Source organism: Gordonia sp. LMA167 (genome assembly GCF_058130025.1).
Genome location: NZ_CM176708.1, coordinates 5,223,936 through 5,281,606 on the forward strand (window position 1 = coordinate 5,223,936; position 57,671 = coordinate 5,281,606).

The 57,671-nt window shown below is 63.8% G+C and carries 50 protein-coding genes and 2 tRNA genes (2 of these 52 cut by a window edge); 28 read left to right on the forward strand and 24 right to left on the reverse strand.

Features of this window, described 5'->3' with window-relative positions:
* Positions 1 to 22, forward strand: partial view of an alpha/beta hydrolase gene (locus ACVT6V_RS23795; protein ID WP_489896553.1) — the end only. Its footprint begins 776 nt before the window's first position; the window shows 22 of its 798 coding nt (coding positions 777–798); the start codon falls outside the window, past its left edge; it ends in the stop codon at positions 20 to 22.
* Between the two features lie 111 nt (positions 23 to 133).
* Here ACVT6V_RS23795 and ACVT6V_RS23800 read toward each other — a convergent pair.
* Positions 134 to 210, reverse strand: a tRNA-Met gene (locus ACVT6V_RS23800).
* A gap of 190 nt (positions 211 to 400) precedes the next feature.
* On the opposite strand from ACVT6V_RS23800, the gene ACVT6V_RS23805 reads away from it, so the two are divergent.
* Positions 401 to 652, forward strand: a complete 252-nt coding sequence (locus ACVT6V_RS23805; RefSeq protein WP_489896554.1) for a helix-turn-helix domain-containing protein — start codon at positions 401 to 403, stop codon at positions 650 to 652.
* A 4-nt stretch (positions 653 to 656) separates the two neighbouring features.
* On the opposite strand, the gene ACVT6V_RS23810 is transcribed toward ACVT6V_RS23805, so the two are convergent.
* From ACVT6V_RS23810 to ACVT6V_RS23835, 6 genes are read right to left on the reverse strand one after another with little or no spacing between them, the layout of a single operon-like run.
* On the reverse strand, positions 657 to 3,281 hold the full coding sequence (locus ACVT6V_RS23810) for a TrlF family AAA-like ATPase (protein WP_489896555.1): 2,625 nt from the start codon (positions 3,279 to 3,281) through the stop codon (positions 657 to 659).
* Positions 3,282 to 4,004: a M48 family metallopeptidase gene (locus tag ACVT6V_RS23815; protein WP_489896556.1), complete on the reverse strand. Its 723-nt coding sequence runs from the start codon at positions 4,002 to 4,004 to the stop codon at positions 3,282 to 3,284.
* Positions 3,991 to 7,086, reverse strand: a complete 3,096-nt coding sequence (locus tag ACVT6V_RS23820) for a type I restriction endonuclease subunit R (protein ID WP_489896557.1) — start codon at positions 7,084 to 7,086, stop codon at positions 3,991 to 3,993. Before ACVT6V_RS23820 ends, ACVT6V_RS23815 begins: the two co-directional genes overlap by 14 nt.
* Entirely contained in the window at positions 7,083 to 7,817 is a 735-nt protein-coding gene (locus ACVT6V_RS23825) for a TIGR02391 family protein (RefSeq protein ID WP_489896559.1), read from the reverse strand. Before ACVT6V_RS23825 ends, ACVT6V_RS23820 begins: the two co-directional genes overlap by 4 nt.
* Complete coding sequence (locus tag ACVT6V_RS23830) at positions 7,814 to 8,962, reverse strand: restriction endonuclease subunit S (protein ID WP_489896560.1); 1,149 nt, start codon at positions 8,960 to 8,962, stop codon at positions 7,814 to 7,816. Before ACVT6V_RS23830 ends, ACVT6V_RS23825 begins: the two co-directional genes overlap by 4 nt.
* The gene (locus ACVT6V_RS23835) at positions 8,959 to 11,391 is read right to left on the reverse strand and encodes a type I restriction-modification system subunit M (protein ID WP_489896561.1); all 2,433 of its coding nucleotides are present in this window, start codon (positions 11,389 to 11,391) and stop codon (positions 8,959 to 8,961) included. Before ACVT6V_RS23835 ends, ACVT6V_RS23830 begins: the two co-directional genes overlap by 4 nt.
* Positions 11,392 to 11,776: 385 nt before the next feature.
* Between ACVT6V_RS23835 and ACVT6V_RS23840 the strand changes: the two genes are divergently transcribed.
* The 3 genes from ACVT6V_RS23840 to ACVT6V_RS23850 all read left to right on the forward strand — a co-directional run bounded on the left by ACVT6V_RS23840 (position 11,777) and on the right by ACVT6V_RS23850 (position 15,564).
* Positions 11,777 to 12,295, forward strand: a complete 519-nt coding sequence (locus tag ACVT6V_RS23840; protein ID WP_489896562.1) for a CYTH domain-containing protein — start codon at positions 11,777 to 11,779, stop codon at positions 12,293 to 12,295.
* Between the two features lie 275 nt (positions 12,296 to 12,570).
* On the forward strand, positions 12,571 to 13,443 hold the full coding sequence (locus ACVT6V_RS23845) for an SIR2 family protein (protein ID WP_489896563.1): 873 nt from the start codon (positions 12,571 to 12,573) through the stop codon (positions 13,441 to 13,443).
* Positions 13,444 to 14,076: 633 nt separating this feature from the next.
* Positions 14,077 to 15,564: a deoxyguanosinetriphosphate triphosphohydrolase family protein gene (locus ACVT6V_RS23850; RefSeq protein WP_489896564.1), complete on the forward strand. Its 1,488-nt coding sequence runs from the start codon at positions 14,077 to 14,079 to the stop codon at positions 15,562 to 15,564.
* A gap of 124 nt (positions 15,565 to 15,688) precedes the next feature.
* Here ACVT6V_RS23850 and ACVT6V_RS23855 read toward each other — a convergent pair whose 3' ends face one another.
* A complete protein-coding gene (locus ACVT6V_RS23855; protein ID WP_489896565.1) occupies positions 15,689 to 16,282 on the reverse strand; it encodes a CYTH domain-containing protein in 594 nt (197 codons plus the stop codon).
* Entirely contained in the window at positions 16,279 to 16,554 is a 276-nt protein-coding gene (locus tag ACVT6V_RS23860; RefSeq protein WP_489896566.1) for a hypothetical protein, read from the reverse strand. The genes ACVT6V_RS23855 and ACVT6V_RS23860 overlap by 4 nt, the downstream gene beginning before the upstream one ends.
* A gap of 211 nt (positions 16,555 to 16,765) precedes the next feature.
* On the opposite strand from ACVT6V_RS23860, the gene ACVT6V_RS23865 reads away from it, so the two are divergent.
* From ACVT6V_RS23865 to ACVT6V_RS23930, 14 genes are all read left to right on the forward strand, one after another.
* A complete protein-coding gene (locus ACVT6V_RS23865) occupies positions 16,766 to 16,963 on the forward strand; it encodes a hypothetical protein (protein ID WP_489896567.1) in 198 nt (65 codons plus the stop codon).
* Between the two features lie 35 nt (positions 16,964 to 16,998).
* Positions 16,999 to 17,343, forward strand: coding sequence for a hypothetical protein (locus ACVT6V_RS23870; protein WP_489896568.1), 345 nt, complete (start codon positions 16,999 to 17,001; stop codon positions 17,341 to 17,343).
* Positions 17,343 to 17,600 carry a hypothetical protein gene (locus ACVT6V_RS23875; RefSeq protein WP_489896569.1) on the forward strand — a complete coding sequence of 86 codons (258 nt, stop codon included), beginning with the start codon at positions 17,343 to 17,345 and terminating at the stop codon, positions 17,598 to 17,600. Before ACVT6V_RS23870 ends, ACVT6V_RS23875 begins: the two co-directional genes overlap by 1 nt.
* The gene (locus tag ACVT6V_RS23880) at positions 17,597 to 18,169 is read left to right on the forward strand and encodes a hypothetical protein (protein ID WP_489896570.1); all 573 of its coding nucleotides are present in this window, start codon (positions 17,597 to 17,599) and stop codon (positions 18,167 to 18,169) included. Before ACVT6V_RS23875 ends, ACVT6V_RS23880 begins: the two co-directional genes overlap by 4 nt.
* Entirely contained in the window at positions 18,166 to 18,360 is a 195-nt protein-coding gene (locus ACVT6V_RS23885; RefSeq protein WP_489896571.1) for a hypothetical protein, read from the forward strand. The genes ACVT6V_RS23880 and ACVT6V_RS23885 overlap by 4 nt, the downstream gene beginning before the upstream one ends.
* A 161-nt stretch (positions 18,361 to 18,521) precedes the next feature.
* Entirely contained in the window at positions 18,522 to 18,725 is a 204-nt protein-coding gene (locus ACVT6V_RS23890; protein ID WP_489896572.1) for a hypothetical protein, read from the forward strand.
* Positions 18,718 to 20,841 (forward strand): type IV secretory system conjugative DNA transfer family protein, encoded by a 2,124-nt coding sequence (locus ACVT6V_RS23895; protein WP_489896573.1) that lies wholly within the window; start codon positions 18,718 to 18,720, stop codon positions 20,839 to 20,841. Before ACVT6V_RS23890 ends, ACVT6V_RS23895 begins: the two co-directional genes overlap by 8 nt.
* Before the next feature lie 209 nt (positions 20,842 to 21,050).
* Entirely contained in the window at positions 21,051 to 21,800 is a 750-nt protein-coding gene (locus tag ACVT6V_RS23900) for a replication-relaxation family protein (protein ID WP_489896574.1), read from the forward strand.
* Positions 21,797 to 22,822, forward strand: a complete 1,026-nt coding sequence (locus ACVT6V_RS23905) for a DNA-methyltransferase (protein WP_489896575.1) — start codon at positions 21,797 to 21,799, stop codon at positions 22,820 to 22,822. Before ACVT6V_RS23900 ends, ACVT6V_RS23905 begins: the two co-directional genes overlap by 4 nt.
* Entirely contained in the window at positions 22,819 to 23,400 is a 582-nt protein-coding gene (locus tag ACVT6V_RS23910) for an antirestriction protein ArdA (protein WP_489896576.1), read from the forward strand. The genes ACVT6V_RS23905 and ACVT6V_RS23910 overlap by 4 nt, the downstream gene beginning before the upstream one ends.
* Before the next feature lie 134 nt (positions 23,401 to 23,534).
* The gene (locus ACVT6V_RS23915) at positions 23,535 to 23,804 is read left to right on the forward strand and encodes a DNA-binding protein (protein WP_489896577.1); all 270 of its coding nucleotides are present in this window, start codon (positions 23,535 to 23,537) and stop codon (positions 23,802 to 23,804) included.
* Between the two features lie 192 nt (positions 23,805 to 23,996).
* Entirely contained in the window at positions 23,997 to 24,386 is a 390-nt protein-coding gene (locus ACVT6V_RS23920) for a helix-turn-helix domain-containing protein (protein WP_489896578.1), read from the forward strand.
* A gap of 30 nt (positions 24,387 to 24,416) precedes the next feature.
* A complete protein-coding gene (locus ACVT6V_RS23925; RefSeq protein WP_489896579.1) occupies positions 24,417 to 25,067 on the forward strand; it encodes an ImmA/IrrE family metallo-endopeptidase in 651 nt (216 codons plus the stop codon).
* On the forward strand, positions 25,064 to 26,902 hold the full coding sequence (locus ACVT6V_RS23930) for a recombinase family protein (RefSeq protein ID WP_489900985.1): 1,839 nt from the start codon (positions 25,064 to 25,066) through the stop codon (positions 26,900 to 26,902). Before ACVT6V_RS23925 ends, ACVT6V_RS23930 begins: the two co-directional genes overlap by 4 nt.
* On the opposite strand, the gene ACVT6V_RS23935 is transcribed toward ACVT6V_RS23930, so the two are convergent.
* Positions 26,859 to 26,935: transfer RNA gene (locus ACVT6V_RS23935), tRNA-Met, on the reverse strand. The two genes, ACVT6V_RS23930 and ACVT6V_RS23935, sit on opposite strands and share 44 nt — an antisense overlap.
* A gap of 366 nt (positions 26,936 to 27,301) precedes the next feature.
* Between ACVT6V_RS23935 and ACVT6V_RS23940 the strand changes: the two genes are divergently transcribed.
* Entirely contained in the window at positions 27,302 to 27,589 is a 288-nt protein-coding gene (locus tag ACVT6V_RS23940) for a hypothetical protein (protein ID WP_489896580.1), read from the forward strand.
* An 82-nt stretch (positions 27,590 to 27,671) separates the two neighbouring features.
* Here ACVT6V_RS23940 and ACVT6V_RS23945 read toward each other — a convergent pair whose 3' ends face one another.
* Positions 27,672 to 30,692, reverse strand: a complete 3,021-nt coding sequence (locus ACVT6V_RS23945) for a UPF0182 family protein (protein WP_489896581.1) — start codon at positions 30,690 to 30,692, stop codon at positions 27,672 to 27,674.
* 231 nt (positions 30,693 to 30,923) lie between these two features.
* On the opposite strand from ACVT6V_RS23945, the gene ACVT6V_RS23950 reads away from it, so the two are divergent.
* Entirely contained in the window at positions 30,924 to 31,505 is a 582-nt protein-coding gene (locus tag ACVT6V_RS23950) for a PPA1309 family protein (RefSeq protein WP_489896582.1), read from the forward strand.
* 125 nt (positions 31,506 to 31,630) lie between these two features.
* Here the strand turns inward: ACVT6V_RS23950 and ACVT6V_RS23955 are convergent, their stop codons facing one another.
* Positions 31,631 to 32,671, reverse strand: a complete 1,041-nt coding sequence (locus ACVT6V_RS23955; RefSeq protein WP_489896583.1) for a YlbL family protein — start codon at positions 32,669 to 32,671, stop codon at positions 31,631 to 31,633.
* A gap of 167 nt (positions 32,672 to 32,838) precedes the next feature.
* Between ACVT6V_RS23955 and ACVT6V_RS23960 the strand changes: the two genes are divergently transcribed.
* The 4 genes from ACVT6V_RS23960 to ACVT6V_RS23975 all read left to right on the forward strand — a co-directional run bounded on the left by ACVT6V_RS23960 (position 32,839) and on the right by ACVT6V_RS23975 (position 38,640).
* A complete protein-coding gene (locus ACVT6V_RS23960) occupies positions 32,839 to 34,314 on the forward strand; it encodes a zinc-dependent metalloprotease (protein ID WP_489896584.1) in 1,476 nt (491 codons plus the stop codon).
* 81 nt (positions 34,315 to 34,395) lie between these two features.
* Positions 34,396 to 35,346 (forward strand): hypothetical protein, encoded by a 951-nt coding sequence (locus ACVT6V_RS23965; protein WP_489896585.1) that lies wholly within the window; start codon positions 34,396 to 34,398, stop codon positions 35,344 to 35,346.
* A 121-nt stretch (positions 35,347 to 35,467) separates the two neighbouring features.
* Positions 35,468 to 36,784, forward strand: coding sequence for an ABC1 kinase family protein (locus tag ACVT6V_RS23970; protein ID WP_489896586.1), 1,317 nt, complete (start codon positions 35,468 to 35,470; stop codon positions 36,782 to 36,784).
* 584 nt (positions 36,785 to 37,368) lie between these two features.
* Complete coding sequence (locus tag ACVT6V_RS23975; protein ID WP_489896097.1) at positions 37,369 to 38,640, forward strand: IS110 family RNA-guided transposase; 1,272 nt, start codon at positions 37,369 to 37,371, stop codon at positions 38,638 to 38,640.
* A gap of 228 nt (positions 38,641 to 38,868) precedes the next feature.
* On the opposite strand, the gene ACVT6V_RS23980 is transcribed toward ACVT6V_RS23975, so the two are convergent.
* The 8 genes from ACVT6V_RS23980 to ACVT6V_RS24015 form a co-directional block, all read right to left on the reverse strand.
* Positions 38,869 to 39,156 carry a WhiB family transcriptional regulator gene (locus tag ACVT6V_RS23980; protein ID WP_489896587.1) on the reverse strand — a complete coding sequence of 96 codons (288 nt, stop codon included), beginning with the start codon at positions 39,154 to 39,156 and terminating at the stop codon, positions 38,869 to 38,871.
* A 165-nt stretch (positions 39,157 to 39,321) separates the two neighbouring features.
* The gene (locus ACVT6V_RS23985) at positions 39,322 to 39,555 is read right to left on the reverse strand and encodes a hypothetical protein (RefSeq protein ID WP_489896588.1); all 234 of its coding nucleotides are present in this window, start codon (positions 39,553 to 39,555) and stop codon (positions 39,322 to 39,324) included.
* 171 nt (positions 39,556 to 39,726) lie between these two features.
* Complete coding sequence (locus tag ACVT6V_RS23990) at positions 39,727 to 41,769, reverse strand: UvrD-helicase domain-containing protein (protein ID WP_489896589.1); 2,043 nt, start codon at positions 41,767 to 41,769, stop codon at positions 39,727 to 39,729.
* A gap of 130 nt (positions 41,770 to 41,899) precedes the next feature.
* The gene (locus ACVT6V_RS23995) at positions 41,900 to 42,184 is read right to left on the reverse strand and encodes a mycoredoxin (protein WP_489896590.1); all 285 of its coding nucleotides are present in this window, start codon (positions 42,182 to 42,184) and stop codon (positions 41,900 to 41,902) included.
* A gap of 83 nt (positions 42,185 to 42,267) precedes the next feature.
* On the reverse strand, positions 42,268 to 43,200 hold the full coding sequence (gene nudC / locus ACVT6V_RS24000; RefSeq protein ID WP_489896591.1) for an NAD(+) diphosphatase: 933 nt from the start codon (positions 43,198 to 43,200) through the stop codon (positions 42,268 to 42,270).
* Positions 43,200 to 44,270, reverse strand: a complete 1,071-nt coding sequence (locus ACVT6V_RS24005; protein ID WP_489896592.1) for a potassium channel family protein — start codon at positions 44,268 to 44,270, stop codon at positions 43,200 to 43,202. Before ACVT6V_RS24005 ends, nudC begins: the two co-directional genes overlap by 1 nt.
* A 42-nt stretch (positions 44,271 to 44,312) precedes the next feature.
* Positions 44,313 to 47,732: an ATP-dependent helicase gene (locus tag ACVT6V_RS24010; protein WP_489896593.1), complete on the reverse strand. Its 3,420-nt coding sequence runs from the start codon at positions 47,730 to 47,732 to the stop codon at positions 44,313 to 44,315.
* The gene (locus ACVT6V_RS24015) at positions 47,725 to 51,213 is read right to left on the reverse strand and encodes an ATP-dependent helicase (protein WP_489896594.1); all 3,489 of its coding nucleotides are present in this window, start codon (positions 51,211 to 51,213) and stop codon (positions 47,725 to 47,727) included. Before ACVT6V_RS24015 ends, ACVT6V_RS24010 begins: the two co-directional genes overlap by 8 nt.
* Before the next feature lie 208 nt (positions 51,214 to 51,421).
* On the opposite strand from ACVT6V_RS24015, the gene ACVT6V_RS24020 reads away from it, so the two are divergent.
* From ACVT6V_RS24020 to ACVT6V_RS24030, 3 genes are read left to right on the forward strand one after another with little or no spacing between them, the layout of a single operon-like run.
* A complete protein-coding gene (locus tag ACVT6V_RS24020) occupies positions 51,422 to 52,729 on the forward strand; it encodes an MFS transporter (RefSeq protein ID WP_489896595.1) in 1,308 nt (435 codons plus the stop codon).
* A gap of 57 nt (positions 52,730 to 52,786) precedes the next feature.
* Positions 52,787 to 53,587 (forward strand): alpha/beta hydrolase, encoded by an 801-nt coding sequence (locus ACVT6V_RS24025; RefSeq protein ID WP_489896596.1) that lies wholly within the window; start codon positions 52,787 to 52,789, stop codon positions 53,585 to 53,587.
* A gap of 2 nt (positions 53,588 to 53,589) precedes the next feature.
* Positions 53,590 to 53,892 (forward strand): MGMT family protein, encoded by a 303-nt coding sequence (locus ACVT6V_RS24030; RefSeq protein WP_489896597.1) that lies wholly within the window; start codon positions 53,590 to 53,592, stop codon positions 53,890 to 53,892.
* Positions 53,893 to 54,059: 167 nt separating this feature from the next.
* Here ACVT6V_RS24030 and ACVT6V_RS24035 read toward each other — a convergent pair whose 3' ends face one another.
* The 4 genes in view from ACVT6V_RS24035 to nirB are tightly spaced (each overlapping or abutting the next) and all read right to left on the reverse strand, a layout consistent with a single transcriptional unit that may run on beyond the window.
* Positions 54,060 to 54,803 (reverse strand): sirohydrochlorin chelatase, encoded by a 744-nt coding sequence (locus ACVT6V_RS24035; RefSeq protein ID WP_489896598.1) that lies wholly within the window; start codon positions 54,801 to 54,803, stop codon positions 54,060 to 54,062.
* On the reverse strand, positions 54,800 to 55,975 hold the full coding sequence (locus ACVT6V_RS24040) for a uroporphyrinogen-III synthase (RefSeq protein WP_489896599.1): 1,176 nt from the start codon (positions 55,973 to 55,975) through the stop codon (positions 54,800 to 54,802). The genes ACVT6V_RS24035 and ACVT6V_RS24040 overlap by 4 nt, the downstream gene beginning before the upstream one ends.
* Positions 55,972 to 56,403, reverse strand: a complete 432-nt coding sequence (locus tag ACVT6V_RS24045) for a nitrite reductase small subunit NirD (protein ID WP_489896600.1) — start codon at positions 56,401 to 56,403, stop codon at positions 55,972 to 55,974. Before ACVT6V_RS24045 ends, ACVT6V_RS24040 begins: the two co-directional genes overlap by 4 nt.
* Positions 56,400 to 57,671, reverse strand: partial view of a nitrite reductase large subunit NirB gene (gene nirB / locus ACVT6V_RS24050; protein ID WP_489900987.1) — the 3' portion only. Its footprint extends 1,251 nt past the window's final position; only the last 1,272 of its 2,523 coding nucleotides appear in the window; the start codon falls outside the window, past its right edge — the gene reads right to left on this strand; the stop codon is at positions 56,400 to 56,402. Before nirB ends, ACVT6V_RS24045 begins: the two co-directional genes overlap by 4 nt.

The window sequence follows — 57,671 nt, forward strand, 5'->3', positions numbered from 1 at the left end:
GCATCCCGTCGGCCAGAGCTGAGGACGAGGTTTTGTCAGTCATCGAGGACGGCGTCTCTTCGGTCGCGACCACCCGTCGCTGACGCTGATAGCGAGAACCCCCGCCCGGGCATCCCGGACGGGGTTCTCGTCGTGGTAGCGGGGACAGGATTTGAACCTGCGACCTCTGGGTTATGAGCCCAGCGAGCTACCGAGCTGCTCCACCCCGCGTTGCAGAAACCAACAATACACACCTCCGCCAGCGCCGCGAGCACACCCCCCGACGCGGCGAACGGATCGGCGATATCGAGTCTCTGGCCACCGCCGGCAGAGCCCAGAAGGACAGGCACGGTCGGGCTCGCGAACACCCAGACGAAAAGCGAGAACCCCCGCCCGGGCATCCCGGGCGGGGGTTCTCGTCGTGGTAGTCCTAGCTGGCGCCAAGGCCAACACCCCAAGGATCGCCGATCATCGCCCTGACCAGGTACAGCCGGAACATCGGCATCCCCGATCGCGGATCACTGAGCAGACTCGGCGCGACGTAGTCCGGCTCTACGAAGAAGGCATGACGAGCCGAGGCGTCGCTGAGGAGATCGGAATCGGACGGACGACTGTCCTGAACATCCTCAGGCACTCCGGTGCCAAGGTACGGCCTCACGGGGCACGGTACTAAGTCCCTAGAACCCGTAGAGGTGCTGTCGTGCGTTGAATGCGTCCGGGCCGCCCTCCAGTAGGTTTTCCGCATAGGACCGAATCTTCTTGTCGTCAAGGGATCCGATCCCGCCTTCGGCTGGCCAACCGTGATGGCCGTCACCTTCCAGGGTCACAATCAATTCAGCGTCACCGAGAACCGGAACGTTCGCATTGTGCGTACTCGCGATGATCTGGCGTTTGCCCTTTAGACTACGAAGATTCGTGACGATCCCGTCGTACACGAACCGATTGTCTAGGTCGTCCTCTGGTTGGTCGATAATGAGCGGCGCATCTGAGCCCGTGAGCAACAGAAGTAGCAGAGCTGTCGCCTTCTGACCTTTCGAGAGTCGACTCATGCTCTTGTAATCACGCGTCCCGCTGCCGAAGCCTACGTCCAGCTTCACGTCAACAGCGAGGCCAACGTTCAGCTCCTCCAGCGCCCGGAATAGTGCTTCTCCTCCATCGATTACGCTGTGCGCCTGGGCCCCTTTGACTCCAAAGCCGGCCAGATCGTCGGCACCCTTGCGTGCTGCTGCAACGAACGACCTGGGCGAGAAATCTTCGGAATCGATGGCCGCCATGATGTTGTTGCGCTGACCAGTGACGGATTTGTTCACAACAGCTTTGATGTGATCCCGGTGTTGCGTCGGGACCGGCTGCACAATTACGACTCCTGCGGTGGCTTTGTTCGCGGAGCGAACGGCCTCACGGAGTCGCTCCCTCTGTCGATGCTCATGATCGTGAAGCTCACCCAGCAATACGACTCGCTCGGCCTTCAGATCATGGATAGTCGCATCGATCTGTTCCCGTCGTGGAACTTTTGCCTTAAGTGCCTGAAGGTTCTGCTTTGTCGTGACGAACTTGTCTGGTTTCAGACCTTGCTCATGAAGGACTCGAAGCACCTCCTGGTACTCCTCGCGCTTCCCGGCAGTTGCCTTGATCCAGTCTTCCTTCGCCTTGGATACAGCTGCTTCAGCGTCATTTAGCGCAATTTGAGCCTGCGCCGCGAGTGCGGCAAGTTTCGACGCCAGCTCCGATGTTGCCGCCGTTGCGCGATCCAAAATCGCCTTCTGGGATGAGTCGTCAATTCCCTCATACGGAGCATTTAGACCGTTTTCCAGCTGCGGGTCAGCAATGGCATCCACGACAGCTCGGACATCGTCAAACCGCGATGACGCCTCCGTGAATACCGCCTCGTCATGGGCAAGCCTCTGTTGATCAGCAAGCTTAGTAGGCACATCAGTCGAGTCGTACTGGCGAACTTGTTCCTCGAGGCGCGTCATCGCTGACAACTCCTCCTCAAGCAGCATCTTCGAATTCTCGGCTTTGTTCAGCTTCTCGCGATTTTCCGTAAGATCGGCCAGTGTCTTCTGATGCGCTTCGTCAGGCCCATCTGATCCCGTAAAGCGCTGCAGCATTGTGGCGACACGTTCAGAATCTGTCGCAAGTTCCGCAAGCTCATGTTGGCCATAGATTTCGACTTTTGGAAGTATGTCCTCGGGCCTCTGATTAGTGGCGGTTCCACTCGCATCCTTGACAACAGACGGCTCGTTCACGACTCGCTCGATAGTGTACCTCTGCGGTGTCGGCACCGATGTTTCGACAACAACCCGTACAATGGTGCCCGATTTCAAAACTTCTCGTACGATGAGTCTGAAGTCGTCAGAAACCTGCTTTCCAATCGGATCGATTCCGAGCGCAAATCGAAGACTCTCGATCGCCGTCGACTTGCCCGTACCACGTCCACCAATGAACGTAGTCAAGTCCTCCGAAAGCGGAAGTGTAACCCCGTCGAGAAATCCGCCCGTCCACGAGATCTCGCGCAGTAGGGTGCGAGGAACTGCCGTGGGGTCGTTGAGTTTCACTCGAGTCTCGGGTGTCCGGATTGCGTGCTTCAAGCTCTCAAGCGAATCCGTGCTCATCTTGTACCAGCTCGTCGAGCCGAGCTTCTTGAGATCAGAAGGACCCATTACATCGTCAGCATGAAGAATTGCCAATCGATGTTTGCGCTCGAAAGGCTTTTGGTTTGAAGCGATCTTGTTTTGATTTACCGCGTCAGTAAGGTCAGGACTTATTCCGATAGCATTCAGGTCCGGGTGCAGAATCATCTGCTCTAAAGATTGACCACTCATCCTGCACAAGAGTCCACTCGGGTCTGCGTTGGCATGTGCGGGCACAACCAGCGCTCCCAGCTCCGACATCTTCTCCACGATATGTTTGTAACCGCACGATCCAGGGCCCGACCCGGTTCCGGGCTTCGATCCGCAGATTCCGATGGCTGCATTGATCTCTGCCCAACTTGTCCCGGCATCGAATATGACAAGAATGTGAATTCCCTCTGACGAGTTCGCTTCGAATCCAGGGAGAGCAATAATTCCACGCTCGGCCGCAGCCCCAATTAGTCCCGCTGCGCTCTCAGCGCACCAGTGATCAGTGACTGCGATCAATCCGATTCCGAGCGTTTCACATTCGTCGAGCAGCGCGTTGTTGTAATCAGCCTCCGAACTAAAAGACGTCGATGGTTGATTCTTGCCTTTGTACTCGTAAGGATTTACCTGAAGTGCCGCCCGCACCCAACGAGCACCCGGCAATGGATCAGTCACTGGCACCTATTCCCACTCCTCTGCACCAAGCGGTGCAGCATTCAATTGGTCTCGACGACTCCGCCAATCCGGCAGGTGCTGGTCCATCAACGTCGTAAACCGCTCCCCGTGGTTGCGTTCGAAGTAGTGCGTCATCTCGTGGACGACGATGTATTCGAGGCAGTCGGGGTGTTTCTTGGCGAGTTCGACGTTGAACCAGATGTGCCTGGTTTCGCGGTTGCATGACCCCCACTTGGTCTTCATGCGTCGAATCGACCACTTGGGGACGGTCACGCCGAGCTTGTCCTCCCAGGTGGTGATCAAATCGGGTAGGGCATGTCGAAGCTGTTCGCGGTACCACTGGTCGAGGTAGCTGCGGCGCTTCTCGGAATCGGTCCCGGGCGGCACATAGAGGACGAGTCGATCACCTTCCGGCTCGAGGTGCGCCCGGCCGGGACGCTCAACGACCTTGAGACGCTTACGAACGCCCCATACGTAGTGGCTCTCCCCCGTTGTCATCTCACGCTCACTCTGGCGCGGAGCGGCTGTGAGCTGCTCACGCTGGCGCTTGATCCACGGAAGTCGCTGGATGACCGCGAGACGCACCTGCTCATCGTCGAGCCGATTCGGCGCTGCGACGCGGACGCGACCGAGTGGCGGGTAGACGCCGATGTGGAGGTTCTTGATGTCTTTGTAGATCACATCGACATCGATGCCTCGAATGCTGAGATAGGCGCTAGCGGTACTCATCGCGAGTCTTCACCAGATTGAATACCTCATCGAGCTTGTCGTCGCCGTAGTCGTCGGGCAGGGTCCGGCGCAGCGCCCTCTTGACGACCTTTTCCTTGAGCGGGTTGCCGACCCACGCGTCGGGCTTCGTCGTCCGCACTGCTTCGTCGAGGCTGCGTGCAATCGCAACGTCAGGCCAGGCGAAATCGACAAGTGCTTTGCGAGCACCGTCGTTTACCCAGTCCGGGTAGTCGTGACCGGTTCCTACGCCAGTGCCGAGCTTCTTGGCGGCTTCCAGCAGCTTGGCCAGATATGCCTGGTAGTCGATGGCCTGTTGGCGGCGTTCCTCGATGATGGCGTCGAGCAGTTCGCTCATCTTGTCGTAGTACTTCGGGTTCATGGCGTGCTCGTCGATGATCACCTTGCGCATGTTGTTGGTGATCGTCTCGGCGACCGCTTCGGGGTCCTTCTTGATCCCGGGTGGCAGCTTGTCGATCGCGCCCGCCCCGAGCTTGACGATCAAGTCGACCAGGCCAGTGTCTTCGAAATCTGACACGACTTCGCTGGCGTCTGCCCGGATGTAGGTATCGAGTAGGTAGCGCATCCCGGCTTCGTACTGTTTGAAGTCGATATCCTCGCCAGCGCCAAGCTTCACCTCGGCACGCACATCGATGTAGTGCGCGATCTCCGTCTTGATCGCGGCAGCCTCGGCCTCGCTGTAGCCGGCGTCGGTCATCTCGTTGGCAAGATTGCTGTACGCGCGGGATACCGCCGACACTGCTTTATACAGTTCGACACGCTTCGGTTCGTTGGCTTTGAGCTGCTCGGCGTTGCCCTGGTCTTTGGCGCAGAAGTACTGCTGGTACTGCAGCGTGCCCTTGGGCGGTGCGACAGGCTCGACGAGCGCGCGGATACGTTCGAGTGCGTCATCGAGGTCTTCGCGTGACTTCTCGATGCGGTCACTCAGCAGGCCGTCGATGTCTTTCTTCTCGTACCCGTCGAGGGCACCGGACGTGTAATCGGTGATGGCGTCTTCGAGTGAGTTGAAGAGGTCCTGGTAGTCGACGATATAGCCGTAGTCCTTGTCTTCGCCATCAAGTCGGTTGACACGGCAGATCGCCTGGAACAGGCCATGATCGCGCATCTTCTTGTCGATGTAGAGGTACGTGGCGCTGGGTGCGTCAAACCCCGTCAGGAGCTTGTCGACCACGATCAGCAGTCGCATCTGCCCGGGGCTTTTGACGAACTGCTCCTTGACTTCTTTCTCGAACTGCTCGACCTTGCCCATCGCGGCGTCTTCGGACTCGCCGAAGTAGTCGGCCAGCATGCGTCGGTAGATGTCATATTGGCGCAGCTTCTCGGTCTTACCTTCGCCGGAGTCTTCCTTGGAGATGTCGCTGGCATTCGGGGTGTAGCTGGTGACGATCGCGCACTTGCCCTTGAGGTCAGTGGCGTTGAACAGTTCATAGAACTTGCAGGCTTGGTAGATCGATGAGCCGACCAGCATGGCGTTGCCGCGCTTCTCCATCAGGCGTGGCCTGGTCTCCATGTCCATCAGGATGTCGTCGACGATCTGCCGGGCACGCGGCTCGCTGGACACAACCTTCTGCATCGTGCCCCAGCGCTTCTTCAGCTCGGCCTTCGATAGGTCGGTCATGCCCCTGGTCTTGGCTTCGAACCACTTGTCGACCTTGTCGGGCGAGGTGAGGTCCTGGTCGATGTTTCGCGCCTCGTATCGCAGGTCGAGCACCACACCGTCCTCGACGGCTTCGTCGAACTTGTAGGTGTGGATGAACGAGCCAAATGTTTCGATGCTGGTTGCCTTATCGGCTTTGAGTAGTGGTGTGCCGGTGAAGCCGATGAACATCGCTCCAGGCAGCAGTTCCTTCATGGCGGTGTGCATCTTGCCCGACTGCGTGCGGTGCGCCTCGTCGACGAAAACGAAGATGTTGCCTTTGGCCTTGAAGTCCTTCGGAATCTTAGCGTTAAGTTCTTTGATGAAGTCAGCTGTCGCGTCGTCATCCTCGGCGTCGGTGTCGGCTCCGCGGAACTTGTGCACCAGCGAGCAGATCAGCCACTCTTCGGACGTGTTGAGGGTGCCGATAAGGTCTGAGCCGCTCTTGGTGCGGTAGATCTGCTCGTTGACGCCGTTGAACACGCCCTCGATCTGGTCGTCCAACTCGGTGCGGTCGGTGATCAGTAGAACCCTCGCATCGTCCTGATGTTCCCGAATCCACTTGGCCAGCCACACCATCGTCAAGCTCTTACCCGAGCCCTGGGTGTGCCAAATAATCCCGCCTTCACGCTTGGCGATGCGCTCCTGCGCAGCCTTCACACCGAAATACTGGTTGTGACGCGGACCTTTCTTCACGCCAGCGTCGAACACGATGAAGTCGTGAATGAGTTCCAGGAATCGATCCTTATTGCACAGTTGCAGCAGGGCCCGGTCGAGTGGGTCTTCGACGTCCGACGGCTGTTTCCACTCCAGCCAGTACTTCTCAGGTGTGTCGATCACGCCGTAGCGCAGCCCTTCGACATCGTTGCCGGCGAAGACGAACTGAACGGTCGAGAAGAACGAGCGGATGAACTGCTTGTCTTGGTTGCCGATCGTCTGCCGGATACCTTCAGAGACTGCGACTTTCGATCGCTTGAGCTCAAGCGTTCCCAGTGCGAGACCGTTCACGTAGAACACGATGTCGGGGCGCTTGGTGTGTTCCCCAGCGATCGTAACCTCTTCGGCTAACGCGAAGTGATTCGCCTCAGGCGTTGCCCAGTCGACCAGCCAGACAGTCTCGGACTTCTCACCGGCGCCCGGCTGTACCTTCACGCCGTAGCGGAGCAGGCTGTAGACATCCTTGTTGGCCTCGTACAAGTCATGCCCAGCACCCACCGCTGCAGCCTTGGCGAGCTTGTCGAGGGCACGATTGATGAGGTTGTCGTCGTAACCGCGCGCCTTAAGATTTTGAATCAGAAGCTGCCGCTCAATGTTCGAGTTTCCGTCGCGGTACTCCCAATTGCCGAGGTATTCGTAGCCAAGCTGCTCGCGAAACAGTCGAACAACGCGATCCTGTGCCTTGCGTTCGATCTGGCCCACATCACTCACGAGGCAACCTCCACCTCAGACGCGTCAACCCAGCGTGCAAGCACGCTCAATGCGGCCAGGTACTCCAGTGCTCCCTGTTCCGGGAGTTCTTGATCGGCTTCGTGGCTCAGCGGGTTGCGGATACCAGCGAAGACACCTTCAGCCAGGCTCATTGCACCACGCTGCACCGACTTGTACGTATCGCTACCATCGTCCTTCATCCGGCGCAGGCGTACCTTTCCAGGCTTCGGTTCATCAAGCGAGAACCCCTGCTTGAACAGGTCGGTCTCACTCACATCGCGACGAGCGATTTTGTTCTGCGTTTCAGCGTTTAGCTTTCGAATCGCTCCACCGACAGCCTCACGATAGTGGCCCGACTGCCAGAGCGACTTGGCACCCTCCCATATCCACGGATGAAGTTCGGCGGCAGAGAGTTCTGGCGCGTTCTCGCCAAGGTTCTCCTCAATCTCCTGCTTGCGAACGAGCTCCTCTCGCGCACGAATGGCCGCCTCGCGATGCTGCGCCCATCGGTTATTAGCAGAATCTTCCGGAACGTCGGTGCGCCAATGCGGAAGTACTCGATCAAGAATCTGCTCGATGACCGCTGCTTGCTTCGTGACTTCAACATCTGGCGCCGCCGTAACGTCCGCACTCGAGATCGACACCCAACCGTTGCCTGAGCTGCTGGCGTTACGCATCACAGTCTGCTGTATAAACTTGTCCAGCTCAGCAACAACCCACTCGACATTCACGACGTCACCTCCACAGGCAGACGGGTGCGGCCAGTCAGGAGTTGCTGCATCATGCCAGTCTTGATCGCGTGGGCCTTTGTGAGTCGATTTTCGAGTACCGCCACCTCTGACTCCGCATCATCTAGCACCCGAACGAGGGCATTTTGTTCGTCACGGGAAGGCAGTCGTAAACCGAAGTTCTTGAAGGTCGGAAGACGGAGCGAGTCGACCGTGGCTTTGACGCTGTTCTCCATCGCGTGATCGCCGAAGTACTGACGCATGAAGTAATAGACAAATCTTCCGTTCACATCCACCGCGAAATCACTAATTTTGTACACACGTTGGTGCACTTCGAACTTCCCGTTCAGGTAATGAAAGATCGATCCGATGCCGCCCTCGCCTGGCACGAGTATGGCTTCGCAGTCGTACGAGTAGGAGTCAATACGCTCGACCGTCGCAGATCTGACGAAAAAGGGATACTGCCCGCCAGCCTTCTTGTCTTGGTTGTTTCTGGAGCCGGTTTTGATACGAGCCACTTCACCAAGAGACCGCTCAGCCCACGAAGCGGTGAAGTATGGTAGGCGAGTGCGGCCGGTCAGGAGTTGCTGCATCATGCCCTGCTTGATCGCCTGCTTCTTGGCGATGAGGCGTTCGAGAGTCGCGATCAGATCGTCGGCATGCTGGAGTGCATCGCCAATCCGACGCTGCTCGGCTACGGAAGGTAGTGGCAGCGGCATCAGAACGAACTTCTCACGCGGCAAGTGAGCGATGCTTGTTTGAGTTACATAATCAGAGAACGCGCCAGTAGAGGACCAATATTGCAGCAAAGCCTGCATCACTCGTGCGTCGTAGCCCCTCTTCGGGCGCAGTCGATGAAGCGCCTTCTGGAAGTAGCACTCGGGCAACTGGTTTCGCCAGATTGCAGCTCGCCCGACTTCGCCACCTTCACATACCAGAAGGTCATTCTCCCTCAAACGGTAACGCGTTAGATCTGAACGCGTCATAGGCACAACGCCTCCAGCCGAAACGTCAATTCGTCCCCACTGAACTGCCCGGTTCCCCAGGTATGGCTTTGGAACACCAACATTCTTGGCTGCGTCGAGCATCTTCCCGAGCTGCATGTCGAATTGTTCGCCTACGGTTGAAGTAGCCCAGGTTTCGGTCACAGTTCAACCCCCATTGCGGCAAGGTGGGCCGAGACCTGCGCCTCAAGACCTGTCAGCTCGGCGTCGAGGTCACCGACAGTCGCCGCGTACCGCTCGCCGAGCTGCTGAATGCGCGCGACAAGGTCAAGAGTGAGTGCTTCGACTTCGCCAGCAACACGGCGCACAACGGTGGCCTGCCACTTGTCGTCGACCACCAGCGTCCTGATGTCGTTCTCGGTCAGGTCGCCATACTTCTTGAGCGCGGCGAAGTTGAGTTCCGCCTGGGCGTCTTTGACGGCTTTCTTGGCGGCGGCTTCTGCACTGTACAGCTTGATGGCGTGATGCAATGCTTTGATTTCGTCGGGATCTCCGCCACTCTTGATCGCCTTGAGACGTGCGGCCACGAGTGCCTTGGAAATCTTGTCGTCGTCCATAGCATCGGCGAGTATTCCGTCCTCGACCGCATGTTCTTCGATGTATTCCTCGACCGCGCGGGTGGTTTCTTCAGCAGCAGCGGTCAGCTCGTCGATCTTGGCCTGTTCATCAGCGAAGAAGCGGGCCACAACCAGGGCTGATGGGATGAGATCCATTTTGTACTTCTGCGCGTTCTTGCCGCTGCCGATCGTGAGGTCAGGTTCCTCGGTGAGTTTGCGTTCTTTGTCGTTGATCGTCAGTCGCGGCTTGGCAGCGCCTGGCCAGCCGTCGGCCATGATCAGGTAGACGTCGTCGTGCATCGTGTCGTGCCAGTAGGCCATGAGCTGCTCGTAGACGTCGTACTCGTCGAGCAGCGGCATCGGCTTGAAGCGATCCAGTAGATCGTCGCCGATCGTGACGATCAGGTCGGTTGGCTTCGTGTTGGCGTCGATCGCCGCGAGTGTGTCTCTATGATCGTCAAACCAATCAGCAGTAATAGACCGCGCTTCGCCTGCGAGCTTTTGAAACTCGGGTGAGTCGAGGATTGCCTTTTGCACCTCGCTGACGTCAAGTGCCAGATCGCTGTATCCCGGGCGGTTCGCAGTGAAGAGCTGCTTGCGCAGCTGCGGAAAGGCCTGCCAGTACTCGTCGAGTAGGTCGAGGTCACGATCAGGGATGCCGCCGTGCAGGTGTGCGTGCAAGTCCTGTAGATCCTCGGGCTCAGAGGAGTCGATGTAGCGCGGGATGTTGAGGTTGTAGTCATTCTTCGGGTCGGCGATCTCGCTCATCGGCACCATGCGCGAGTAGCGGTCGATCTCACGCTGGTTGTTGAACGTGTCGACGATCTTGTGGATGTCCTGGCTACGGAGGCGATTCTTGTTGCCGTCCTTCATGAAGCCTTTGGACGCGTCGATCATGAACACGCCAGCGCGTCCGACCGCGTTCTCCTTGTCGAGGATGACGATGCAGGCGGGGATGCCGGTGCCGTAGAACAAGTTGGCGGGCAGGCCGATGATGCCCTTTACGAAGCCGTGTTGCAGGAGTCGCTTGCGGATGCCGGCTTCAGCGTGGCCGCGAAACAGCACGCCGTGCGGCAGGATGATCGCGCCCTTGCCCGTGCTCTTGAGAGATGTCAGCGCATGGAGCAGGAACGCGTAGTCGCCGTTCTTCTCAGGCGGACGACCGTACTCGAAGCGGTTGTAGTCGTTCTGGAGGCCGTTGTTCCATGACTTCACGGAGAACGGCGGGTTCATGACCACAAAGTCGAATGTCTTGAGGTGGTTTCCCGTTGCGGTGTGCGGACTCGTGATGGTGTCGCCCTTATAGATCTCCGCGATCTCGTTGCCGTGCAGGATCATGTTCATCTTGGAAAGCGCCCAGGTGGCGTTGTCTTTCTCCTGGCCGTATACCGACATACCGCGCGGCGCCTCCGCTGCCGCTTTGAGTAGCAGCGAGCCGGAACCGCAGGCCGGGTCGTAGACGGTCTGATCCTGGCGCGTGCTCGGACCTATGCCGACGACCTTCGCGAGGATTCGCGATACTTCGGCCGGGGTGTAGAACTGACCCTTGCTCTTGCCGGACTCCGTGGCGAAGTGACGCATGAGGTACTCGTAGGCGTCACCAAGCAGGTCATCGCCCTCGGCGCGGGAACCTCGGAAGTCGAGATCGTTGAAGATCGTTACCAGCTTAGAAAGGCGATCGACCATCTCCTTGCCCTTGCCGAGCTTCTCCTCGTCGTTGAAGCTCGCGATGTCGATCACGTTGACGAGACCGTTGGCCTGCGCCAGCGCACCGATGATCTTGTCGAATCTGTCGCCGATGTCGGGCTTACCCTTCACAGCCAGCATGTCGTCGAACGAACCACCGTCGGGAACGTCGATCAGGCTGGCCGAGTCGGCCTTCGCCTTGTCGGAGACGTACTTCACGAACAGCAACGTGAGGATGTAGTCCTTGTACTGCGAGGCATCCATGCCGCCTCGAAGCTGGTCGCAACTTGCCCACAGGGATGAGTAGAGGTCCGACTTCTTGAGTGCCACAGCTGGTCTACCTTTGTTTTCTCCAGGCATACTCTGATGCCATTTTACCATTAGTTCGAACAAATGTGCGAAGAATCACACTCGTGCTGCATCGACGCGTGAACAGCATGTCAAACCTGTCGGACATTGGATGCCGGACACGGCGACATCACCCAAGACAGCGGCTGCGAGATCAAGATTGCTGCCTGACACACCCTGCCGTGCCTATCAGCCGACTGATTCCACAGGTTGGTACGCACTCATCGATTGAGACACAAGAGCAGCTACAGTCGCAGTTCCGGCTGCGGTGCACACCCGGAAGAGAGCCCATTGCTGATCCGCTCGAACCAGGTCCGACAAACGGGATGCGCTATAAGATCTCGGCACCGGACATACCAGGAGACTGATGAGCACCTACGAGCGCAGATTTCGCGCCGACGCCCTGCCAAGCTTGCCATTTTCACGATCGGTCAAGATCCATCAAGTGTATTGGCGTCTTGGGTCTGAGTGGTCGGTCCGAATCCGGCAAGAGGACGATCCACATGACTACAAGCACACCATCACGATCAAAGGACCTCGAAGCGGGTCCGGACGGCCTGAAATCCGGACGGCCATCTTCGATGGAATCCCGAGCGATGACCGCGCAGACAGCCTATCGACGCTGAACGAGTTCCTCGGATCAGCCCAGCAACACGCTATCGACAAGACCCGTCACCACTGTAAGGTTGGTGAGGTCCTCTGGGAGGTCGACGAGTTCCACGGGAGGCACGCGGGGCTAATCATCGCTGAGGTTCACGCCCATGATGAAGCCTTCATCAATTCCATCGCGGTACCTAAGTGGGCCCCATACGAGGTGACATCTGATGCAACGTACAACAACGAGAACCTAGCCTACGACGACCCCGCCTGGATACAAAAATGGTAGACGTCAGCGTCCTCCTGGGTGCTGGCGCTTCAATGGATGGCGGCATTCCCACCTCTGGCCAACTCGTTGAGAGAGTCGGCGATAAGCTAACAGACCCGCGCCTCCATGCGATATTCGACGCAGTCCATGCTGGCTGCCTCATGCAATCGGCATCGACCCGGATCGCCGGCGGATCGCCCGCATGGCCGACAATTGAGGATATCGCGAACACAATTGATGCACTCATCGATCGGAGTATGTCAGACATAGCGCCATTCGTTGCATCTTGGAGTCCAATGCTGAAGTACTTGGACGACGCTGAAGATGTATCACGGGCGACAAGCCAGCGCGTTGCACGTCTTCTGCAAGAGAAGTTCTCTGACGCATCGCGGGGGGCCACCGACACGATCAACGAGAACTGGTCACAGTGGTCGGCGCAGTTAGTTGAGGCGATTAGGCCACAATCGTCAACCGACGCGCTGCTACGCAAACTACGCGGACAACTACCACACGTTGTCGCCGAGCTTCTCGCAATTCCACCAGGCGGCGACCTTGAGTATCTTGCACACCTCTTCAAACTAGCCCCAAACCACACAGATCAACTCGCTCTTGCAACCTTGAACTATGATCTAGCAATTGAATCACTATGCGATAAACGAGGAATTCTGTACGATGACGGACTTGATGAATGGATAAAAGGTAGCCCAGAGCAATTCGATGATTCACGGATCGCCCTCTTTAAGTTGCATGGATCGCTTTCATGGCAACGCGACGCTAACGATAACTACCGTCGAAGAATTGTGACCGTCGACCCAGCAGAACCTGGAATTATATTTGGTGGAAAGAATAAGCTAACCACACGCGGCCCATATCTCGATTTATTGTGGCGATGGCGCTCAGAACTCGCCACCAAGAGCAAGCTCGTGATCATCGGGTACTCATTCGCCGATGAGCACGTGAACGGCCTCCTGGTGCAGTGGGCTCGCACCGACATGGCTAAGCGGCTCGTCATCGTGTCTAGAAGCACCAACTGGCATCGCACTCTCACCGGCCAGTGGCTGCTCGCCCACGCCGGGCGAACACCTAGCTTCGATTTGCGCCATGTCGCAGACTCAGCCCGTGACGGTACCGCACGGAGCGTTCAAGTCGCACTGGAGCCTTTCGCATGATCCGTCGCGCGAGAACCTTGTCTGAGCCCTGGGACGCAGAAGCCGCCTCGGGCGAATCGCCTCAGGTCAACCGCATATACGGACCCGGCCGAACCGACCCCTACACCCTAGAGGCCACGCGGAATGACCCCACTTACCGTGCATTGTCACACGGCGTCAGTACGATGACCCGCAGCATCGACGCATCGACGCATCGGGCCATGCTGCGAGACCGTGACCATCCCAAAGATTGACAAAAGGAGACATATCGTGATAATGGGAAGTGTATATGGAACGACGTCCTACACCCTCACTGCACGAGACGGCCAATTGCCCCGCATGTGGCCACGACCTGAACTTACCTCCGCCGGCGGCAATCGGTAGGGAGGCAATCATGGGCAGCTTGGTTTCAGAATCACGCATATCAGCGCGAGCTATCGAACGAGAGGTTGGCCGCGCCGATAGGCGCCGTAGGAACTGGGAGACGACTAAGTCTGAAGCCCTCTCGTTAGCCGATCAAGAGACGTTTCAATCACCCATCGAATTCCTTGAACGATTGAGTGATTCTGCAAAGGTCAGCATGTCGACTGCCAAGCTCGTATACTCCGAACTTGGCGGGCACTTCGATAGGCCAAACAGTCGAATTCTGTTTCGTTGACCGATAACTCGTTCGGCATTGTCCGGCCATTCGACCCGAGTTCTGACGCACCGGCGGATACGAGCTATCGAAGCGATTTTGAGATTGACTTCGACCGGGTGCTGTATTCACCAGAGTTCAGGCGACTCGCAGGTGTTACTCAGGTAATCTCGCCTCAATCCGATTATGTGTTTCACGACAGGCTGACCCATAGCCTGAAGGTTTCGCAGATGGCCGCTCGGATTGCGAAGTATTTGCTCCATTCATACGCAGACTCAAACGGAGTTGGCGCGTCGCGTCAACTCCGTTTGAGTCCGACCGTATGCGCCTCGGCAGGCCTCATACACGACCTCGGCCACCCACCATTTGGGCATGCAGCAGAGTCTGTACTACAAGAAGTGTTGGCAGTAGGCATGAGACTCTCCAGTGCACCGCCCCGCCCACTTCTTTCGGACTCTTTTGAGGGAAACGCCCAAAGCTTTCGGGCTGTTGCTCGTCTCAGTATGCGCAAACCGGAGGATTCGGGACAGACAGGGTTGAATTTGACTTGGCGGTCGCTGGCCGCTTCGGCGAAGTATCCCTGGGAGCGTGGTGAACATCCCGAAGCGAAACCCGACCTTGCCCGCAAGTGGGGGTTTTATCAAACAGAGCGCTCGTACTACGACCATCTGTCATCGAACGGCTACTTTCTGAAGATCTCCGATCGTCACTACGATAAGAGCCTCGAAGCCGCAGTAATGGATTGGGCGGACGATATCGCCTACGCCGTTCACGATGTCGAAGACTTTTTCCGGGCGGGGCGTATCCCTCTCGATTCGCTAGCGAAAGAGTGGTCAAGTAGGGAAGAATCTGCCGATAGCACCTGGAACCAGCTAGTATCGCTTACCCAGAAAAGGCTCGAAGCATATAAAGAATCTGTGGGCAAACCTACCAAAGACGAGATTATCAATCTGGCTTCCGATCACGTCGTCCCAAAGCTGCCAGATACGGCCTTTAACGGATCTCGCCGCTCCCACGCGCAGCTTCACGCATTCGGCAGCGAGATCACCACCTTGCTGCAGTCCTGGTGCACCCTCTCTAACAGCGGAGATCCCGCATTTGAGCGCCTCGTTATCGATCGCGAGGCGCGGATCGTAGCAGAACTACTGAAGGCAACGACCTGGATGTTTGTGATTCACGATCCGGTTGTCGAAACCATGCAAAGGGGACAATCCACCGCTATTAGACAGGTTTTCGAATATCTGCTTGAGATGTCGCTGAAATCATTCAGCGACAATGACTCCTGGCTGGCGCAACGTAAGCTTCCATCAAGACTACGCGAGTACATTGGCAGCCATCTTGAGATCGCGGATGAACTGGGACCTAGTCTCGCAGGAGAGCAAATAGCAGCGCGAGGAGTTGTGGACTTCATTTGTAGCTTAACTGATCGCCAAACTAGTTTACTACACCAGCGGATCACAGGAGACTCTACGTCGGCCCTTGCGCCGTATTGGCTGTCAGTCTAGTTTCGTGCTTCATTCTGCTGTGCAGCGGATGTCTCTTAATACCTGTAAACACCCCCGCTATAATGCATGGGCCGTTCGATAGCCTGCGGCACGCGTCGAGGCTCTCGAACGGCCCGTAGTGGGGTCAGTCCCAATCCCAGGGAGACTCCGGCTTCCAGTCGCTTTCCGTGTCCCACTTAGACACTGGATACGACGCTAGGTTCTCGTTGTTGAACCTCTTGTCCGAAGTGACCTCGCGATAGGCCCACTTCGGCATCTTCGCCGCGCGAACATCGTCGTCTTCGGCGTCGTGGTCTGCGCCTCTCAACGCCTCCAGCTCCGCCACGACTAGACCCTCATTGTCACCCTCGAACTCGTCTATGTCCCATACCTGCGCTGACTCGGGATCGACGAGGTGGTAGCGGCGCTTACGAATGACCAGTTCGGATAGATCGATGATCCCTTGAGCGAACGACACAGGGACATCGATCTCGTACTCCTCACGCTCATCGCCATACTTTGGTCCTTTCGCCGTAATTTTTCCGCCTCGGTCCTCATATTTGAGCTCACCTGATTCACGTACGGGGTCTTGGATGACGCGTGCGCGGATCGCGAAACCTCCTGCTTTCCAAATATATCCCTGCACGATGTATTCCCAGGTCAGCCCACTGAGGATTGACTTCTCGGAAACGATGAACTTGCGCTCACGCTCGTAGACGGGTTTCTCCGACGATGTCATTTCGTTCTCCTTTGTCTCGGCCGATCGCTGTCTTCCGTTTGAGCTCGTTTCCAGCGCTTAAACCTCTGCTGGGCTGCCTGTGCGGTCACCCCCTGGGCTTCGCCGATGCGACTCCAGCTTGTCCCCTGCCTTTGGGCCTCCTCGATCAGGCGCGATAGATCACGCTGCAAGGTCTCGATCTCGACGTGCAATTGTCGAATCGCGTCGAGCAGCTCCGCTTGCCTGTCAGAGGCACTCTGTCGGTACGCAGGCGAGCTCAGCAACTCGGCCACGACGCGACCTTCCGCCTCACCAGTACCACTAGTCACACATTGATCCCTCCTGCTTGCCGTTGGCCAACTCCCGGCCTTATGCTGGCAGTATCAACATATGTTGATACTGCCAGCGATATGTTGATCCTCGACCCTACTCCTTGCGATAGGTCAACAGAGGGTATCAACCATCACTGACAGTTGCCGTGCGAACACGCGAGGAGGGCGATCCATGGACATCGCTAACCGGGACCATCGGCTGGTGCACGATGTGCTGGCTGATGCCTCCGCAGAAGTGCTTGCCGAGCTCGAGACGATAGCTCAGGCGACGCTCGGACGTCAGGTTCACGACTCCGAAGAGTTCCGCAACAACTGCCGCCGCTTCGGTCTCGGCGACGCGCTCAATCTCGAGCACGACTGGGCCGATTGATCCCACCCCATCAAGTAACACAGGAGAAACCCGCAATGTCATCAATCGATCCCTACGTGCAGTCCATGCCTCCGACCAAGGCAACCGTCGGAGGCCGGCTGTCCCGTCAAACCGCCCGCGACCTCGCGACCATCAACTACTCGACAGAGGTCAGCACCGCTCGTGTGGCGGCAGCTGGCGAACTGCAGCAGGCCAGAATCGACGCCGTCGCCCGAACCGGCGCGTATGCCCTGCAGCAGGTCGCCCTGGTGTCACAGATGCAGCAGCAACTTGCGTTGGCGGCCCCGGCAGCGTCCGGCGATCTTGACTTCATTAAGACCATGACCGTCATAGGCATCGGCCAGATCGTCGCGGATACGGGCCGGGCGGTGAACCGGTGATGACCGCACTCGTTATCATCCTCGTGGTCGCCGCCGCGATCTTGGCGATGCTGTTCATTGCGAGGTTCCTCATCAACGTGTGCGACGAGTCCGACCGTCAAATAGAGATCGCCCGCGTCAATCGGGAACGCAGGTTGGCTGAGGCTCGTATCAACCGTCTGACCTATTCAGCAGTGCAGCAGATGAGCAATACGGCTGCTCCGCACGGCGTGTTCTGCCAGTGCGCGCGCTGTGTGGGGCGCGGAGGTCAGAGATGACCGACACGACACCGAACCTCGACATGATGCTCGGCGTTCAGTCCGACTACATCTCGACCGAGCAAATCGATCGGGCCAGACGGACGCTGACGCGGTGGGTATTCTCCGCTGCGACGACGAAGGCGCGAGAGTGTGGCTTTGCCTGGATGCCACGGCTGGACGCGCCGTCGACCTATCCGGAACTGTGCGCCGCATACTCCCGCTCGGCGGAGTCGGGCGGGTCGTTGCCGGTGTCGTCGGAGAACTCAGCCTCGGTCATCCTGACTTCACCCGCTGCCAACTTCGCCTGGCGATTCGTGCACGACGTGGCACACGTCGAACGTGGCCTCAGCTTCTCGCTGCCCGACGAATACGAGCTGGCGTTGTGGCACCTGTCCGAGCTGGAGCGAGATGGGTTTAGCACGGACAGTTTGGAGTACGCGTTCCTGAGGGCCGACACGCTCGGCCAGGTGATCATCAACGCGGTAGTCCGTCGGTTCCCGGCCGATCAGGAGCTGTTCGACCTCGAATGTCAGCTGTACGGGTTCGAGCAGGGCATCCTTCGCGAGATCCGCCGGGAGTCGTCGTGAGTGGCGACCCCGGCGGGCTCGGGGGCCGGCTGCTCAACGCCTGCATCGCAATATTCGTCAGCGCCATGGCGCTTTACGGTGCCATCTACATCCTGCAAGCGATCTGGGTTCCGCTCTGCATCACCATCGCGACCGTCGCAATTGTCGGCGGATCTTCCGCAGTCATTTATCGACATTTTCGACGCTGGTAGTTCAGATCAGCCCGAGTTCCAGCCGGTGTTGTGGAATGCGCAGGACATATTGACCGCTGCATTCGTGCAGCTCATAGTAAGGGCATGGCCGCTGCATAAATGCAGCACACCAATCGCCATTCAGATTATCAGGTAACCACCGAAAGGAGGGTGTATTAACTATGTCCAAAAAGCATTCACGCAAATCGCAACCGCAGAAGCGCGGCAGGAATCGGCAGATGCGGATTCGCAGCCAGCTCCGCTCCGACCCAGATCTGGGACGGATTGCCCGCACGGTGGTTGCCATCGCGGTCGCACAGGCCGAGAAAGAAGCACAGGAAGAGGTCGAACGCCGCGCGGAGCGCCAGGAGACCGGCGATGAATGAGGCCAACCGATTGGCTTTCGTCACCTTGTCGATCCCCGCTCCACTATCGATCGAGGCTGCGCATGCCGCCGTGGTCGCGCTGGCTGGACTCAGCGGACAACCTCAGGTCGTCATCGAGGCGCTGGGCAGCAATCGCCAGGTGCGGTGGCGCGTCGGAATGCCGGTGCGCTACCGCCACCAGGTGATCGAGGTACTGATGACCCATCTTCCTGGCCTCGTGGTCGACGAACCGCAGTTCCTCGCGGCCGGTCCGCGAGCGGATATCGCGGCGAAGGTGCGCGTTCGATCACGGTCCGGCGTTGATGGTCCGCTGGCACACGAATCCACCGAGTCGGTGACACGAGGGGTCCTCGGAGCCCTGGCGGTCGCCGGCAGTGATGAGCGCGTCTACCTCCAGGTAGTGCTCGGACCACGCAAGGCGCCCCGGGTACCCCCTGAACAGGTGCGTGGCGACAACCGCACACACGCCGCGGCCAAGCTCCGCGAGTTTCGGTTCGCCTGCGCCATCCGCGTGGCCGCAACGGCTGGCGATGACGACAGGGCTCGTCGGCTGGCAGATCGTGTCATCGCCGCGGTTCGCGGATTGAATGCGCCGAACGCACAGCTCACCGCCACCCGCATAGCCACTGCATCGTTCGACCGCGCTCGTGCGCCTTGGTTCTGGACGACGACGCTGAGCGTCAGTGAGGTGGTCGCACTGACGGCCTGGCCAATCGCTCATCGTGACGCCGCGCCACTTCCCGGTGTGCCGTCGCGACATCCGAAGCTGCTCCCGACTCTGGCCAGCACCCCAAAGGAAGGTCGGGTATTCGGCGTATCGACCGCACAGCCAGATCGCTGCGTTGGGATCTCGGTACGCGACTCGCTGTCCGGTATCGCCATCACGGGCCCGACCGGAGTGGGCAAGTCAAACCTGCTGGGTCAGTTCGCCCTGGCAGATATCACTGCGGGACGCGGGGTCGTGGTGATCGATCCCAAGGGTGATCTGATCGACGACATCCTGCAGCGCGGCGACGAATCACGACTCGATGACATCGCAGTCGTCGACGCCACCGACCCTGCGCCCATCGGCATCAACGGACTGGTCGGTGCCGTCGATCCAGACCTCGCGGCCGACACCACTCTCGGCGTCTTCCACTCGCTGTGGGCCGACGCGTGGGGCCCACGCACGCAAGATGTCCTGCACGCCAGCCTCCTGACGCTCGCCCGGCGCGGTGACGCATCGATCGCGATGTTGCCGCTGCTGCTCACCAATCCCGGCTTTCGGCGCTCGATCGTCGGCCGAGTGGCCCGCGAAGACCCGATGGGTCTGGGTGGTTTCTGGGCGTGGTGGGAGGGTCTCAGCGAAAACGAGCAGGCACAGGCCACCGCGCCACTGCTGCGCCGAGTTCGCCCGATCCTGCTGCGTCCCGGCCTGCGGGGCATCCTCGGCCAACGCCGCCCCAAGTTCGATCTGTCCGACGTATTCACCAAGCGCCGCATCCTGCTTGTGAGTCTGGAGAAGGGCAAGATCGGCCCCGAAGCTGCCGCGCTGCTCGGTTCCCTGATCGTCTCGCAACTGTGGACCGCGACCCTCGCCCGGGCCTCGCAGCCGCCTCCGTCTCGGCACCCGGTCACGATCCTGATCGACGAGGTCCAAGACTACCTCCGGCTCCCCGGTGATATCGGCGATGCGCTCGCTCAAGCCCGTGGCCTTGGCGTCGGCTACACGCTCGCGCACCAGCACCTCGGCCAGCTCCCCAAGTCGATCCGCGAAGCGGTCACTGCGAACGCCAGGACGCGCATCGCCTTCCAACTGAGTCACCCTGACGCCCGCGAGTTCGCCAGCCTCACCAGCGGCCAGCTCGAACCCGCCGACTTCGAAGCACTGCCTGCCTACCACGCGTACGCCCAGATCCTGCACCAGAACACGCCCGGCCCATGGGTCAGTGTCACCACCACGAAGATGCCCGACCCCGTGCGGTCCGCCGAGTCAATCCGACGCCGCTCCCGCGAGCGCTACGGTCAGCCGCTCAGTGACGTCGAAGCCGATCTGCTGTCGCTCACCGAACGCCGATCCTCCCGCGAATCCTTCGGCCGCACCAAGCGATCCGACACGGAAGGGGGTGCGTCATGACCAGCTACATCCCAGGACAGGGCATTCCGCCCGCTATTCCGGCCGGCTCATCCGCCACATCCTCGTCGTCGCAGGTCAGTCGCGAATCCGTGCGCGGTCGGGGGACGAATACTCCGCCGACGATGTCGACGGAGAGCGCCCGAGTACTGCAGCCCGACATGCGACGGCGACGAATCGACCGCGACGAGCTTCGACGTATCAGTGAGGCGATGCCGGAGCGTGACCGCGAGGTCCTGCGCCGCATCGACGAGCACCGCTACCTGACCACGCACCAAGTCCAGTCCTTCGTCTTCACCGATCACGGCAGTGCCGACTCGGCCGCCCGCACCACCCGCTACGTCTTGGCTCGGCTTGAACGTCTCGCCTTGATCCGGTCGCTGCCGCGCCGGGTGGGTGGGGTCCGAGCCGGTAGTGCTGCCCGCATCTGGCAACTGGCTCCGGCTGGTGCTCGACTGCTCCGCGACGAGGGTCAGACGTACCGCAGCCATGAACCGTCGCTGCGTTTCCTCCGGCACTGCTTGGCGGTCGCCGACGTTCACCTCGGCCTGCGTAACCTGACCGTGCTTGAAGCCGTCGAAGCGATCGACGTGGCGACAGAGCCCGCGTCCTGGCGGCGCTACATCGGTCCCGGCGGCGAACAGCGCTGGTTGCAGCCGGATCTTGCCAGTGTCGTTCGGACGAGTGACTACGTCGATCGCTGGTTCATCGAAGTCGACCTCGGCACCGAATCACTCCCAACCGTGCTCAAGAAATGCGGCCAGTACGAGACCTACCGAGCCAGCGGCATCGAGCAGGACGCGCATCACGCCTTCCCGATGGTGATCTGGATCTTTATGGGCCAGACGCGTGCCGAGAAGGTGAAGTCCTCCATCCTGCGCTCCCCCCGGCTGACTCCTGACTTGTACCGCGTAACGACGATTGCCGGCTTTGCCGCCAGCGCACAGGAGTGGCTGCAATGAGCGGGCCACCACGAAACCGGGTCCTGACTGGCGATGCACTCGCACAGTTGAAGACGCTGCCTGACGCCAGTATCGACTGTGTCATCACCAGCCCGCCGTACTTCCGGCTGCGCGACTACGGCCACGACGACCAGCTCGGCCTCGAAACGCACGTCGACTCCTGGGTTGCCCAGCTGCGTGCCGTGCTCACCGAATGCGCCCGTGTCCTCGTGCCGACCGGCACTCTATGGCTCAACCTCGGTGACACCTACAGCACCCACGCCAGAGAAGGCGCTGAGCGCAAGAGTCTGCTGCTCGGCCCGGAACGTCTGGCGCTCCAATTGATCACGGATGGCTGGACAATTCGAAACAAGATCGTCTGGGCCAAGACCAACACGGTGCCATCGAGTGTGCGGGATCGACTGACCGCCTCGCACGAGGTCATCTACCTGCTGACACGGTCACCGCGCTACTACTTCGACCTCGACGAGATCCGTATCCCCCACGTCTCACGATCACCACGTCGATCACCTCGACCAGCGAACCGCGCGGAGAAGGCAGGCCGAGGGCCCAACACCCACAGCGACCGCGGCCTGCTCGACCTCCGAGCCAGCGGACGGGTTGGTCATCCCCTCGGCAAGAACCCTGGTGACGTCTGGGCCATGAGCGTCAGTAGCTTCCGTAGCAGTCACATCGCGACCTACCCGGAGTCGCTCGTCCGTCGCATGATCCTGGCCGGCTGCCCACGTCTGCGCTGTTCGCACTGCCGCGCACCGTGGACTCGGGAACTTGTCCGACGCGGCGGCCACGCTCGCCGCAAACCACCGCGACCAAGCTGCACCTGCGATGCACCCGCCGAACCCGGCCTGGTTCTCGATCCGTTCATCGGCTCCGGCACCACGGCCGTCGTCGCCGCTCGTACTGGGCGCGACTGGCTCGGGATCGAGATCAACCCTGGCTACGTCGAGCTAGCCGAGCAGCGCATCCAAACCGCCTTGCAGCACAACACAACCAAGGCCACGAAACGAAAGGAGGTGCTATGAACAAAGAACACAACCACGAACCACGTCACGAGGACGAAGCAACCCGAAAACTCCAGCCCCGCATCTGGGTCGGCAGCCTGGCCGATTACAACGCCGGGCGACTCCACGGTGACTGGCTCGATGCCGCCGTCGATGCCAGCGACCTTCGGGCAGCCGTCTTCCGGATCTTGGTTAGCTCGCACGAACCAGGCGCCGAGGAGTGGGGCATCTTCGACTACGACGACTTCGGTGGCTATCAAGTCGGCGAGTACGACGCGCTCGACCAGGTTGCCGACGTCGCTCGCGGCATCGCAGAGCATGGCCCGGCCTTCGCCACTTGGGCCGAGATCCACGACGGCAATCCCGACATGCTCGCCCAGTTCGATGATTGCTTCATCGGCACCTACGACTCACCGTCCGACTGGGGCCGCGAGGTGCTCGAAGGCAGCGGCATAGAGGAGACGCTCGACCGTGAGGTACCTGCCGATCCCGCGCCTACATCCAGTTCGACTACGACGGATTCGCTCGTGACCTCCAGCTCAGCGGTGACGTCCATATCGAGAACGCACCTGATGGCAAAGTCTGGCTCTTCCGAGTGATCTAGTGCAGCCGGTCATCCGTCGTCGAGAGACTGCGGCCGTCCCAGTGAGCATTCCGCTCACCGGCCGCACCACCTCGAAGACGGTGACCGGAACACCTCCGGGAAAAAGCTTCAGGAAGGAGTAGGAGACTCATGAAAACACTGGCAATTCGTCTCGAAGACGAGCAGCACGCGCGCCTGTCGATCCTGGCCAAGCTCAGTGGCGTGTCGCTCACGGACACCATCCGTGACGCGATCGAGAGCCGTATCGAGACGCTGGCAGCCGACCCAGAGATCGCGGCCAAAGCTGAAGCACTGACCGCCGAGATCGACCGCGAAGCCGCCGAGCAGCGCGACGCCATCGCCACCCTGTTCGGCACCAGCAAGCGAGCAACACCGCGTGGTCGCCAGACCAAGGAGTGAGTCACCCATCCACAACCGGGGAGTCAGGTCGAGCTGCAGCCAGCAGCTCCCTGACTCCCCACATATCCCGACAAAATATTCAAAGAGGTAAGGACAACCTCGCCGAATTCTACAACGATTTTGGTACTGCATTTATGCAATTTTGGGAATAAAATAGAAATATAGAAACAAATGAATCGGAGATACATCACCATGACGAACACTACTAATGCAGTCAAACTCGGAATGGCGCTCAAAGAGCGCAGGAACGAACTCGAGTTGACTATCAAGGAGGTGGCTCGTCGCTCTGATATGACCGACTCCAACGTGCTTCGTATCGAGCGTGGTGACATCCCGCAGCCGAGACCGGAAACGCTGAAGTCCTTGGCTGATGTGCTGGGACTCGAACTCTCCGACTTGTTCAACCTCGCAGGCTACGTTCAACCGAAAACACTGCCGAGCTTCTCCCCCTACCTTCGCAGCAAATACTCAGATCTCCCGGAGTCGGCAGCGAAAGAAATGGAAGCCAGTTTCGCAAGAATTGCAGCAAAGCACGGATATGACCCGAATGGACCTCGCGACGGAGAAGACGAAGGAGAATAACTAACAGCCCACTATGAAAGGAGGCTCACCATGACACATACTCACAAACCATCAGTACTGACGAGCCTCCGGGCCGTCATCCCACAGCGCGACGCGAGCTTCCTGGAAACATTGCGTACCGCTGAGACCCAGGCTGCCAAGCTCGCCGATCTGATCGGAGACGAACGCGGCATCCTCGAGCATCACATCACCGGACTGCCACGCATGGTCGTCATTCGCGAGAACATCCCCGTCTCAGGCATGAGCTACTGGAACGGCCAGCAGTGGGTGATCGTGCTCTCGGCCAAAGAACCCGCCGTTCGTCAGCGCTTCACACTGCTGCACGAGTTCAAGCACATCGTCGATCACGGCCACACCGATCAGCTCTACCGCACTACCCACAAGATGACTGCGGCCGAGCAAGCCGAAGCCGCTGCCGACTACTTCGCAGGCTGCGCCCTCGTCTCCAAACGATCACTCAAAGCCGCTTGGGGCAACGGCATTCAGCGCGTCGCCGATCTGGCGTCTCACTTCGGTGTCAGCGAACCTGCCATCCGCGTCCGTCTTGCACAAACTGGACTCGACAAGACCGACGATGCACCCCTCGCGACCCGCTGCGCCCGGCCTGTCCACACCAGCCGCTCTGAACGCCAGAAGTTCATCCGCGCACCACGATCAACCCAACAAAGGAGCTACGCGTGACCGCCGCACCATCACCCGGGATCAAGCCGCTGGCGGTTCAGTATCTCCGCGTCAGCACCAAGGACCAAGCCGAACGCGGTGGCGAAGCAGAGGGCTTCTCGATCCCCGCCCAGCGCGAGGCCTGCCTTCGCAAGGCACAGAGCCTTGACGCGGTCACTGTTGCCGAGTTCGTCGATGCAGGCGAAAGCGCCCGCTCAGCCAATCGTCCGGAACTGAAGAAGATGCTCGACTACGTCAAGGCACACAAGATCCAGTACGTCATCGTGCACAAAGTCGACCGCCTTGCCCGTAACCGAGTCGACGACGTCGAGATCAACCTCCATCTCACGTCCGTCGGCGCACAACTGGTCTCCTGCTCGGAGAACATTGACGAGACACCGAGCGGGATGCTGCTCCACGGCATCATGAGTTCGATCGCCGAGTTCTACAGCCGCAACCTGGCAACTGAGTCCCGCAAAGGCATGCTTCAGAAGGCGAAGGGCGGCGGTACTCCGGGCATGGCGCCCTTCGGCTACCTCAACAGCCGCATCCGCACCGACGACGGCAGAGAAGTGAAGACCGTCGTCATCGACCCTGAGCGCGGCCATTGGGTCGCCTGGATGTTCGAGCGCTACGCCACCGGCGAGTGGACAGCCGGAATGATCAAAGACGAGTTCGACAAGCGCGGTGTGACCACTGTGACCCGACCGAATCGCCCCAGCCGGCCAATCGCCCACTCGCACATCACCTCGATGCTCCAGAACCGCTACTACACAGGCACAGTCAGATTCGAGGGCGTCGAGTACCCCGGCAGTCACCCTGGACTCGTCAGCGAAGCGCTGTTCGCCGAAGTGCAGCGTGTCCGCGAAGCCCGCCACCAGAGCCGCGAGAAGCCACGGGTACACAATCACTATCTGAAGGGCTCGGTCTACTGCGGGCAATGCGGCGAACCGCTCACGTTCGAAAAGACCCGCAATCGCGTGGGCACCACCTACGACTACTTCTACTGCCTCGGCCGCCAGCGACTCAAGAACGGCTGCACCTTCCGCGCTATCCAAGCGCCGCACCTTGAAGACCTGGTGACCGCGCATTGGCAAACCGTCACGCTCAGCGAGCAGCAGACCAGCGCAATCCGTGCGCTCGTCCTCGATCACATGCGCGTCCTGCTGCCCGATGCCGCTCAGTCGCGACAGACAGCCTCCCAACGACTCCAGCAGCTCGAACAGGACAGCCGCAAGCTGCTCGAAGCGTTCTATGCCGATGCGATCGGCACGCCAGAACTCCGTGCTGAGCAAGCACGCATCGCAACCGAGCGCGCGAAGGAAGAAGCGAAGCTCAGTGAGTTCGAGCTCCAGGAATCACACCTCACCACGAAGCTCGAAGGCTGCCTGGAAATCCTCGGCAACGCCCATCACTACTACCTCGAAGCGGATGCGAAGTCCCGCCGTGACCTCAACCAGAGCATCTTCACACACCTCTATGTCCACGACGACGACATCGTCGCCAGTGACCTGACCCCGGCCTACCAGCTGCTCATGAACGACGATCTGGCCGCGACACTGGCAGCCGAACGGAAGCGGGGGCAAAACAACGTCATTAGAACTAATGGCCTCATCGACGCGACGGAGATCGCCGACGATGGCGACAGAGGCGGCGAATCAATCCCACGGGACCTACCGGCACGCGCCCGCAGGATCGCCCCAGACGCCCGAATCCCTGGATTCCTGATCATCGAACGCCCCAGGGGTGCGATGCCGTGGGAGAAGGAAAGAACCACGGCCCCTGAGGACCGTGGTTCTAACATTATTTCTTTGGTAGCGGGGACAGGATTTGAACCTGCGACCTCTGGGTTATGAGCCCAGCGAGCTACCGAGCTGCTCCACCCCGCGTTGGTGAACACCACGTTACACACACGCTCGACAGCGAGGCAAATCGCCTGCTGCAACCGCCCTCACCTGCGCAAACGACAGTATTTCCGAGCCACTTGATGTGGCGGGAATCACGTTCGCCGGACCCCTGCCGGAGGGGCCGCATGCCCCAGGAGCGGACTCACGGCAGGGGTGCCTGGGTCGCGCTCCCCGTTTGCGACGGAATCGCGGGCCGACCCCCCTGCTCGGTTTACCCGCGAGTCAGTTCTGGGGAGGCTGCGGACATGACGCCTTACTGGACAACGTTTACAACGAAACGCGTGTGAGTTCCATCACAGTCCGATGTAGTCTGGTGGTTGCCCAAGCCGCTCAGATCGAGGAGGAACGATGGCATCTCATCATCTGCCCCATCACGAGAGCCATGGAAATCATCCGATGAGCGTCATCGGATATCTACTGATACTCGGCGGATTCGCATGCGCCGCCTTGTGGCTGGTGTCGATGGCGGGTGGCCACGTCCCCGCGGCCATCCTGTTCGGCCTGCTGATGGTGGGAGCGTTTGCAGGAGCGACGTCGATCTTCTTGTCCCTCGTGCACCGCCACCACCACAGTCCTGTCCTGCCCGACAACACCGACGCCGAGCTCGGCCGATACATGCGCCGCTACCGCGGCTGATCGCCGGCCACACACAGACGAGCCGTGGGGCACCGGACACCCGGTGCACCACGGCTCGTCGTCTCGCGGGTCGTACCGCCCGTCAGCTGCCGCCGGGCAGCGCCTCGTATTGCGCCACTGCCTTGTTCAGCTGATCCAGCGCCGCCCCGTATGCGGTGAAGTCACCCTTCGTCTGGGCATCCCGCAACGCGGTCAGCGCCTCTCCGATCGCCTGCACCGCGGCGTCGCGCTCCGATGAGCTGCCCTGGTTGCCCGACGGTGTCGAGGCCGACCCGTCGGTCGACTGGTTGGGCTGCGAATTGCCGTTGTCGGCGGGTGGCGTGCCACCTTCCACGACCGGGCCGCCTTCGGGCGAGGTCACCGCGGCCGGGTTGATGCCGACCTGCCGGAGCGCCTCTGCGACCGTGGCCGCATAACCCACTCGGGCACCGTCGCTGGCCGCGTTGTAATAGACCAGCACGCGATACAGCTTCGGGATCGCCGAGTCGTCGGTCTTCGACTGTGTGTACATCGGCTCGACGTACAGAATGCCGTTGCCACCCACCGGCAGGGTCAGAAGGTTGCCGTAGGTCACCCGGGTGGTGTCCTCGACCTGCTTACGGTCGGACGCCACCGGGCCGGCACTCTTCATGTTCTCCTGCGCCTGCTGCGGACCGACCGTCTGCTTGGCCGTCGGCAACATCTTGACGGTGATGCGACCGTACGATCCCGGCTCCGACGACGCGGTCATGTAGGCGGCCAGGTTTCGGGTGTTGAGACCCGTCATCACTGTCGTCAGCTGGAACTGGGCGTCCGTGCCGTCCGGCGCCGCCGCGGTGAAATAGTACGGCGGCTGGTTGAGTCCCTGCTGGACCGCCTGATCCTTACTCGGGTCGGCCGGAATCGACCAGAAGTTGTTGCTGCGGTAGAACGTCTCCGGGTCATCGACATGGTACTTCGCCAGCAATGCACGCTGGATCTTGAACAGATCCTCCGGATACCGGAAGTGCGAGATGAGGTCCTTCTGCTGCTCGAGCTCGGCATTCGACTTGACCGTGCCCGGGAACACCTTCATCCAGGTCTTCAGCACCGGGTCGTCGGTGTCGACCTGGTAGAGCGTCACCTTGCCGGTGTAGGCGTCGACGGTGGCCTTCACCGAGTTGCGCGCATACGAGATCTGCTTGTTGATCTGCGTGCGGCCCGTCTGCCCCTGATTGAGCTCCTGCGCGTCGGAAGTCGCACCCTGCAACGACATCCGCTGGGCGTACGGATAGGTGTCGAGCGTGGTGTAACCGTCGACGATCCACTTGATCGACCCGTCGGCCATCACTGCCGGATAGGTCTTGGAATCGACGGTGAGCCACGGCGCGACCTTCTTCACACGGTCCCGCGGGTCGCGGTCGTAGATGATCTTCGAGTTCGAGTTGATCGCATCGGACAGCAGGATGTTGCGCTCGGTGTACTTGACCGAGTACAGCAGCCGGTTGAACCAGTTCCCCAGGGAGACACCGGAATCGGCAGTGTAGGTGTAGTTCTTGCCGTCCTCGTCGTACTCGCGGTCCCCGCCGGTCGAACCGACGATGGCGTAGTCCGGGTTCACCTTGGCGATCAGCTCGCCGAAGTAGATGCGCGGCTGCTTCACCTTGATCGGCGCATTCTCCTGGTACCCGGGTGCCCGGATGGTCTCGAGGTCGCTGACCTGGAACACCGGCAGACCGCCGCGGTCGCTGTCGCTGTCGGACGACGCCTCGTCGACCGTGTTGGCCTGGGCCGCGACGAAGCCGTTGCCGTGGGTGAACACGGTGTGCTTGTTGATCCAGCTCTGCTGGTTCTCCTGGTACTTCGACGGATCCAGCTCACGAGCCGCGACCACGAAGTCACGTTCCTGGCCGTCGACGGTGTAGCGATCCACCGCCAATTGTGCCGGGAACCCATAGAAGTTCTTGAGGAACTGGCGCTGGTTGAACGTCGGCGCGATGACGTTCGGGTCCAGGATGCGGATGTTGGACAACGTCGCCGCATCACTGTTGACCGCGACGGGATCGGCGGGGGTGGCCGTCCAGTTCGGATCGTAGGTGACGTCATCCTTCTCGCGTATCTTGTACGCCTGTTTGGTCGCCGTCAGGTTCCTGGCGATGTACTCCGATTCCTTCTGCGCGGCGTTCGGTTTCACCGAGAACTGCTCCATCGCGAGCGGCCAGCCGACGCCGATGACCAACGCGGACAGCAGCATGAGCGCGGTCGCGAGAGCAGGCACGCGCAGATCGCGCAGCACGACCCCGGCGAAGAAGGCGAGCGCGCAGATGATCGCGATCGACATCAGGATCAGTTTCGACGGCAGCACCGCGTTGATGTCGGTGTAGCTCGCGCCGGTGAAGATCTCCTCCTTGCGCTGGCTGGACAGCAGCGAGTACCGGTCGAACCAGTAGGCCACCGCCTTGAGCAACAGGAAGGTTCCGGCGAGTGCGGCGAGCTGGATACGCGCCGCGGTCGTGATCGTCGGCCCGTTGCCGTTGGAGCCACCACCACCGAGGCGGATTCCCCCGAAAAGGTAATGGGTCAGCAGGTTGGCCAGGAAGCCGATCACCACGACCACGAACAGCAGATTCAGGACGAGGCGGTAAAACGGTAGATCGAAGGCGTAGAAGCTGACGTCGAGCCCGAACTGCGGGTCGGTCACCCCGAAGTTCACCGCGTGCAGGAAGGTCTGCACGGTCGCCCACGATCCCTGCGTGACGAGACCGGCCAGCAGCCCGATCACGATGGCGGGGATCACGGCGAACCACTTCGTCCGGCCCATCACCGTCGCCCGATATCGCGCCAGCGGATCGTTGGGCCCCGACGCCGGCACGAAGACGGGGCGCGATCGGTAGGCCATCGCGATGGATCCGAACACCAGCAACCCGACGACGAGTGCGGTCGCCACGAACAGGACTATGCGTGTCCACATGATCGTCGAGAACACCCGCGTGTAGCCGACGTCGGAGAACCACAGCCAGTCGGTCGCCAGACCTACCAGCCGTGGGCCGACGAGCAGCAACACCAGGATGGCCACACCGACCCCGATGGCGATCTTGCTTCTGCGCGACAGTGTCGGCATGCCCGCCGGCCCGCGTACGCCCACCTAATCCCACTCTCCAAAGTTCTCATTCCGGACATCGGCCCGACCCTGATCGCGGCCCTCCGGAAATATGTGCACCCAACTGTACTGGTCCGGTGCCACACGGTCCCGACGCCGGTGCCGCAGGCACCCGGTCGGGAACACCGCCCGTGGTCAGAGCGATGGCGTCCGCGTCGAAGGGCCAACGACCGATCTGTCCGATGAGTTCCGCGTCACACCGGCCGGGGCGGCAAGATGGGAGCGGTGACCGATGAAACACCGTGCGAGCCCGTGTCCCTGTCGGTCGACGACCTCGGCAGCGCCCTGCGGGCGATCGTCGAGTTCCTCGACCCGGGCGGCTGGGGTCAACCGCCGATGTTGTTCGCGCTCGTTCGCACATCGACGCTGGCCGCGACCCAACCCGATCTCGTCGACCCCGATGACGATTCGGTGCTGAGCCCGATCGCCCAGGACCCGCTGACAAGCGTGAGCGCCGGCCCGGAGGTCGACGCCGAGCTCGAACGTGTTCTCGCGACCACGGCGTGGCCGCCGATGGTCGTCGGAGCCGCCCTGATCCGGGAGATCGTCGTGCTCCCGCCGGGCACCGACGGCGACCTGGACACCCAGCCGTCGTCGACGCACCCGGACCGCCGCACGGCCCGCCTCGTGGTGGGGGCCCTGCGCGACGGTCCCTCTCTGAGCCTGCTGCACCTGCGTCCCGAGCCCGCGACCGCGGACACGGAGACGTCGAGTGGCGTCGAACTGCTCACGCACCGGGATCTGGCCACCGATCTGCGCACCGCCCTCGCCCACACCTTCGCCGAGCCGGAGGACTGACCACCCGGCCACACGATCGGTCCTGACGCGCAGCCGTCACGCTCGCGCGCACCGCCTGGTGTGGGTCTGCATGACGGGTGCGCGGTTGCGTGACGGGCGCGGTTTGCCGAACGGCGTAGGGCGGTTCAGCAGTGCGGCGCCGGGCGGCCCGCGCCGATGTCGCCGAGTGCGTCGACGGCGCCCTGCAGGTCGTCGATCTTGACCAGGGTCAGCCCGTCGGGGGCATCCGAGCTGGCCTCGGCGCAGTTGCGCTCCGGCACGAGGAAGACGGTGGCGCCCGCATCCCGTGCGGCGCGCGTCTTGTGGGTGATCCCGCCGATCGGACCGACCGTACCGTTCTCGTCGATGGTTCCGGTCCCCGCGATGAACTTTCCGTGGGTCAGCTCCCCCGGGCTGAGCCGGTCGATCACCGCGAGCGTCAACATCATTCCCGCCGACGGTCCGCCGATGTCGCCGACGTTGTAGGAGATCTTGAGGGCCGGGTCGGCGTTGACCACCTCGGGCGTCACCCCCAGGTAACCCACCTTCGGGTCGTCCGGGCGGGCGGCGAGCGTGACGGTGACCTCCTGGCGTCGGCCACCCCGATCGATCTCGATGGGCAGTCGCGTCCCGGGCGGATCGCTCTTCACCGCAGCCTGCATCTCGGCGGTGGTCGACACCGGTGTGCCGCCCACCGTGAGTACCTGGTCGCCCGGCTTGAGCACGTCGGCGGCCGGACCGTCGCTCGCGACGGATTCGATGACGAGTTTCGTCGGCCGGTCGAGATATCGCAGGGCCGCCGCCGTGGCGCTGTCCTCAGAACCGGACATCTCCTGCTGATTCTGCTGTCGGACGTCGTCGGGCGTCTGATCCGGCGGGAACAGCCGGTCACGCGGCTCGAGGGTGTACGTCCCCGACATCCACATGCCGAGCGCCTGGAACAGCGACATCCCGTCGGTCACCGACACCGTGGTGAGGTTGAGGTTGCCTGTGGTCGGATCGGTGGGGACGCCGGTGATGTCGACGACCGGCTTGTCGTCCAACTGTCCGAGGGTGTTGACCGTGGGCCCGGGTCCGAGCGCGACGAACGGGACCTGCACCGTCGTCCCGACGAACAACAGTGCCACGAAGACCAGAACCGTCACCGCGACTGTCGCAATCCGACGATGCCCGGGCTGCAATCTCATTCCGCTCACAGTAGTGGACCGCCGGAACGCCCGAGGGCACCGCACGGCCACACGCAGTACGGACGTGGCGCAGACGTCCGGCCCGCGACCGCCGACATTGAGCTGCCTACGCTCAAGGCGAACGCCGGGACGCTGAATGGTCGATACCCGGGCGGTACCGTGGACTCATGACTGATCTGCCCTTCGGGTTCTCCCCATCCGGCGACGGCGACGACGACCGGCGCAAGGACAAGCACGGCGAGAATCAGGGCGGCACCGGCGATGCCTCGGGTGGCGCGCAGGGTGGCGCACAGAATCCCTTCGGCTTCGGTATGGGTGGCGAGGGCTTCGACCCCTCCTCGTTCGACCCGTCACAGCTCGGCCAGATGTTCTCGCAACTGGGCAGCATGTTCAGCGGGATGGGCAGCGGCATGACATCGGGGTCGGGTGGCGGACCGGTGAACTACCAGGTCGCCGCCAATCTCGCTCGGCAGCAGATCGGCAACTTCACGCCGGTGCTCGACAAGGAGACCCAGGCGGTCACCGATGCCGTCCGACTCGCCGAGGTCTGGCTCGACGACGTGACCACGCTGCCCGCAGGCGTTCGCACATCGGTCGCGTGGACTCCGGTGCAGTGGCTCGAGGAGTCGATGCCCACCTGGAAGCGACTCTGCGATCCGGTCGCCGAGCAACTCTCACGCACCTGGGAGCAGAACCTGCCCGCGGAAGCGGCGCAGTTCGCCGGGCCGATGATGGGCATGCTGACCCAGATGAGTGGGATGGCGTTCGGCACGCAGCTCGGCCAGGGACTCGGCCAGCTGGCCAAGGAGGTGCTCACCTCCACCGACATCGGACTTCCGTTGGCCCCGGAGGGCGTCGCGGTCCTGCTTCCCGAGGCGATCGCCGGCTTCGCCGAAGGGCTCGAGCAACCCGCCCAGGAGATCATCGTCTTCCTCGCCGCCCGTGAGGCTGCGCACGTTCGGCTGTTCACCCACGTGCCGTGGCTGCGGCAGCGGTTGCTGGCCACCGTCGAGGAGTACGCCCGCGGCATCAGCATCGACTTCAGCGGGATCAACGACCTCGCCACCGGTGTGGATCCTCAGGAACTGCTCTCCAATCCCGCCAAACTCGAGGAGCTGATCGGGTCGTCGGCCTCGTTCGAACCGACCACCACACCCGAGCAGGAAGCGGCGCTGGCACGCCTGGAGACACTGCTCGCGCTCGTCGAGGGCTGGGTCGAGCAAGCGGTCTCGCGCGCACTCGACGACCGGATCCCGAGCGCAGGCGCGCTGACCGAGACGATGCGCCGCCGCCGTGCATCCGGCGGCCCGGCCGAACAGACGTTCGCCACCCTCGTCGGCCTCGAACTCCGACCGCGTAAGGTCCGCGAGGCGTCGGCGTTGTGGCGGCAGCTGCTCGAAGCGTCCGACGTGGCGACCCGCGACGGCGTGTGGGCTCATCCCGACCTCATGCCCGACACCGCCGACCTGGACAATCCGGCAGCCTTCATCGACGGCGTCATCGGTGGCGGGACAGGGTCTTTCGATGATCCGATCGCCCAACTCGAGGCCACTCTCGCGCAGGAGCGCGCGGCCGAGGAGTCGAAGAAGACGGACGACTCCGCGGCAGACGATGACGGCGGCGAGAAGGACACCGACAACTGAGTTCGTGTTCGCCCACAGGCCGAGCAGCGGGCTGTGGACAACCACCCGGCACCGGCCGCGGGAGATGGCACAGTGACTCCCATGTCCGATCGCATCGCCCGCAGCGCCGCCACGAGCGGGCACCGCGCCTCGGACATGGAGGTCACGGAGGTGGCTGCGCTACCGATCAGTCTGCCGCTCGTGCGGCCGAACACTCCGGTGATGGTGCGGCCCGGCAATCGTGTCCACATCGGAAGCGACCCCCACCGCAGCCTCGTCATCGAGCTGACGCCGCCCGTGCGGGCGGCCGACGTCGCCGGTCTGCTGCGCGAGCTGACCCGGCCGCGCAGCCGAGCCGAGATGTTGCGGCGCGCAAGGGCGATCGGGCTCACACCGACCGACCTGGCCCGGATCATCGGACAACTCACCGTGGCGGGACAGGCGATACCCACCGACAACGGAAGATCGTCGTCGGCGCTGCGAATCCGGTTACACGGTCGGGGCCCGTTGTCGGATCTGCTGACCACATCGCTCACCGAGGTGGGGATGGTGCCGCGACGATCGGTTCGTCGGTCGGCCATGTCCGCCGCGCCCGACGGGTGGGACGCCAACCTGGTGGTGCTCACCGACTTTCTGGTGCACGACCCGGCAATCGTGAACGCGCTCAACGCAGCTCGTATCGCCCATGTGCAGGTACGGGTTCGCGACGGCGTCGGGGTGATCGGTCCACTCGTGCTGCCCGGCCTGTCGAGCTGTCTTCGCTGTGCCGACCACCACCGCGTTGCGATGGAGCCGGACTGGCCGCTGCTGGCCGCGCAGATGGTGCACCAACCCGGCTATGCCAGCGCCGGAACCATCCGGAGCACGGCGGCGTTGGCTCACGTGCAGATCGAGGAGTTGGCGGCCGCACTGTGGTCCGGCGCCACCGGGAGTCCGACCCCGCAGTTGTTCAACCGTGCGCTGGAACTGCACACCAACCCGGCCCGACTCACGGTCACCGAGTGGCCACCACACCCGCTGTGCGACTGCAGGCCGCTCGCGGCGGCGGGATGAGATACACGCGCGGCGCCCCGGCGCACACCACACCCACCGGCTCTGTGACCGATGTGGTGCAGGCGTGCTGGGAATCATCGACACAACCCGGTCCTCTATCCTGAGGTGGGGAAAGGACGCTATGAGCGACATCACTCGGGGGCAGGGACGACGCAACGCCAAGTTGGCGTCGCTGCCCATCGGTATGGCCGGACGCGCCGCCGCCGGTCTCGGTAAACGGATGGTCGGCCGGGACAAGGACGAAGTCCAGCAGGAGATGCTGGAGAAGGCGGCCGATCAGCTCTTCGCCGTCCTCGGCGAACTCAAGGGCGGCGCCATGAAGGTCGGTCAGGCCATGTCGATCATGGAGGCCGCCATCCCGGACGAGTTCGGCGAACCGTTCCGTGAGGCGCTGACCAAGTTGCAGGCCGAGGCACCGCCGATGCCGGCGCCGAAGGTGCACAAGGTCCTCGACCAACAGCTGGGAACGAAGTGGCGGGACCGGTTCCGGGAGTTCTCCGATGAGCCGGCCGCGTCGGCGAGCATCGGACAGGTTCACAAGGCGGTGTGGTCCGACGGCCGCACGGTCGCGGTCAAGGTGCAGTATCCGGGCGCCGATCACGCGCTCAAAGCCGATCTGAAGACGCTGTCCCGGATGTCGGGAGTCATCCAGCGGATGTCACCGGGCACCGATGTCAAAGCGATGATGGACGAACTCATCGACCGCACCGAGGCCGAACTCGACTATCTCGGTGAGGCCGACAACCAGCGTGCATTCGCCAAGGCCTTCGACGGCGACCCTGATTTCGTCATCCCGAAGGTCGTCGCGAGCGCCCCCAAGGTGGTCGTGTCGGAGTGGCTCGACGGGACTCCGCTGGCGAAGATCATCACCACCGGCGACCAGGCCACCCGTGATGATGCGGCCGCCAAGATGGCCACCTTCGAGGTGAGTTCGCCGTTCCGGGTGGGACTGCTGCACGGTGATCCACACCCCGGCAACTTCTTCCTCACCGACGACGGCCGGTTCGGTGTCCTGGACTTCGGGGCGGTGGGCCATTACCCCAACGGTCTGCCACCCGAGACCGGGCCGATCCTGCGGCTCGCGCGCGACAAAGAGTACGCAGAGCTCAAAGAGCTCATGGTGCGGACCGACTTCATCCGTCCGTCGCGGGCGGATCGGGTGACCGCCTCGGACATCGAGGCGTACCTGAAGCCGTACGTGGACCCGTTGTACAGCGAGTCCTTCCATTTCACCCGCAAGTGGATGCAGCGCGCCGCCGGCAAGGCCACCGACGTACGCGGCGACGTCTACAAGACGTCACGAAACCTCAACGTGCCCAAGAACTATGTGATGGTGTTCCGGGTCCTCGCAGGCTGCGTGGGCATCGCGTCGCAGCTCGAGGCCAACGCCCCCTACCGAGCGATCATGGAGAAGTGGGTCCCCGGCCTCGCCGATTGAGACCCCCAGGCCGCAGGGAGCGAGCCTGCGAGCGTCACCACCCCGGTCCTTGAGGCGCCGCCCCGAGGCGCCGCCCTGAGGAGCGAGCCTGCGAGCGTCACGAAGGGAGCGAGCCCGCGAGCGTCACCACTCCGGTCCCTGAGGAGCGAGCCTGCGAGCGTCACCACTCCGGTCCCTGAGGAGCGAGCCTGCGAGCGTCACCACTCCGGTCCCTGAGGAGCGAGCCTGCGAGCGTCACGAAGGGCCCTTCGTGACGCATCCTCGCAAGCTCGAAGGCTCCTCGGAGACCGGAGGAATGCTCATCCCGCAGACGCATCCTCGCAAGCCAATGTGCCCTTGGCAGGACGCTCGTTCCGGCGTGAAAATTAGTGGGCGGCTGGCTGGCAACGCCGTCGATCTTTGGCACTGTTGAGGCCGTTCGCAAGCCGGGTGCGGGTCTGTGTCGTGGGCTCTTCACTGTAACGACGCTGTTCGGCGCGAGTCGGGTGGCAGAGAGTACGAGGACTAGATTAGTTCGTGCCCTAACAGACCCCGGTCAGCCGCCCTGAAGTGGGTGCGAGTCGACCGAAGGTGGTGATGGGGTGATGCAAGTAGTTGATGAGGAACAGATCATCGAGCGGGTCGCCGCGCTCGATGTGGGCAAGGCCGAGGTGGTGTGCTGTGTGCGTCTGCCGGGTACTGGCCGTAAACGCCGCGACCAACAGGTCACCAAACATAAAGCGATGGTGCCGTCGTTGATGGCGTTGGGCCATCACTTGCGTGAGTTGGGCGTGACGCGGGTGGTGATGGAAGCGACCAGCGATTATTGGCGAGCGCCGTTCTACCTGTTCGAGGCCTATGAGCTTGATCCGTGGTTGGTCAATGCTCATGACGTCAAGCACGTCCCGGGACGGCCCAAGACCGACACTCTGGATGCGGTGTGGCTGTGCAAACTTGCCGAACGTCAGATGTTGCGTCCAAGTTTTGTTCCGCCACTAGAGCTCCGGCAGTTGCGGCGACTGACTCGCTACCGCATCAGCTTGGTCTCCGAACGCACCGCGGAGAAGAGTCGCGTGGAAAAGCTCCTCGAGGATGCGTGTATCAAACTGTCGGTGGTGGCCTCGGACATCTTCGGGGTATCCGGGCGCGAGATGATGGACGCATTGATCGCTGGTCAGGCCGATCCCGAACGATTGGCCGATCTGGCCCGCACCCGGATGCGGCGCAAGATCCCGCAGTTGACCGAAGCCTTCGCGGGTGTCACGTTGGGCAGTTTCACCGACGATCACCGCTTCCTGCTCACCCGCATGCTTGCACGGATCGATTCCACCGACGAGGAGATCGCGATGCTCGATGATCAGATCACTGAGCACATGGCCCCTTTTGTCCGCGAGGCCGAGCGCCTGTGTGAGATTCCCGGAATCTCTGATGTTTCGGCCGCGGCGTTGATCGCCGAGATCGGTGTGGACATGTCCCGCTTCCCCACACCCGCTCACCTGACGTCGTGGGCCCGATTCGCCCCCGGGGTGAAATCCAGTGCCGGCAAGAACACCGGTAACGGTGCCACCGGCAAGGGCAACAAGTACCTGGCCCGCACCCTGAGCGAGGTCGTCGCCTCGATCACCAAGTCGCGGAGCTTCCTCGGCGCCCGCTACAGACGTATCGCGCGACGCCGAGGTACGAACAAGGCCAACGTCGCCGTCGGCAGATCCATCCTCGTCATCATTTGGCAGCTGCTGTCCGATCCCGACGCCCACTTCGAGGACCTCGGCCCCGACCACTACGACAAGCACCGCAACACCACCCGCGCCACGCGCCACCACATCCAAGCCCTGCAGTCACTGGGCTGGCAGGTCTCGCTCGAACCGGCCGCGTAGCCCGAACCTCACCACACAACAACAGCGCAACGAACCCAACCACTCACCACCCGAACGTGAGCGGGGCACCCCAGCATGCCCCGTCACCTCTATTTTCGGACTAGCTCGAAGGCTCCTCGGAGACCGGAGGAATGCTCATCCCGCAGACGCATCCTCGCAAGCTCGAAGGCTCCTCAGAGACCAGAGGGAATGCTCATCCCGCGGTCGCGACCTTGGCGACTCCGCCATTCAGGCGGCATTCCTACGCGGGCGACCGCGCGGACGTTTCCGCGCGATCACCGTGCCGCGCTCGAAGATCTCGCCGCCCCAGACCCCCCAGGGCTCGGCACGATCGAGCGCGGCCTGCAGGCAGGCCTCGCGCAAGGGGCAGTCGGCGCACATGGCCTTCGCCCGTTCGAGATCTCGGGGGTCCTCGGCGAACCACAGATCGGCGTCAGCCACCTGGCAGGGCAGGTCAAGACCGACCGACATGCGGTCCGCCGAAAGACAGGATTCGAGAACGCAATCGACAGTCATTCTGCTCTCCACATCTGCTCGTGTTGGGTGTTGCACCCGAGTCCTGTGTGGAGGTGTCGATCCCGGATACTCATCGTCTCCGATGAGAAGCGGGAGGGACTGTCTCACAACAAGGGCCACGGGTTTCGCCTCTGCGATTCGCCCGTGGCCCGAAATGGTGCGGAGTTATCTCTTCCGCAGTTTTCGTATCTGCACGGGGAACCGCTGCGAGGCTCGCGCTGCGGCGGTTGCGGCACCGACGCGTGCTACGCGCTCGGCGGCCGGATGGCCGGCCATCGGAGCCACGCGGGTCTCGTCGACCCAGAAGCGGTTGCGTCGGGAACATGCATCGATGAGGTCGACCATGCTCGGCTCGGCCACAGGCAGGCTGATGCCGGCCGTGTTGTTGATTCCGTTCACTGATCCGCTCCCTTCTGTGCTCGCTGGCTTCCACCTGGTGAGGCGACCCGTTACGGACAAACGAATGGCACCCCGTGCTGACGGATCAAGAATATGTGCCGTCCCGACAATCGCACAACCTATTTTTGACCTGCGGTTTTCGACGTATGCCTGGCCTGCTCATGCAGCGACTCAATCCCGGCGGCTGTTGACGAGTTCGAGGAGCTCGCCGCCGAACTGTTCGAGTTTCACCGGGCCGATGCCCGGGATGGCACCGAGAGACCGCACATCGGTCGGGCGCTGTTCCGCGATCGCCTCGAGCATCGCGTCGGTGAGGACCGCGATGTCGCGGACTCCACGGACTCGGGCATGGTCACTGCGCCACGTGCGCAATGCCGACACCAGGCCCTCGTCACGGTCCTCGATCCGGCAGCTCGCACACCGTCCGCGCACGCGGGATTCCGGGTTGACGAGCTCGGCGCCGCACACGGTGCAGCGGCCACTGCGACGGGGATCGAGATCGATCCCGTCGAGGAAACGGGTACGACGCCGGGTGGCGCGTGCGGCCCCGGACCGGGACAGACTCCACGACAGATACAGGTGCTCCCGTGCACGGGTGATGCCCACATAGAAGAGGCGGCGTTCCTCCTCGATGGCATCGCGGCCCCGCTCGATGGCCTGCGTGATCGGAACCGACCCCTCGGTCAGACCGACCAGGAAGACCGCATCCCACTCCAGACCCTTCGCCGCGTGCAGTGAGGCGAGGGTCACGCCGGCATGCTCGGGCGTGTGCCGTTCCTCGGCGCGCATGGTCAGCTCGGTCACCAGCCGCTGCAGCGTCATCCCCGGATCGTCGACGAGCAGTTCGTCGACGACCGACATCAGCATGTGCAGCGAGGACCAGCGGAGTTTGGCGTGTTGACCCGCCGGTTCCTCCTCCGTCAGCCCGAGCGGCGCCAGGACCGCGCGAACCACTCGCGCGGTTTCTATCCCGTCCGGGAGATCGTCGCGCTCGGCGGTCGCCGCGAGTTTGCGCATGGCCTGCACGATCTCGGTTCGCGTGAAGAACGCCTCGGACCCCCGAACCTGATACGGGATGCCGGCCTCGGTGAGCGCCTCCTCGAAACGCTCCGATTGCGCGTTGACGCGATAGAGCACCGCGATCTCCGACGGTGCCGTCCCCGCGTTGATCAGGTGCTTGATCTGCGCGGCCACCCCGTGCGCCTCGCGCAGGTCGTCGGCGAACTCGGCAGGCCGGGGCACCGGACCCCGGGCACGCTGGCCGATGAGTTCCAGCCGGGTTCCCGGAGAACGCTCGGTGGCGGCGCCGATGACCTGATTCGCCAACCCCACCACCTCGGGAGTCGAGCGGTAGTCCCGCTCGAGACGCACGAGCGTGGCATCCGGATGGCGTCGGGTGAAATCCAGCAGGTACTTCGCGGTCGCCCCGGCAAACGAGTAGATGGTCTGGTTCGCGTCCCCGACGACGGTGAGGTTGTCGCGCTCCCCCAGCCAGGCATCGAGCAGTTGTTGCTGGACGGGCGTGATGTCCTGGTACTCGTCGACGACGAAACACCGGTAGCGCGAACGGAAATCGGTTGCCGCCTCCGGCTCGCGCAGCAGTTCACCGGCGTAGATGATCAGGTCGTCGAAGTCGAGCAGCAGATGCGAACCGTCGCGCTTGGCGCTCTCGTACGTCTCGAACACGGATGCGACGACGTCGTGCGGGAACGGGACGTCGCGGTCCGCCTCGCTGGCGGCTGTCGCGTAGTCCGCCGGCCCGATCAGCGATCCCTTGGCCCATTCGATCTCCGATGCCAGGTCGCGCAACGTCTCGCTCGACGTCGTGATACCCACGTGGCCGGCGGCGCGGGCCACCACGGGGAGTTTGTGATCGAGGAGCTCCCAGGTCAGTCCACGCGGCCAGAAGTACCGGAGTTGACGCATCGCCGCGGCGTGAAATGTCTGCGCCTGAACGGCATTGCCGGGACCGGCGATGTCCAGCGAGCGCAGCCGGGCACGCATCTCCCCCGCCGCCCGGGTCGTGAACGTGACCGCGAGCACCTGCCCGGGGCTGACCTGCCCACTGTCGATCAGATGCGCGATGCGGCGGGTGATGGTCCGCGTCTTGCCGGTTCCCGCACCTGCGAGTACACAGACCGGTCCCCGGGGCGCCAACACCGCCCGCTGCTGCTCGGGGTCGAGACCGTCGAGGATGCGGTGTGGATCGGGCACCGGTTCACTATGCCACCGCCCGCCGACAGCGCTCGTTCCCCATCCACAGCGCCGCGGCGGCCTGTCGACAGACGCGGGCTCGCTCAGCGGGCAGGTGAGCTCGCGGAGCGCAGAAGCCGACTTCGGGGGGTCAGACGCCCAGCTTGGCCTTGACCTCCGCGATCGAGGGGTTGGTGGCGGTCGTGCCGTCGGCGTACAGCACGGTCGGCACCACGTGGTTCCCGTCGTTGACGCTGCCGACGAAATCGGCGGCGTCCGGGTTGAGCTCGATGTCGACCTCCTGCCAGGACAGGCCGAGGCTCTTGAGACCCACCTTGAGCCTCGAACAGTAGCCACACCAGCTGGTGGTGTACATCGTCAGCTCACCTGTTTCGGAGACCCGGGCAGAGGCATCATCATCGATCACATTGCTCATGCCACCAATAACAGCACGGATCCTGCGACTGTTCCCAGTCGAACCGCTCTGAGCCTGAAAACCCGAGCGGCCAGGTTCGGGTGTCAACGCTCGGCGTATGCCCAGGCGGAGATCAGCGCACGCGCGATGGAGATCGATCCGGGCAGGCGGAGTCGACGGTCATCGGTTCCCGTGCCGACCGAGCCGTCGCCGCGCACCCACTCGCCACCTTCTTCGAGTGCCTCGATGACCTCGGCGCGATCGAACCATGCCGCATCCCCGATCTCTCCGTCGAGGAATGCCAGCGGCTCGGACGGATCACCGACCGCCGCGAAGCCCAGCATCAACGACCGCGGGAACGGCCACGGCTGACTGCCCAGGTAGCGGGCGTCGGTCACGGTGATGCCGACCTCCTCGTGCACCTCGCGCCGGACGCATTGTTCCAACGATTCGCCGGGTTCCACAAAACCCGCCAGGGTCGAGAACCACCCTTCCGGCCAGATGGCCTGCCGCCCGAGCAGCACGCGGTCGCCGCCGTCGTGCACGACCGTGATGATGGCCGGATCGGTCCGCGGGAACTCATCCCTGCCCGTCGCGGCGTGACGCCGGACCCAGCCCCCTCTCGCAGGTTCGGTCGGCGAGCCGTCGATCGGCGAGAACCGTGCCGTCGCATGCCAGTTCAGGATGCCCAGGGCGGTGGCGAGGAGTCCGGCCTCGTCGGCGGAGAGCCCGTGCGCGCCGCGCCGCGGGTCGTCGCCGGGGCCGTCGAATTCGTCGACCCGCAGTGCCCACAGGTCGGTTCCCGAGACGCCGAGGAACACCGCATCCGGCAGCGGTTCGGCGCCGAACGATGGCGCCTCGATCCACCGCAGCCCACCGCCGTCGGCCACCGGATATCGACCCTGTGCGTCGATCTGGAGCACACGGGCCCCGGCCCATCCGGAGTGCATCCGAGCGGGGTCGTCGCGGATCTCGTCGGCTCGATCGAAGGTCGCCCGCGACAGCAGCGGCGGTTGATCGAATACGAAGTCCGCCATCAGTCCGAAGGCCCCTTTCGCACGTAGAGCAGGCGATCGCCGACTTCGATCTGTTCGACCACGCTGTCGTCGACGCGATGTAGCACGCCGTTGCGTACCACGCCGAGCACGATGTCCCGGGTGTGTGCCGGCGAGCCGCCGGTCTCGGTCGGGTCGACCTCTCGCTCGGCGATCGCGTAGCCGGCGTCCGGTGTCAGCAGGTCTTCGATGACCTCGACCACCGACGGTGTCATGGTCGCGATGCCGAGCAGGCGTCCGGCGGTCTCCGACGACACCACCACCGAATTGGCGCCGGACTGCCGCATCAGGTGCGTGTTCTCCGACTCACGGATCGACGCCACGATCTTCGCGCGCGGGTTCAGTTCGCGGGCGGTCAACGTGGCGAGCACCGCGGTGTCATCGCGATTGGCCGCGACCACGATGCTGGCCGCGTGCCCGACGCCGGCCAACCGGAGTACGTCCGACTTGGTGGCGTCGCCGCGGACCGTGACGAGTCCTTCGGCCGCGGCGGCCTCCAGGACGTCCGGATTCGAGTCGACGACGACGATCTCGGAGGGCTTGGTGCCGTCGCCGACCATCGCGTCGACGGCGGTCCGCCCCTTGGTGCCGAAACCGATGACGACCGTGTGATTACGCACGCTGTTCCTCCACCGCTGGATCTTGAGTGCCTGACGGGACCGCTCGGTGAGCACCTCGAGGGTCGTTCCGATCAAGACGATCAGGAACAACACCCTCAACGGCGTGATGATGAGCAGGTTGATCAACCGCGCAGACTCGCTGAGGGGTGTGATGTCACCGTAGCCGGTCGTCGACAAGGTGACCGCCGAGTAGTACATCGCGTCGAGAAACGACAGCGGATCGTCCTGCACATCGCGATAGCCGTCACGGTCGAGGTAGACGATGATCGCGGTTGCGAACAGCGCGAACACCGCGAAGACGACCCGCTTGCCGATGGCGCGCCCCGGACTCTGCTGCAGTTCAGGGATTCTGACGACGCCGACGAGTGCGTAGTCGGGCCGGTCATTGAGTTGCTCACCCCGCAGGCGACTGCGGAAACCACGCTTGGCCATCAATATCGCGCCCGACGTTGCTTCACAAGAGCCGAATGTAGCCTATTTCGCGAGCAGTGCGCCGAGTGCCGCACGGTCCGGCAGATCGTCGGGTTCCAGCGTGAATCCCGACCGTACGTAGTGGAAGGCCGCACGCACCTTCCCCACCGGTACACCGGCCAGCTGCGCCCACGCGATCCGGTAGGCGGCGAGCTGGACGAACAGGGATTCGCGTCGCGCCGGTTCGGGTACCGAACCGGTCTTCCAGTCCACCACCAGCCAGCCGCCGTCGGGTTCGGCGAACACGGCATCGATCCGGCCTCGGATCACGGTCGGCCCGATCACGGTCTCGAACGGCACCTCCACCTCCGTGGGGCTGCGCTGCGCCCACCGCGAGGAGAGGAACGCGTCGCGCAGGGCGTCGAGGTCGGCGTCCGGGACGGCTGTCGCGTCGGCGGCGCCGGGGAGCTCGTCGATGTCGAGCAGCCGGGTGGCGCCGAACCAGCGCTCCACCCAGGCGTGGAAGGCGGTGCCGCGACGAGCCGTCGGGTTCGGTGCGAACGGTGTGGGACGGCGCAGTCGCCGCGCAAAAGCCCCTTCGTCGGCATCGAGTTCGACGAGCTGGCTGACCGACAGGTGCGTGGGCAATTCCACGTCGACCTCGGCCTGGTTGGTCCGGTGATGCTCGGCGAGCAACGCGACGACCTCCGACCGCCACGCGGCGATCTCCTCATCATCGTCGGACTCCTGGTGCGCTGCGTCGAACAGAGCAGGTTCGCTCCCCCTCCCGGTGTCGGAGGGGACTTCGAACAGCGCCGGGGCATCACGTTCGGCGATCGCCTCGGTGACCATGCGTGCCGCCGTATCCAGCGCGTCGCGACGCTCTCCCAGCGGGTCGGCGGGCCATGCGGCGGAGATGATCTCGTCGGCCAACGGGTTCGTCGCGTCCGCGGGCGGATCGGGGGTGTCGACGTCGATGGCCAGACCCGTCGAATCGGTCCCCGGATCGGCGATCGCCGCGGTGACGATCGTCCGGATCTCCTCGAAGAACGGCGAACCGCCGCGCGGCTTGTCCCCGGTCTCCGACCAGTGGTGCGCCGAGATCAGCAGCGATCGCTTCGCGCGGGTGAGCGCGACGTAGAGCAGCCGGCGGTCCTCCTCGAGCCGACGTTGCCCGATCGCCTCCTTGTGCTCGGTCAGTGCCACCTCGAGTTCCTTGCGGTCCGCGACCGACCGGAGGTCCAGCGCCGGGAAGCCCTCACTGTTGATCCCGTCGGCGAGATCGCCGCGCAACTCCGCCGGCAACTCCTTGGCGCTACCCAGCCATGTCGAGTCGGCGCGGCCGCCCGGGAAGATGTTCTCGCACAGGTGCGGCAGCACGACGACCTCCCATTCGAGCCCCTTGGCCGCATGCACCGTCAGGATCTGCACGCGCTGCTCGGCAACCTCGATCCGGCCGGGTTCCAGGCCCTTCTCGATGGTCTCCGCCGTGTCCAGGAAGGCCAGCAGGCCAGGGAGATTCGCACCCTGGCGGTCCGCGTAGGAGGTGACGTAGTCGGCGAAGGCGTCGAGATGTTCGCGACCGGTGATCGCGCCGCGCATCCGATGGGCCCGGATCTGGGCCTCCACGGCGACACCGATCGTGTGTTCCACGTCGGCGACGAGTTCGGGCAGCGGCTGGCCGATTCGCCGACGGAGCGACTCGAGTTGGGCCCCGAACGCCCGGATCCGGGCGAATCCCTCCGGGCTGTAGCGATGCGGCTCGCCGGGGTCGACGATGGCATCGGCGATCCCCGCCCGGTCGACGATCTCGGTCGGCAGCACCGCATCGAGGGCATCGTCGAGTTCCTCCCGCGATGCCACCACCCCGTTCGACGCGGTGAACTCGACGGCCGCGAGTTCGGTGGCGCGCCGCCACAGGGCGGCCAGGTCAGCGGCACCGAGCTGCCATCGCGCGCCGGTCAGCAGCCGCATCGCCGCGGTACCGGCCATCGGGTCGGCGATGACCCGCAGCATCGCGACGATGTCCTCGATCTCCGGAACGTGCAGCAGCCCACCGATGCCGACCACCTCGGCGGGTATGCCGCGGCTCTCGAGTTCGGCCGCCAGCGGTGCGGAGTCGTCGTTGCGCCGCACCAGGATCGCCGTGGTCGGCGGGTTCTCGCCGGCGTCCTCGGCGGCCCGATAGAGCTGCTCGACATGGTCGGCGATCCAACGTCGTTCGTCGACGACGGTCTCGGTCAGTGCAAGATCGACGGTGCCGAGCGGGGCATCCGGGCGCGGCCGCAGCACACTCACCGGGATGCCGCGGCGCCGGAGTTCCTCCGACGTCTCGTTGGCCAGCCGCAGCGCATGAACCGAATTGCGCCAGCTCGTCAGCAATTCCAGCCGGACGGCCGGCGAGGAGTCCGCCTGACGGAAGTCGTCGGTGAACCGCGGCAGGTTGGCCGCCGATGCGCCTCGCCAGCCGTAGATCGACTGGATCGGATCGCCGACCGCCGTCACCGCGACCGAGCCCTGCTGCGGGCGGTGTCCGCTGCCGCGCACGGCGGCCGGCGCGACCCCGAACAGGGTGGCCAGCAGGACACGCTGCGAATGTCCGGTGTCCTGATATTCGTCGAGCAGCACCGCACGGAATGAATCGCGCTCAGCAGCAACCACTTCCGGATTGCGCATGACGAGCTGTGCCGCGAGTGACATCTGACTGCCGAAGTCCAGGGCGGTCGCCGCACGCATCGTCTCGGCCAGCGCGATGACCATCGGGATGAGCTCGCGGCGCTCGTCGATGACGTCGCGGATCTTGAGCAACGCCTGTGTCGGTGTGTCCCGCTGACGGGGCCCCTTCGGCAGGGTCTCGATCAGGCCGTACAGGTCATCGCCGGCCCGACGCAGATCGTCGACGTCGACGAGATGTTCGGCCATCTCCCCGTAGAGCTTCAGCACCGCTTCGGTGACACTCGACGGCACCTTTGTGGTCTGCAGCTCTCCGGTCCAGTTGGACACCACCGAGAACGCCATCTGCCATAACTCGGTCTCCGACAGCAGCGTCGAGTTGGGTTCCACCGGCAACAGCAGCCCGTAGTCGGCGATGAGCCGACCCGCGTAGGCGTGGTAGGTGCTGACCTCGGGGTCGCCCCCACTCAGGGATGCCGCGATGGCGCCATCGGGGTCCCACCGCCGCAACGCCGGCGAGCCCGACAGCATCGACAGTCGCCGTCGGATGCGCGCACCGAGTTCGCTCGCGGCCTTGCGGGTGAACGTGAGGCCGAGCACCTCGTCGGGAGCCACCATGCCGTTCGCGACCAGCCAGACGACCCGTGCCGCCATGGTCTCGGTCTTTCCGGCTCCGGCACCGGCCACGACGAGCAACGGTTCCATCGGTGCCTCGATCACCGCCACCTGCTCAGGAGTCGGTGTCGGCAGCCCCAGCGCAGCGGCGATCGCCACCGCGGAGATCTGCGGACGCTGCGACGCGTCAGTCATCGATCACCGTCTTCCCACGCAGTTGGGCAGGGCAACTCGTCGACAGCGTGCAGTGGACGCAGCCGGGGTTACGGGTGGCGGCGAACATCGGCCCCACACTGGCACGCGCGGCGGTACGCACCGTCGCGATCCACTCGTCGACCTGATCCGGAGACAACGGACCCTGTACCCGCTCGGTGGCGCCGGTGTTCTTGTTGGCCGCCGAGACGTACACCAATCGTCCCCCACCGGGCTCGGTCGACCCGGCACCCTCCGTGCCGCCGAGCGCCAGCGCGAGCTGATAGGTCGCCAACTGTGCGTGGTCGGCCGCATCGGCCTTCGAGATCGCGGTCTTGGCGGTCTTGACGTCCACCACCACCGGTCTGCCCTGCCGGTCGCGTTCCAGCCGGTCGATCCGGCCCCGGAGCCGCACCGGCACCTCGCCGGGCTTCAGATCGGCGTCGGTGCCGGGCACGCGGTCGGCGGGGATGGTCGCGTCGATCTCCGCCTCCACCCCGGCCTCGGAGAGCTCGTCACGCGAGATCCGCAGCCAGTCACGGAAATTCGTCAGCATCGCCTCGGCACGCTCGAGTTCCCGCACCGAATACCACGCAGCTCCGGTGTCGACACGATCCCAGATGCCACGCAGGGCGGCGGTCACCTCGGCGGGCTCGATCTGGCCGGCAACCGCCTGGACCAACGTGTGCACGAGGTTGCCGGTCAACGCCGGCGTCCCGTCCCCGTCGCGCCCGCCGTGCCGTTCGAGCACCCACCGCAGCGAACACCGCGTCAGCGACTCGACATTGGACGGGGACAGCGTCACCGGCCCGCGGTCGGGGGTCCACAGCGCGGCCTGGGTGCTCGGGCCCGCCATGCCGAACCAATCCTTCGGTGCCGCACCGGGAATGTCGGAGTCGGCGAGTTGCGCGAGCAGCTCGGCGGCCGCACGCGTGCGTCGATCGGCCGGCGCGCCCTGTTCGAGCCCGTCCGACCCGCTGACCACAACCGAGCGCAAGGTCGCGATCAACGACGGCAACGACAACACCCGACCGACACCGGGATCGAGAGGTAGTTCGGGTAACCCGGACTCCGCGGCCTCGACCGGATCTCCTGACGACAGTCCGTGCCGCGCCGCGATCGCATCCGCGATCTCCGCGACGAACCGCGAGGGCGATGCGTCACCGCTACCGTCCTCCACCGCGGTCACCAGCAGCCGACGTCGCGCGCGCGTGCACGCCACCAGCAGCAGCCGACGCTCGTCGGCGAGCGCCGACGTCGAACGCGCCACCGTGTCGAGCGCCTCGGGGTCGACCCCGTCGAGGAGGTCGACGAGTTGGCCGGTCGCGAGCACGCTGCCACGACTGCGCAGCGACGGCCACAATCCGTCGAGCACGCCGGCCACCGCGACGACATCCCACTCGCGGCCCGCCGCGGCATGCGCCGACAGGACGGTGACCGCGTCGCCCGCGGCGCCCGCGAGACGACTGTCCCGGGGGATCTGGAGCGCGGCGAGGTAGCGCACGAAACCCGCGGGCCCGGCGGCGGGCAGGGTGTCGACGAAGTTGGCCGCCGCCTCGAACATCGCCATCACGGCGTCGAGGTCACGATCGGCCTGTTCACCGGCCGGTCCACCACGTATCGCACTGGCCGCCCATCGTCGTTCCAGGCCGGTCGACTGCCATGCGGCCCAGAGGGTGTCCTCCACACCACGGCGCTCACGGTGCACGCGATCGGCGGCGTCGACGACCTCGAGGGCCCGCACGAGAGGTTTCGCCTCGGCTTCGGTGAGCTCGGCGACATAATGCGCTGCGGCCTCACGGTCGAGGAGCGCTCGACGCAACGCGACCAGAGAATCCGTGGCCGCGCCGCCACCTCCGCGTTCGTCGAGCCGCCGCACGCCTCGTCGCAGTCGCCGCATGGCGCCCGGGTCGGCGCCGCCGATCGGGCCGGACAGCAGTGCGACGGCGTCGTCGATGGTGAACTCGTCGGCCGCGGCGGCATCGGGCAGCTCCCGTGCCGCGACGGCCCGCAACACCTGCATCAGTGCGGCCACCGCCCGCTGCCGATGCAGCGGCAGATCACTCGTCGGTGTGGTCACCGGGACGCCTGCGGACCGGAAGGCGCGGCGCAACGCAGGCAGCGCCAGTGGCACCGACCGCACGACAACCGCCATCCGCGACCACGGTGTCTTCTCGAACAGATGAGCCCGGCGGAGCAGGTCGGCGACGGCGGTGGCCTCCTTGGCGGCCGAGCTGAACACCTTGACCTCGGCTCCGCCGGACGTGCCATCCGGCGCCCGGGAGGTAGCGTCGTCGGCGGGTGCGGGATACGGATGCGGACGAGCTCCGGGGAGCCGGGACACCAGCGCTGCCCCGACTGCCGCGATCTCGGGATGACTGCGAAACGTCGTGTCCAGCAGAATGTCCCGCTCCGATGTGGGTTCGGCGAGTCCGTCGGCGAATCGGCGGCTCGCACCCCGGAACCCATACACGGATTGATCGGTGTCCGCGGCGATGACCGTCGAGTCGGTACCGGTACCGACCAGGGTCACGAGCGCGGCCGCCTGCGGGTCGAGGTGCTGCGCGTCGTCGACCAGGAGATGGCGAATCCGACGGCGCTGGCCGGCCAGCAGTTCGGGGTCGGTCGCGAACGCCGACAACGCCGATCCGATGAGCTCGGCGGCGTCCACCGCCGGAGCGGATGCGCCGGGCGCGTCGGCACCCACCGAGCCGCGGAGCAACATGTTCTGCTCGTACTGTGCGTAGGCACGGCCCGCCGCCACCCATTCCGGTCGCCGATGTTCACGCCCGAGCGCCGTCAACTCCTCGGGTCCCACGCCACGCTCGGCCGCCCGCATCATCAGGTCACGCAGTGCCTGCGCGAAGCCTGCGGTACCGAGCGCGGGACGCAGGCGTTCGGGCCAGTGGCCGGCACCGTCCTCGACATCACCGGCGAGCAACTCGCGCAACACCATGTCCTGCTCGGAACCGGTGATCAACCTGGGCGGCGGGTTGCCATGCGCGCTCGCCTGCAGCCGCAGGATCGCGAAGGCGTAGGAGTGAACTGTCCGTACCAGGGGTTCCCGCAACGCGCGGCTGTCGTCGGCGAGCGCATCCGCATCGCCGCTCGATCCGGTTCCCGCCGTGGCGGACAGCACCCGGCGGGTGATCTGCTCCCGCAGTGATGCCGCCGCACGCCGTGATGCGGCCAGCACCAGCACCGACTCGGGGTCGACGTCCGCTCGCAGCAACCGCGCGACGGCGGCATCGACGATCAGCGAGGACTTCCCGGTCCCGGGTCCACCGTGCACCCGCACCGGCGACCACGGCTTCCCCGGATCCGCCGATGCCGATCCTTCGATGACGGCGGCGACCTCGGCGGGCCAGGTTCGTTCACCGTCGTCGGCGGCTCGCGTCGCGATCAACCGGGTACGCAGTGCGGTGCCACCGGTGGCGCGGCGATGTGCGTCCACTCCGCGGTGGTCGTCGCTGCGTCTGGCCATGTGACCATGGAATCACGCGCCGCTGACACCATCCGGCGAGGCGCCGTCGGACCAGACGGGCAGCCTCTCTGGCATAGATGCCGTCTATATCCACCATCGAGAGATTCGTCTTCCTCGACACCTCCCACCCTGCCGACAATGGCTCGCATCACATTCGTAGCGAGATATCCCGGAGGTCACACGCACGATGCCAGAATTCGTGGAGCCGATGACAAGCCGCCCATCCGACCCGGTCGCCACACCGCCGGCCGCGACCGCGGCGCCGATCAGCACCAAGCTGTTGATCGCGTTCCTGCTGACGTACGTGGGCTTCTGGCTCGCCTACCTGACCCCGCCGATCGTCTCCATGTCCCTGCGTATCAGTGATGTGCTGCCCGAGGGCGAACGGGCCCGGGCGCTCTCGCTCGTGCTGGGCGCCGGCGGTGTGGTCGCACTGCTGACCAACCCGATCGTGGGCGCGCTGAGTGACCGCACCCGTTCACGATTCGGCATGCGCACCCCCTGGATCGTCGGCGGCACCACCGTCTCCGTCGCCGGGTTCGGACTGCTCGCGCTGTCGAACTCGATACCCGGAATCCTCATCGGCTACCTGATCGGCATCGCCGGCGCGTTCGCGGTGCTCGCCGCGTTGATGGCGATCCTGCCCGACCAGGTGCCGGCGGACCAGCGTGGCCGAGTGGCCGGCCTCGCAGGCATGTGTGTCCCTGTCGGCGCGGTCGCGGGCGCAGCGCTCATGCCGATCCTGTCGCGGTACGGACCACTGGCGATGTTCGTCGGACCGTGCGTGTTCATGGTCGTCGGTGCGGGATTCCTGCTTCGGGTACTCGACGATCGGCGTCTGAGTCCCGAAGCCGCCGAGGCACTTCCGCGATTGACGATGTCCGCGATGGTGCGCAGCTACTGGATCAGTCCGCGCAGACACCCCGACTTCGGGTGGACGTGGTTGAGTCGGTTCCTGCTCTTCATGGGGACCGCGATTCTGGTCGGCTATCAGGTGCTCTACCTGGTGAACCAACTGCACTACACCATGGCGTCGGTCGCCGGCATCGTCGCGGTCTCCACGCTCGTCCATTACGCGTTCACCTTCGTGTTCAGCCCGATCGCCGGATCGCTCTCGGACCGAATCGGACGACGGAAGATCTTCGTGGCCGCCGGCGCATCGATCTACGCACTCGGTATGGTGGCGATCGCGCTCGCGCATTCGCTGCCGCTGTTCCTGATCGGCATGGCGGTCACCGGGATCGGTGAAGGAATCTATCTCGCAGTCGATCTCGCCCTCGTCACCGAGGTCATCCCGGACACCGACGACTCCGCCCGCGCGATGGGTCTGTTCAACGTCGCCAACACCGTGCCGCCGGCGCTGTCCCCGGCGATCGCGCCGGCCTTTCTCGCGATACCCGCGTTCGGCGTCTACACCGCGGGACCGGACGGGAACTTCGTCACGCTGTACCTGGCGTCGGCGATCTTCGCACTGCTGGGCGCCATCGCCATCCACCGGGTGAAGGGCGCACGCTGAACCCGGCGACACGGCCCGGGACCGCGGCGTTCGGCGCGGGTGCGGCAGGATGGCGGCATGACGCTGACGACGTATGCGTTCGGTCCGGACTCCACAGATGTGCCGCACGTCCTGGCCGTCCATGGCCTGACCGGCCACGGTCGACGATGGGAATCGTTGGCCACCGACCACCTGCCGGATCTGCGTGTGATCGCGCCCGACCTACTCGGGCACGGCCACTCGCCGTGGGAGCCCCCGTGGTCGTTCACCGAGCATGTGGATGCGCTGACGGAGGTGGTCGACGAGTACATACCGGCATCGGCTCGTCCGTTCGTCATCGTCGGCCACTCCTTCGGTGGCGCGATCGCGATCCGTCTCGCGCGGCGGCTGGGTGTATCGGCTGTTCGCGCGCTGGTGTTGTTGGACCCGGCACAGGGTCTCGATCCGAGCTGGGCACTGGAGGTGGCCACCGACAGTCTCGCGCACTGGGACTATCCCGACGCCGATGCCGCCCGCGCGGCGAAGCGTGGCGAGGGCTGGGCCGAGGTCCCGGAGATATTGCTGGACAAGGAGATCGAGAATCATCTCATCGGCCTCGACCAGGGCCGGGTGGGTTGGCGGGTCAGCGCCGCCGGCGCGGCGGCCGCGTGGGGTGAGATGGCCCGGGAATTCGCCCTGCCGCCTCCGGGTCTGCCTACGACGATCGTGGTCGCCGATCAGGTCGACCCGCCGTTCGTCGGTCCGGCCTTCCTGGAGGCATGCGCCGCCGAACGCGGCGACAGCGTGGAGATCGTGCACGCCGATTGCGGACACATGGTCCCGTTTCTGGAGCCACAACTCACCGCCCGCAGTGTCCGGGCAATGGTCGGGACTCGCTGACCGTGGCAGCGGTCAGCGATGCCGACGTCGAGCAGGTGCGAGCGCTCGTCGCCGCGATCCCGCCAGGGCAGGTGACCACCTACGGCGACCTGGCCCATGCGGTCGGCCTGTCCAGCCCACGCATCGTGGGGTGGATCATGCGCACCGACTCCGGTGACCTGCCCTGGCATCGCGTTGTCCCCGCATCCGGGAGGCCTGCCCCGCACCTGGCCACCAGACAGTTGGAACGCCTTGGAGCCGAGGGCGTTCCGATCGAGAACGGCCGGATCGCGCTGCGGCGCTGCCGTTGGACGCCGGACGCCTGATCGAATCGGGCTCGATGGTCTCGATACACCACTCACTCCGTTCGCGACTACTCGACCAGCGAAAGACAGACACTCCACCGACACACGTCACGCCGCCCGCTGGCCGAGTAGGCGCGAGCCGCCAGGCGAGCACCGTATCGAGACCGCTGGCCGGACAGCGGAATCGCTCAGCGCCGAACTGCCCGCCGCCGGTAGGGGCTCACGGCGGCCCGCATCCGCGTCTCGATGAGGTCGACGATGCGGCGGTCCGCGCCGAGCGGAGCAGCGACCGCGTCCGCGCCGTAGGTGTGCAGTCTGTTGTGAAAGAGGCCGGGCGCCAACAGATAGCTGGCGATCACCACCCGCCGCCCGCGTCGCGAGGCACGCTCCACGGCTTCGGGTACCGACGGTGACGCCGTGGTGATGAAACCGACCTCGACCCGCCCGCCGATGATCGACTCGAGCTGCCGAGCAGCGAGATGAACTTGATAGCAAGCACTTTCGTCTGACGAGCCGGCGGCGGCCAACACCACGGCATCTCCCGGCTCCCAGCCCGCCTCCACCAGCCGGAGGCGCGCCACATCGGCGATGGCGGGGTCGGGACCGAGCGCACGGGTCACCACCGTGTCCTCGCGTCCCGCGGCGGCCACATGTTCAGGGATGTCCTTGCGAACGTGATAGCCCGAGGCGAGGAAAGCCGGGACCAGCACCGCCGGTCGGTCGACGTCGGCGATCACCTCGGTAGGAGTCGGCCCGAGGACGTCGACGAACGCCGTGCGGGTGGTTCCGATCCGCTCACTGACGGCTTCCGCGATCTGAGCGATCACAGTGATGCCGTGCGGGTTTCGCGTTCCGTGCGCAACCAGCACCGGGCTGATCTCGCGCAGGCGGTCGCCGACGGGCAGTGCCGGTCGTTCGCCACGATGCCTCATTCGACGTCCTCTCCCTCGTACTCCAGGTCGACGGCGAGGCGATATCCGCGCTTCACCACCGTCTGGATCATCTTCGGGTCACCCAGGGCATTCCGCAGACGGGCCACGGCCACCTCCACGGCGTGCGTGTCAGAACTGTCGCCCGGCAGTCCGGCGAGCAGGTCCTGGCGGGAGACCACACGACCGGGCGCCGAGGCGAGCGATTTGAGCAGGATCAGGCTCGTCGCCGACAGCTCCCGGACCACACCGTCCACCACCACGGCCTGCCCCCGAATTGCTGTGTCGTGTCCGTGGACTCGCAAGTTGTGACTTCTCCGTGGTAGTTCGTCGGTGATAAGCCGGGCCAGTGCGCCGAGGCGATACCGTTTCGGGTAGGTGGTCGGGATCTGCAGGGCCTCGAGCGGCCCCGCGGTCACCGAGCCGACACACATCACCGGCACCGCAGTGCGCATCGAGTGCACGAACTGGGCGAGTTTGCCGAGCTCCTTGGCCCGGGTCAGGATCGATGCCGCGGCCGGCGCGCTGGTGAAGGTGATGGCGTCGAGATCACCGCGGATCACCGCGCCGATCATCCGATCGATCCGGTCGATGTCGGGGTGCATGTTCCAGCGGTAAACCGGCACCGGCATCACCTTCGCCCCGGCGGCGCGCAGCACCGCACAGAAGTCCGGCAGCGGCTCCCACTCGGTGGTCGCCCCGTGCAGCTGCACCGCGATCCGGACACCCTCCACGCCCTCGTCGAGCAGCCGGTCGAGCACCTCCGAGGAGGACTCGCTCTCCGGCGACCACTCCTCGCGGAGCCCCGCGGCGCGGATTGCCCCCTTGGCCTTCGGTCCGCGGGCGATCAGTCGACTCTTGTCCAACGCGCGGATCAGCGGCTCGGCGCTGCCCCACCCGTCGGCGGCCTCCACCCAACCACGGAATCCGATGCCCGTGGTCGCGACCATCAGCTCGGGCGGGTCGGCGATGATCTCCTCGGTGACGTGCTCGAGTTCCGTGTCGTCGACCAGCGGCAGGATTCGTATCGTCGGCGCGGCCATCACCTCGGCACCGCGTCGGGTCAACAGGGCCGCGAACTCCTCGGCCCGGCGGGCGGCGGTTATCCCGATGGTGAATCCCGCCAGGGGCAACGTCTCGGCGTCGTCGGCGGACGTCTGTTTGTTGTTGCTCATGAGTGAGGGAAATACACCTCGACCATGTCGTCGATGACATGTACGGCGTAGCTGGGCACCGACATCGACTCGTCATCGAGGCAGACGCCGGTGCGCAACGAGAACACCTGCTTGCCGAGCGGGCTCGCCACGGTCGGCTCACCGGCACGGTCACCGGTGACACCGCGGGAGAGCACCGCCGCACGGGCAAACGGATCGATGTTGCCGATCGCATACAGGCGGGTGCGGCCGAGGACCGCCTCGCGGTCGGTCTCCAGTGCCGGGATCCGGAACAACGCAGCCTGTTCGAACTCGGGCCCGAGGACTCCGACCCCACGGCCGACCGCAAGGTCGGCCAGCACACATGCGCGGACCCACTGACCCGGGATCACATCGGGATGGGTCACCCCACCGGGTTCGTTCGCCGTGGACTCCTGGGCGACTGTCATGTCGGCACTCCTTCACGTTCGATCGCATCGTGGTTTGCGGAATCGTCTGCCCCGGCTACGGGCATCGACGGCATGTCGAGCAGCACCGGCACCTTGCGGTCTTCCTCGCTGAAACGGATCGTCGGGTCGACCACCTCCGGTGCATTGACGAACGAGACGAACCGCTTGAGTTTTTCCTCGTCCTCGAGAACTGCGGCCCATTCGTCGCGGTAGCCCGCGACGTGGCGCTCCATGTCCGCCTCGAGTTCCGCCGCGAGTCCGAGGCTGTCGTCACAGACCACCGCACGCAGATGATCGAGTCCACCCTCCAAGGATTCCAGCCACGGCGCTGTGCGCTGCAGACGGTCGGCGGTGCGGATATAGAACATCAGGTACCGATCAATGTAGGCGACCAGCGTCCGGTCATCCACTCCGCTGGCGATCAGTTGCGCGTGCTTGGGACTCTGTCCACCGTTGCCGGCGACGTAGAGGTTCCATCCGTTCTCGGTGGCGATCACCCCGACGTCCTTTCCGCGCGCCTCGGCGCATTCCCGTGCGCATCCCGAGACACCGAACTTGAGCTTGTGCGGCGACCGAAGGCCCCGGTATCGCTTCTCGAGCAGCACCGCCATCCCCACCGAGTCCTGCACGCCGTAGCGACACCAGGTGGAGCCGACACAGCTCTTCACCGTGCGCAGACTCTTGCCGTAGGCGTGGCCCGACTCCATTCCGGCGTCGACGAGCCGGCGCCAGATCTCGGGTAGCTGATCCACACGCGCACCGAACAGATCGATACGCTGCCCGCCGGTGATCTTGGTGTAGAGCCCGAAGTCGCGGGCGATCTCACCGATCACGATGAGCTGTTCGGGGGTCACCTCGCCGCCCGGCATCCGCGGGACGACGGAGTACGAACCGTTCTTCTGCATGTTCGCCAGGAAGTGGTCGTTGGTGTCCTGCAGTGCCGCCTGCTCACCGTCGAGGATGTGATCGCTCGAGGTCGAGGCCAGAATGGATGCCACGGTGGGCTTGCAGATGTCGCAGCCCTGTCCGGTCCCGTGCCGCTCGATGAGTTCGGAGAAGGTCCGGATACCGGTCACCGAGACGATCTCGAACAGTTCACGACGCGAGTGCTCGAAGTGCTCACACAGGGCCTTCGACAGCTCGACGCCGGACGCCGCGAGCAGCGACTTGATGCTCGGCAGACAGCCACCGCAGGTGGTGCCGGCACAGGTCGTCTTCTTGATGTCGGCGATCTCGCAGGCACCGTCGGCGATCGCCGAGCAGATGGC

What these genes read in the sequence shown, in the direction of transcription:
- ACVT6V_RS23970 (WP_489896586.1), top strand. Translation starts at nt 35,468, where the DNA reads ATGAGCGACATCACTCGGGGGCAGGGACGACGCAACGCCAAGTTGGCG.
- ACVT6V_RS23870 (WP_489896568.1), top strand. Translation starts at nt 16,999, where the DNA reads ATGTCATCAATCGATCCCTACGTGCAGTCCATGCCTCCGACCAAGGCA.
- ACVT6V_RS23865 (WP_489896567.1), top strand. Translation starts at nt 16,766, where the DNA reads ATGGACATCGCTAACCGGGACCATCGGCTGGTGCACGATGTGCTGGCT.
- ACVT6V_RS23980 (WP_489896587.1), bottom strand. Translation starts at nt 39,156, where the DNA reads ATGACTGTCGATTGCGTTCTCGAATCCTGTCTTTCGGCGGACCGCATG.
- ACVT6V_RS23815 (WP_489896556.1), bottom strand. Translation starts at nt 4,004, where the DNA reads ATGAGTACCGCTAGCGCCTATCTCAGCATTCGAGGCATCGATGTCGAT.
- ACVT6V_RS23895 (WP_489896573.1), top strand. Translation starts at nt 18,718, where the DNA reads ATGAATGAGGCCAACCGATTGGCTTTCGTCACCTTGTCGATCCCCGCT.
- ACVT6V_RS23910 (WP_489896576.1), top strand. Translation starts at nt 22,819, where the DNA reads ATGAACAAAGAACACAACCACGAACCACGTCACGAGGACGAAGCAACC.
- nudC (WP_489896591.1), bottom strand. Translation starts at nt 43,200, where the DNA reads ATGGCGGACTTCGTATTCGATCAACCGCCGCTGCTGTCGCGGGCGACC.
- ACVT6V_RS23905 (WP_489896575.1), top strand. Translation starts at nt 21,797, where the DNA reads ATGAGCGGGCCACCACGAAACCGGGTCCTGACTGGCGATGCACTCGCA.
- ACVT6V_RS24040 (WP_489896599.1), bottom strand. Translation starts at nt 55,975, where the DNA reads ATGAGCAACAACAAACAGACGTCCGCCGACGACGCCGAGACGTTGCCC.
- ACVT6V_RS23940 (WP_489896580.1), top strand. Translation starts at nt 27,302, where the DNA reads ATGGCATCTCATCATCTGCCCCATCACGAGAGCCATGGAAATCATCCG.
- ACVT6V_RS23995 (WP_489896590.1), bottom strand. Translation starts at nt 42,184, where the DNA reads ATGAGCAATGTGATCGATGATGATGCCTCTGCCCGGGTCTCCGAAACA.
- ACVT6V_RS23955 (WP_489896583.1), bottom strand. Translation starts at nt 32,671, where the DNA reads ATGAGATTGCAGCCCGGGCATCGTCGGATTGCGACAGTCGCGGTGACG.
- ACVT6V_RS23840 (WP_489896562.1), top strand. Translation starts at nt 11,777, where the DNA reads ATGAGCACCTACGAGCGCAGATTTCGCGCCGACGCCCTGCCAAGCTTG.
- ACVT6V_RS23855 (WP_489896565.1), bottom strand. Translation starts at nt 16,282, where the DNA reads ATGACATCGTCGGAGAAACCCGTCTACGAGCGTGAGCGCAAGTTCATC.
- ACVT6V_RS24035 (WP_489896598.1), bottom strand. Translation starts at nt 54,803, where the DNA reads ATGAGGCATCGTGGCGAACGACCGGCACTGCCCGTCGGCGACCGCCTG.
- ACVT6V_RS24025 (WP_489896596.1), top strand. Translation starts at nt 52,787, where the DNA reads ATGACGCTGACGACGTATGCGTTCGGTCCGGACTCCACAGATGTGCCG.
- ACVT6V_RS23845 (WP_489896563.1), top strand. Translation starts at nt 12,571, where the DNA reads ATGCTGAAGTACTTGGACGACGCTGAAGATGTATCACGGGCGACAAGC.
- ACVT6V_RS23975 (WP_489896097.1), top strand. Translation starts at nt 37,369, where the DNA reads ATGCAAGTAGTTGATGAGGAACAGATCATCGAGCGGGTCGCCGCGCTC.
- ACVT6V_RS23965 (WP_489896585.1), top strand. Translation starts at nt 34,396, where the DNA reads ATGTCCGATCGCATCGCCCGCAGCGCCGCCACGAGCGGGCACCGCGCC.
- ACVT6V_RS24005 (WP_489896592.1), bottom strand. Translation starts at nt 44,270, where the DNA reads ATGGCCAAGCGTGGTTTCCGCAGTCGCCTGCGGGGTGAGCAACTCAAT.
- ACVT6V_RS23890 (WP_489896572.1), top strand. Translation starts at nt 18,522, where the DNA reads ATGTCCAAAAAGCATTCACGCAAATCGCAACCGCAGAAGCGCGGCAGG.
- ACVT6V_RS23900 (WP_489896574.1), top strand. Translation starts at nt 21,051, where the DNA reads ATGCCGGAGCGTGACCGCGAGGTCCTGCGCCGCATCGACGAGCACCGC.
- ACVT6V_RS23960 (WP_489896584.1), top strand. Translation starts at nt 32,839, where the DNA reads ATGACTGATCTGCCCTTCGGGTTCTCCCCATCCGGCGACGGCGACGAC.
- ACVT6V_RS23925 (WP_489896579.1), top strand. Translation starts at nt 24,417, where the DNA reads ATGACACATACTCACAAACCATCAGTACTGACGAGCCTCCGGGCCGTC.
- ACVT6V_RS23880 (WP_489896570.1), top strand. Translation starts at nt 17,597, where the DNA reads ATGACCGACACGACACCGAACCTCGACATGATGCTCGGCGTTCAGTCC.
- ACVT6V_RS24010 (WP_489896593.1), bottom strand. Translation starts at nt 47,732, where the DNA reads ATGACTGACGCGTCGCAGCGTCCGCAGATCTCCGCGGTGGCGATCGCC.
- ACVT6V_RS23915 (WP_489896577.1), top strand. Translation starts at nt 23,535, where the DNA reads ATGAAAACACTGGCAATTCGTCTCGAAGACGAGCAGCACGCGCGCCTG.
- ACVT6V_RS24045 (WP_489896600.1), bottom strand. Translation starts at nt 56,403, where the DNA reads ATGACAGTCGCCCAGGAGTCCACGGCGAACGAACCCGGTGGGGTGACC.
- ACVT6V_RS24015 (WP_489896594.1), bottom strand. Translation starts at nt 51,213, where the DNA reads ATGGCCAGACGCAGCGACGACCACCGCGGAGTGGACGCACATCGCCGC.
- ACVT6V_RS24020 (WP_489896595.1), top strand. Translation starts at nt 51,422, where the DNA reads ATGACAAGCCGCCCATCCGACCCGGTCGCCACACCGCCGGCCGCGACC.
- ACVT6V_RS23950 (WP_489896582.1), top strand. Translation starts at nt 30,924, where the DNA reads ATGGGAGCGGTGACCGATGAAACACCGTGCGAGCCCGTGTCCCTGTCG.
- ACVT6V_RS23875 (WP_489896569.1), top strand. Translation starts at nt 17,343, where the DNA reads ATGACCGCACTCGTTATCATCCTCGTGGTCGCCGCCGCGATCTTGGCG.
- ACVT6V_RS23920 (WP_489896578.1), top strand. Translation starts at nt 23,997, where the DNA reads ATGACGAACACTACTAATGCAGTCAAACTCGGAATGGCGCTCAAAGAG.